This is a genomic window from Enterobacter sp. EGD-HP1, from assembly GCF_000733275.2.
GTDB lineage: Bacteria > Pseudomonadota > Gammaproteobacteria > Enterobacterales > Enterobacteriaceae > Enterobacter.
In genome coordinates this window covers 56,265-113,285 of sequence record NZ_AVOP01000032.1, presented here as the reverse complement: position 1 = coordinate 113,285, position 57,021 = coordinate 56,265, and the positions used below count along the sequence as shown (strand labels likewise).

Below are 57,021 nucleotides of genomic sequence, written 5' to 3'. Positions count from 1 at the left end.
TGTCCCGCGCCGGTTTCAAAATGACCGCGCCATCGTTCCTGGGTATGGTCATAAACGTGCAGAATGACCTCTACAAGTCCTCTTTGCGGACAATTAAGGCGCAGGAAGGTAGAAGAGAAATTCAGGGACAGCGCATGGAAAGGAATTAATAAGGCGAAAACCAGTAAAGCTCGTAAATACATCAAACCGCGAAAACCTCCTTCAAAAGGGAAGTGAGATTTTACTTAAGTCAAAAATCGCGTTTTTGCCGTGGATCAAGATGTCTTATAATTCAATACGATAAAGGCCCCTGATGAGGCCCTTAGCGATCATTTTTGAATCAGATAGCGAATGGTTGGGCCATCCTGCTGGATATCCAGCACCGTGTAGCCGTGGTTTTTCGCATCCAGCGGTATGTTGTTGATAGACTGCGGGCAATCGCTGACCACTTCCAGTATTTCCCCTTTTTTGAGCTGCGGTAACGCTTCAAGCGTGGCAACAGCCGGGTAAGGACAGGGCTCACCAACCATATCCAGACGGTAATCGGGCACGATATCTTTCATACAGCATTCTCCTGGGTTTCTGTCTTAACACTCGCACGACGGAAGAAGCGTTTCTCCTGCGCGACAACCAGTAAAAAAGCGACCAGCAGCAGGGCATAGGTGACCAGCAGGCCGCCGAGGGGGCCGAAGGTGTTCAGCAGATTAACCTTGTCCCAGCTGGTGGCCAGAGCAGGAGACACGTCATCCCAGTAGTACGCCAGGATCGTCGAGCCAATCACATTTCCCAGGCCCACCCACCAGTAGTGCACCTGGCCTTCGACGGCACGATACATCCAGCCGGTTTCACACCCGCCAGCCAGCACGATCCCGAAGCCGAACAGCAGGCCGCCAATGACCGCGTTAGGACCGGCCCACATGATTTTCGGTTCGACGCCCAGCTGGACATAGCTGAAGATGCCGATGGCGCTGACCGCCATCCCGGCGATAATCGCTTTCGCCATCATCGTGCGCCCGGTGATCCACATATCACGAAAGGCGGAGGTGAAGCAGATCTGCGCGCGTTCAATGAGCAGACCAAAACCCACGCCGAACAGCATGGCCAGTCCGAGTTTGGGCTGATTCATTGCAGTGCAAAGTGCCCAGGCGACCATCGCAAAAAAGACCAGCATACCGAGGCGGAAACGGCGACGCGCCTGGTCTGGCTTCTGGGTTAACGGAGACGCTGCACTGACTTTTGTCATTTTCACCGGAATGCGGAACAGCGGCAGCAGGGTGAATTTTGCGCCAAAGTAAGAGCCGATGGCCGTGGCGACGGCAAAGAACCAGGCGTGAAGTGAAAACTGAGGAATACCCGTAAAGAAAGCGGCCAGGTTACAGCCCATCGCCAGACGGGCCCCAAACCCGGCAATGATACCGCCGACCACCGCCTGCATAATACGAATACGACTTTTGGGCATCCGCAACTTAACGTTGTTTGCCCACAGCGCCGCTGCGAAGCACCCGCCGAACATGCCGATGATCATCATCCCGTCGATGCGGGTGAGCGGGGTGCCGTCCAGATGAATGAGCTTAAAGTATCCCCACTCTTCGGTATGCACGCCTGCGAGTTGCAACAATTGACCACCCCAGCGGGTGAACTCGCCGGTCACGGCCCAGAAGGTGCCGGTAATGCCGAAATAATAAGTAGAGAGAATGCCTGCCGCGATAACGGCCGGAACGGGTGACCAGAACTTAACCAGGTAAGTCTGTTTGAAGGAGTGCCATGACATGAATAAGCCTCTGAACTCAGAAGGTGTAAGTGAATTTAACAGACTGGAATATATATCTTTTTCGTTGATCTCAAAACCTCTCCAAATCTTTTCTCCAAAATACCACCCCTTTTTATGACCTCAGTCATTAAACCGTGCTGCGTTTTGATTTTTCCAACGGCTGCGGAATTCAGAGAAGCAAGAGCCGTTGATATAACTGATGCTCTGACAGGTATAAAAATCTCACTTTAAGAACACAGCGCTAAGAGGATTCCCGCGATATGAGTCAAATATAGACAAAAGGGGTTTCTTGAAAGCCGATTTTTATCAGTACCGCTGCTTAAAAACGATTTTTATATGTATCTGGTTTTTCAGAATATACTCATGCTAATTGCCTTCGCTAAATTAGAATATTCACATATGGGTTGTTTAGTCTTTGATTTTGTTACTTTCGGTTATTAAGCGATATCAGACATAGGTGTTGGCAACCCTAAAATTTTTGTGAATGGACGCCTCTGTTCGTATTATGTACGTTTGAGGCCAGGTAAGGAGAGAGTGATATGGAAGATGTTGTTTATGTTATTGATGATGATGATGCATATAGGCTGTTTGTTGTTCAATTGTTAATGGCGAAGGGCTATCAGACTTTTGACTTCAAAAATGCCGCAGAATTTCTCTCCTGCCCCATAGCCGATCATCCTTCATGCTTAATACTTGAAATCAACACGCCAGACATTAACGGATTCGATGTGATAGATGCCCTGAAGGAACGTGGCTGTACAATACCGATAATTATCCTGACTAAGGCCAGTTCAATCCCACTCTGTGTACGAGCGATGAAAGCAGGCGTTCGGGATTTTTTGACGAAGCCAGCCGAACCAGAACACCTTATAAATGTCGTGAAAGATGTGCTAATCGAAGCGACTAATAATTTTTTAGAGCAGCAAAGAATATTCGAACTTTGTAAAAACTATCAGGCATTGACACGGCGTGAGAAGCAGACTTTTGAGTTGGCGATTAATGGCCTGCAAAATAAACAAATTGCGTCTGAACTGGGCATATCAGAAATTACAGTGAAGGTCCATCGACGTCGGGTTATGGATAAAATGCAGGTTCGTACTTTAGCTGATTTGGTCCATGCTGCCGGCACTTTACAAATTGGTAAGTCCCGATGTCCGCCCCGGAAACGCTATTAATAAAGCACAATTGAATCAGTCGTCATTATTGGCCTGTCTATTACGTTCTTAAATAGCGGCCCGCACGTCAGCAGTATGAAGAGTGATAACCAGGAAGGATAACCGTCTGGCAGGGAGCCAGACGGCGGAGAGGTTATGCTTTGCGCGTTGCGGCTTTCATGCTGCTGACGAACGCTTTCAGTTCGGCCAGCATCTGCTCTGGCTTGTCGACGTTCCTCTCAATGATTTTGACGATAGCAGAGCCGGAAATCGCACCTGCCGCCTTCGCGTCAATCGCTGCGCTGACCTGATCGGGAGATGAAATCCCGAAGCCCTGCAGCGGAGGTGCGGCGTGGTATTCAGCCAGCTTTTCCACCAGATGATGCAGCGGCAGCGCCGCCTTGTTCTCGGCACCGGTCACGCCCGCGCGGGAGAGCAGGTAGGTGTAACCGCGCCCGTAAGAGGCTATCTGGCGCAGCAACTCGTCGTCCGCGTTCGGTGGGCAGATAAAAATCGGGGCGACGTTATGGCGCATCGCAGCCTGGCGGAATGGCGCAGACTCCTCAACCGGCACGTCTGCCACCAGAACGGAGTCGACGCCCACGCGCGCGCACTCGGCATAGAACTCATCAATACCGCGGTTGAACACCAGGTTGGCGTACATCAGCAGGCCGATTGGAATTGTGGGGTGCTTCTGGCGAATCGCCGCCAGCATCTCGAAGCACTGGGTTGGCGTCACACCGGAGGCAAATGCGCGCAGCGTTGCGTTCTGGATGGTCGGGCCGTCCGCCAGCGGGTCAGAGAACGGAATACCCAGCTCCAGCGCGTCGGCACCGGCTTCAATCAGGGTGTCGATAATCTTCAGCGACTGCTCCGGGCCCGGATCGCCCAGGGTGACGAAGGGAACGAACGCGCCTTCCTGGCGGGATTTCAGTTCTGCAAATACGTTATCGTAGCGTTCCATCAGATTTCCCCTCGTGCTTTCAGAATATCGTGAACGGTGAAGATATCTTTGTCACCGCGGCCGGAAAGGTTCACCACCAGCAGCTGCTCTTTTTCCGGGTTCTCTTTCATCATTTTCAGCGCGTGCGCCAGGGCGTGAGACGACTCCAGCGCCGGGATGATCCCTTCGCTGCGGCACAGCGTTTTAAAGGCTTCCAGCGCTTCGTCATCGGTAATGGAGACATAGTCTGCACGACCGGTGCTGTTCAGATACGCATGCTGTGGACCGACGGACGGGAAGTCGAGGCCAGCAGAGATAGAGTAAGACTCTTCAATCTGGCCCTCATCGGTTTGCATCATCGGGGATTTCATCCCGAAGTAGATGCCCACGCGGCCATGCTTCAGCGGCGCGCCGTGTTCACCCGATTCAATGCCGTGACCGGCTGGCTCGACGCCAATCAGACCCACGCTGGTGTCGTCGATAAAGTCTGCGAACATGCCGATGGCGTTAGATCCGCCGCCAACGCAGGCGATCACCGCATCCGGCAGGCGACCTTCTTTTTCGAGGATCTGCGCTTTGGTCTCTTCACCGATCATGCGCTGGAATTCGCGCACGATAGTCGGGAACGGGTGAGGGCCCGCCGCAGTACCAAGCATATAGTGTGCGGTTTCATAGCTGCCAGACCAGTCGCGAAGCGCTTCGTTACAGGCATCCTTCAGCGTGGCGGAGCCGCTGTGTACCGGGATCACTTCTGCGCCCATCAGACGCATACGGAAAACGTTCGGAGACTGACGCTCAACGTCTTTCGCCCCCATATAGATGCGGCATTTCAGACCGAGCAGGGCGCTGGCAAGCGCAGAGGCCACGCCGTGCTGACCCGCACCGGTTTCGGCGATGATTTCGGTTTTACCCATACGTTTCGCGAGCAGCGCCTGGCCCAGCACCTGGTTAGTTTTATGCGCGCCGCCGTGCAGCAGGTCTTCACGCTTCAGATACAGCGTGGTTTTGGTGCCTTCCGTCAGATTGCGGCATTTGGTCAGCGCGGTTGGACGACCGGCGTAATTTTTCAGCAGGTCGGTAAATTCCGCCTGAAACGCCGGATCTTTCTGCGCGCTGACAAACGCTTCTTCCAACTGGCGCAGCGCGGGCATCAGGATTTGTGGGACGTACATCCCGCCGAATTCACCAAAATACGGGTTAAGTAATGTCGTCATCTTCTCTTCCTTAATATGCACGCAGAGTTTTAAAAACCGAGGCCAGCTTGCTGGCATCTTTAATACCCGGTTCTGACTCTACGCCTGAATTGAAATCGAGGCCTGCGCAGCCCGTTTTGGCGGCTTCTACGCAGTTATCGGGGCTTAATCCGCCCGCCAGCAGGACGTTGTCCAGTTTTTCGCCGTTCAGCAGCGACCAGTCAAACCGCTGGCCGGTACCGCCCTGGCCGTTATCGAGGACGTATTTATCCACATGGTTCAGGTTACGCGAGGGCAACGTATCGCCAACGCTTTGCGCTTTCCAGATTTGCACCTGTGGTGCCAGCGCGGCGCGCAGGGCATCGATGTAGCTCTGGTCTTCATCGCCGTGGAGCTGCACCGCGCTCAGGGATAACGCGTCGGCTTTGGCCACAACGTCTGCAATATCTGCGTTGCGGAAAACGCCCACGTAGCTGAGCGGAGCCGCTGCGATCACCTTACGCGCCTGCTCTTCGCTGACCGCGCGAGGAGAGGAATCCACAAAGATCAGCCCGCCGTAAATCGCCCCGGCTTCATACGCGGCCTGGGCATCCTGTTCGCGGGTCAGGCCGCAGACTTTGTTCTCACCCAACAGCACGCGGCGCACGGCCGCATTGAGATCGTCATGCTCCATCATCGCGGAACCAATCAGGAAACCGTTGGCGAAGTGGCTCAGCTCGCGCACCTGGGCGTAGCTGTTAATGCCGGATTCGCTGATCACCGTGACGCCTGACCCCAGACGCGGCGCCAGCTGGCGCGTACGGTTCAGGTCAATGGACAGGTCACGCAGATCGCGGTTGTTAATGCCAACCACTTTGGCTTCCAGCGCAATTGCGCGCTCCAGCTCCTCTTCGTTACTCACTTCGGTCAGCACGCCCATATTCAGGCTGTGCGCCACGGCTGAAAGCTGGCGATACTGCTCGTCGTCGAGCACCGAGAGCATCAGCAGGCAGGCGTCGGCCTGGTAAAAGCGCGCCAGCCAGATTTGATACGGGTCGATAATAAAGTCTTTGCACAGGATCGGCTGCGGCGCGATGCCGCTGACGATCGGCAGAAAATCGAAGCTGCCCTGGAAATATTTCTCATCCGTCAGCACGGAGATGGCTGACGCATGATGCTTATAAATGCCGGCAATACGCGCCGGGTCGAAATCGTCACGAATAACTCCTTTAGAAGGGGACGCCTTTTTGCACTCAAGAATAAACGCGGTGCGCGCACCCTGCAGGGCATCATAGAAACGACGTTGGCTTGGTACGACGTCATTCTGGAAACTGGCAAGCGGCTGCTGTTGCTTGCGGGCTTCCACCCAGATGGCCTTATCGGCAACGATTTTCGCTAAAACGGTCTGCATTCTTTACCCTCTTGCCGCAAGTGCGGTAACGCGATCGTAAGCTGCACCGGAGCGCAGTACATCCAGAACTTTTTGAACGTTGGCCTTCAGGTCTTCCTCACCGTGCAAACGCATCAGCATGGCGACGTTGGCTGCAACGGCGGCCTCGTGGGCAACCTCTCCTTTACCTTGTAATAAGCGCGTGAGAATGTCACGGTTTTCTTCCGGCGTACCGCCAGCCAGCGCTTCCTGGTGGTATGGCGCAAGGCCGAAGTCGGCAGCCTCCAGCTGGTAGCTCAGGATTTCACCGTCGCGCAGTTCGGCCACCAGCGTCGGCGCATGAAGAGAAACCTCATCCATACCGCCGCTGTGCACCACGGCGGCACGTCGATAACCCAGCACGCGCAGCGTCTCGGCAATCGGCAGGACCAGCTCAGGGCTGTAAACGCCAATCAGCGCCAGCGGCGGGTGGGCCGGGTTGATCAGCGGGCCGAGTACGTTAAACAGCGTACGGGTTTTAAGCTGCTGACGAACCGGCATCGCGTGGCGGAAACCGGTGTGATACTTCGGCGCAAACAGGAAGCAGACGCCAAGATCGTCCAGCGCTTCACGGGAACGCTCGGCGTTCATATCGAGATTAATACCGAATGCGGCGAGCAAATCGGAAGAACCTGACCGGCTGGAAACGCTGCGGTTACCGTGCTTCGCGACCTTCAAACCGCACGCCGCCGCCACGAAGGCGCTGGCGGTGGAGATATTGATGCTGTTACTGCCGTCTCCCCCGGTGCCGACAATATCGGCAAACTGATAGTCCGGGCGCGGGAACGGGGCGGCATTTTCCAGCAGGGCCGTAGCGGCACCGGCGATCTCCTGCGGACTTTCGCCGCGCACCTTCATGCTCACCAGCGCGGCTGCCAGCTGCTCAGGCTTCAGCTCGCCGCGAACCACGGCTGAGAAGAGCTGATGGCTCTCCTGCTGGCTCAGGGTCTGCGCCTGGTACAGTTTCTCGAGGATCGGCTGCAGGGTGTTGGTCTGCTCCAGCTTCTGTAATGCCCAGTCGAGCGTCTGCTCCAGCAGGCGGGCGCCGTGGGAGGTCAGGATCGATTCCGGGTGGAACTGCAGGCCGCATACGCGATCCGTATCATGGCGCACCGCCATCACCATCCCTTCAAACGAGGCGTTGATGGTCAGCCCGGCGGGAATATTGCTGCCAACCAGCGAGTGATAGCGCGCGACCGGGAGCGGGTTTGGCAGCCCGGCAAACATCGCCTGGCCGTCATGTTCAATGCTGGACGCTTTACCGTGCAGGATCTCACCCGCCTGGCCAACGTAGCCGCCGTAGGCTTCCACAATGGCCTGATGACCGAGGCAGATGCCGACGATCGGCAGTTTGCCGCGCATGCGGGTCAGCAGCTCCGGCATACAGCCCGCTTCGCTCGGTGCGCCTGGCCCAGGGGAGAGCATCAGCACCGGGTTTTGCATGGTGGCCAGACGGTCAATCAGGGTCTGCGCCGGAACGTGGTTGCGGTAGATAACGACGTTGTGGCCATTCGCACGCAGCTGATCTGCCAGGTTATAGGTAAAGGAGTCGATATTATCGAGCAGCAGAATGTCAGCCATCAGAAAATCTCCTGTGCATGGTGTGCGGTTGCAATGGCGCGAAGGACCGCACGGGCTTTGCTGCGCGTTTCGTCAGCTTCAGACTGCGGAACAGAATCAAGGACAATCCCGGCACCCGCCTGAACGGTGGCAATCCCGTCTTCAACATAGGCGGAGCGGATCACGATGCAGGTGTCGAGATCGCCGTGGGCGGTGAAGTAGCCCACCGCGCCGCCGTAGCTGCCGCGACGGCGTCCTTCGGCGGCGGCAATCAGCTGCATGGCGCGCACTTTCGGCGCACCACTTAGGGTGCCCATGTTCATGCAGGCGCGGTAGGCGTGCAGCACGTCGAGGTCGTGGCGCAGCTCGCCGACCACGCGGGAGACCAGGTGCATCACGAACGAATAGCGGTCGACTTTGGTCAGGTCAGCCACGTAGCGGCTGCCGGGGGTGCAAATGCGTGCCAGATCGTTACGCGCCAGGTCAACCAGCATCAGGTGCTCGGAGAGTTCTTTCTGGTCGGTACGCATCTCCAGTTCGATGCGGCTGTCCAGATCGCGATCCAGGGAACCGTCGGCGCGACGCCCGCGCGGACGGGTACCGGCAATCGGGTAGATCTCAATCTGACGGCTGGTGGCGTCGTATTTCAGCGAGCTTTCCGGCGAGGCGCCGAACAGCGTGAATTCGTTGTCCTGCATGAAGAACATGTACGGGCTTGGATTGCTCTTTTTCAGCACGTCATAGGCTGCGAGCGGCGACGGGCAGGGAAGGGAGAAGCGACGGGACGGCACGACCTGGAAAATTTCCCCGGCGCGAATCGCCTTTTGCATCTGGCGAACCACGGCGCCGTACTGGTCGTCAGTCTGGTTAACGTCGCAGGTCATTTTCTCCACGCGCTGCACCGGCAGCGCAGGCGGCGCTTCCGTCATCTGCTGCTGCAGCTGAGCGATGCGGTGCTCGAGACGGTTTTTCTCAGCGGGAGAGGACGTGAACAGGCTTGCCTGAATTCGGGTGTATTGCTTCTGATGGTCGATCACCAGCAGCGTTTCAGCCAGATAGAAACAATAGTCCGGGCAGCGATTACCCTGCTCGGTTTCCGGCAAATCTTCAAATCCGGCGACCAGGTCATAAGCAAACAGCCCACCAAAGAACATCGCCTCACGCTCGTCTTCCGGCACGGTGACCAGGTTCTGCAGCAGGCGGAAGGCATCGAAAACGGACAGGGAGCAGAGGCGCGCGTCTTCGTCCAGCAGCTGGCTCACCGGCGGGAAATGCAGAATGCGCATGTCCGGGTGGCGCTCGTTTTCTATGCCAGAAGGCAGGGCGGCGTCCAGCAGTGGCAACAGCGATGCACCATTCTCTGATAACGCCTTGATAGTGACAGTGTCACCTAAAGCGGTAATGCGCAGCGCGCTGTCGACCAGCAGCAGGCTCTTGAGATCGTCTTTGCTGTCGATATCCGCAGATTCCAGCAGCAGCGTTGCCGGGCGAGCCCCGCACACCTGATGAAACAGCGCGGTGGGGTTGTGGCGATAGGCCGCCTCGCAGGTCAGCAGTTCGAGATGAGGTTTGGCTGTTTGCATGTTGTTGTTCTCATATTTTGTTCAAAAAAAAGCCCGCTTAGTCGCGGGCTGGGTATCTGTTTGCATTTCGCAGACGCGTGACACGGCCCGAGGATCAGGAAGTACGCCACCAGCCGTGCAGAGTGAAATGTGCTGTCATTTTCAGATACCTTTCTCGTGTGAACTTGCGTACTAGTTAACTAGTTCGATGGCGAGTTGTCAACCCTTGATTTCAGAATTTCGCGTTAAGTCGGTATCATGGTGTTTTCGGATGTCTCCAACCTGTTATGGGAAGTGCTTTGAGCGATACCACCTACGCCATTATTTATGATTTACACAGCCATACTCAGGCCTCTGATGGCCTGCTGACACCCGAAGCCCTGGTTCATCGCGCCGTTGAAATGCGCGTCGGTACGCTGGCGATTACCGATCATGATACGACAGATGCCATACCGGCGGCCCGTGCTGAGATCGCGCGCAGCGGGCTGGCGCTGAATCTGGTGTCCGGCGTTGAGATTTCAACCGTCTGGGAAAACCATGAGATTCATATTGTTGGCCTCAATATCGATATAGACCATCCGGCACTGACGGCATTTTTGCAAGAACAAAAAACGCGGCGTAACCAGCGTGCAGAGATGATCGGCGAGCGTCTCGAAAAGGCGCATATTCCGGGCGCGCTGGAAGGCGCGCAAAAGATGGCAAACGGTGGGGCGGTCACTCGCGGTCATTTCGCCCGTTTTCTGGTCGAAGCAGGCAAAGCGACGACCATGGCGGATGTCTTTAAAAAGTATCTGGCACGCGGTAAAACCGGATACGTTCCGCCACAGTGGTGTACAATAAAACAAGCTATTGATGTGATTCATCATTCTGGCGGTAAGGCCGTGCTGGCCCATCCGGGGCGGTATAATCTTTCTGCTAAATGGCTGAAAAGGCTGCTGGCGCACTTTGCCGAATGCGGCGGTGAGGCGATGGAAGTCGCCCAGTGTCAGCAGGCGCCCAACGAGCGCGCGCAGCTCGCGACCTATGCCCGCCAGTTCGGCCTGCTTGGGTCACAGGGGTCTGATTTCCATCAGCCCTGCGCCTGGATCGAACTGGGGCGCAAGCTCTGGTTGCCCGCTGGCGTTGAGCCTGTCTGGCAGCTCTGGGAACAGCCGCAGCAAATTGAAGAGAGGGAAGTATGAGTCAGTTTTTCTATATCCATCCGGATAACCCGCAGCCACGTCTGATCAACCAGGCCGTGGAGATCGTCCGCAAAGGCGGCGTCATTGTCTACCCGACCGATTCCGGCTACGCGCTGGGCTGCAAAATTGAAGATAAAGGGGCAATGGAACGCATTTGCCGTATTCGCCAGCTGCCTGACGGCCATAACTTTACCCTGATGTGCCGCGATCTCTCTGAGCTGTCGACCTATGCGTATGTCGATAACGTGGCGTTCCGCCTGATTAAGAACAACACGCCGGGTAACTACACCTTCATCCTGAAGGGCACAAAGGAAGTACCGCGTCGTCTGCTGCAGGAGAAACGCAAAACCATCGGCATGCGCGTGCCGTCGAACCCGATTGCGCAGGCGCTGCTGGAAACCCTCGGCGAACCGATGCTCTCTACCTCGCTGATGCTGCCGGGAAGTGAGTTTACCGAGTCCGATCCGGAAGAGATCAAAGATCGTCTGGAGAAGGTGGTTGAGCTGATTATTCACGGTGGCTATCTTGGCCAGCAGCCGACCACTGTGGTCGACTTAACCGAAGATGCACCGGAAGTGATTCGTGAAGGCGTGGGTGATGTAAAGCCTTTCTTGTAAATAAGGTTCTTAATGCCTGATATTCAGGGAAGAGCGGAGGCTGGATCTCTCCAGCCTTTGTCAGTCATCTCACCTTCTTGAAGATGAGTAGGATCAGAGGGACACAAATAACAAATCTGTAAATTGCTGCATCGAAAACTATGCCTGTAGCTTGAAGGATAGAATCAATCGAAGCATGGTATTCATTCAACGGTACAGGGTTGGAAAATTGCATACTTTCATTTTCGCTTAAAGCAGAAAATGAAAATGTCGCTAGCGCCAACCCGATAAAGTAACAAAGCGATACAATGCAGATTCCGCTCCATCGGAGGATAGCTCTAGTTCAACTCGTCATCGTCATGAGAACCACCTAATACGCCGCCCACAGTGCCGCCTGAATATGGGGACAATGAATCTCCAATAGCCATGCCATCTGCAAGGATATGCTGAAATTTCCCACCGGGAGTTTCCTGGAATGGCTGCAAATTGCCTGTCTCCTTTACTGGAGTGAACATACCAAAATCAGGTAATTACACATTTTAATTACAGTCTCCAAATGAGGTTTACTCTTCACGAAAGCCGGGTTTACCGTTGGCTTTACGCCATTCTTTTACCTCTTTAACCACCCCTTCAGGACTATCTTCACGGTCATCTCGGGGGTAGTAGATAAGGTCAGACCCGTCAGGGTGCTCGGTCAGGCGCTTAAACTCCAGTATGTTTTTTATATCTTCACTTTCTGAAGTGTCCGCAACGTTGAAGAGTTTACGGACGAACTCCAGGAACTCGTATTCTGTGTAGTCACTTATGCTTTTCAATTACTCACCTCGATGGATCGCAATGTGGCGTTTCGGTGTTACAACGCCCATGTTGTCAACGTCGTACACTTCGCCGCCTTCGCTGATCGGTCTAATATGATGAATATCATATTTGATCTTGCCGCCAACTTGTTCAGATTCTCTCGGGACGGGTGCTTTTCCTGCTCGAATATTACCTAAGTTACCTCGTTTAAATTGTTGGCTCAATTCATGATCTTTGCTCACTTCTAGCCAGAATGCTTGCCTAAAGCCGTCAAAGTTGGAGAATGTACGCCCACGCAGTTTATCGGCGATCTTAGATGGAATAGGAGAGCCATTCCCCTGACCCGCATCGGTTAACCATGTGCCTGTCACTTTCTGGCCTTTGCCTGTGACTTGCCCCGGCAGGTTGCGAAGATAAACATAAATTGGGTCAAACGTCCCGGTGGGATGCACGAGAATATAATCCCGGAATGGGCGCTCTCCCGGCGCTGGCGTTTCTGTTGACCACGGGCTGTTGATTTCACTTTCCGGGTAAACCAGCACGTTCGGCGGAATGTAGACTTTATCCTTATTGCCAGTGCTGGAAGGTGAAGCGTATCCCGGATCGTCCGGCGTCCAGACGATTGTCGGCTTGTCTGCGCCATCCTCCCAGAACTCATAGTTCCCGGTGGTGGTGTTCTTCTGAAGCATACGCACCGGAACTTTGTCCTTTCCGCCTCTGGCGCTGACGTGGAAGCCTTTCGGTCTCATGGTGCCGAACTGGTCAGCTTCCCAGCGAAAGCGAACACGGGTCGGTACATCTTCTTTATTTCGTGCGGCCTGCTCAAGGCGCATCCTGTCGATATAGTCCTGTTCGCCGCTGTTAAGCTTTGGCGAGTAAAACATACCGAAAAGAAAAACTGTTGAGGGGGGAGGTGCAATCCAGCGACCAGCGGTTGCAAAGTTCCCGCCGATTTTCTGCAATGCTGAATATCCTGCCTCGGTTGTTACACCTTTCGTAATCCCGGTAGTTGTCGCTAATCTTGCTGTTGCCATTCCCGCTGTCGCAGCGGCTTTGGTTGTGTCGGGGGAACTGAAAAGGCGCTTATACCACGGGCGATTATCTTCCGGCGGCGGTATTGGTTCGGCTGGTTTGTGCTTCTTTGCTGCCTGTGCGTGCTGAACAGGTTCTTCTTTCGGTTGTTCTGCTTGCGGTGTTGCACGGTAATAACCAGCGTGACCGAAGTTATCAACAGATTCCTGATCGGTTCCTGCGTCAGTGCAACCATCTCCCCGCAGACAGGATTTTGCAAAAACGGGTAGAGCACTCAGGGCTGCCGCAGCGGCATTAGCTTTGTTAATAGGCCATTCTGCCGCCCGTTTTTGATGTTCTTCGAAGGGGTTTTCTGACGCATCTTCAGCCCATATTGTCGTGCTACCTAATACCTGATTGTTTTTGCAGTTACACAGCACCTGATCACCTGTGGCGACGCAGGGGTGGTTTTCAGCAAAATGGTAAGCGGTGCCGTTTATTTCGAAGAAACCCTTACAAGTATCCTTCGGGCAATATGCAGTGTCACCGAGTAGGGCGATTTTCCGTTCTTCAATAATCGTCGATGTTGCGGTAGCAATATATCCACCGCTCGTTGTTTTGTCTCCGAGCCTTGCCAGTGCTCTTGTCATAAGTCCCTTTACTTGTTATGGAAATAATCACGGCGGTCATTCTACAAACAATAACCGCATGAGCAACAAGTATTAGACTTAAGTGCAACTGCGTTTCGTAACATTCGGTAAACCGGGTCCATCCCTCGAAATTTTACTCACTGTCAGACGCATCGAAACTTTTGCTGTATGAATCGCCACGGATAATCTAGACAAATCCGAGCCTCTAAGCCAATTCAAAAGATATTCATCAAAGTCCTGCTTAGTGGCGGCGCGGTAACCCTGCATTTTGTGTTTGAACTCTTCGAGGCTCATCGCTCCATTCTGTACAAGGGGGATGAAAGGGCGGATCTGATTCATGATCACTTCCGCTTGCTTTCGACTATCAGTACCGAGACTTAAGCGCACAAAACTTGTTGAATCATTTAGTCTAAAGTTAGTGTAATATGTGCGCCCACGAATCATTGTGTGTGACAGCTTGTATGACATATTGTTTGCCATGCTGTGTACCATGAGAGAGTTACATATCAGTGAGTTAAGTTGTTATAACTTGTTGTTTTAGAAAGTATACCAGACGCCTGTGAAGGCGACACCTGAGGAAGCTCAATGAGCGAGAAGTTACAGAAAGTGCTGGCGCGCGCCGGCCACGGCTCACGCCGTGAAATCGAAGCCATTATTGAAGCGGGCCGCGTGAGTGTGGACGGTAAAATCGCCACGCTGGGTGACCGCGTTGAAATCGTACCGGGGCTGAAGATCCGCATCGACGGTCATCTTATCTCCGTAAAAGAATCCGCTGAGCAGATCTGCCGCGTGCTGGCTTACTACAAGCCGGAAGGCGAGCTGTGTACCCGCAACGACCCGGAAGGTCGCCCGACGGTGTTTGACCGTCTGCCTAAACTGCGTGGCGCTCGCTGGATTGCCGTCGGTCGTCTGGACGTGAACACCTGCGGTCTGCTGCTGTTTACCACTGATGGTGAACTGGCAAACCGTCTGATGCACCCAAGCCGTGAAGTGGAACGTGAATACGCGGTGCGCGTATTTGGCCAGGTTGACGAAAATAAACTGCGCGATCTGTCGCGTGGCGTTCAGCTGGAAGACGGTCCTGCGGCGTTCAAAACCATCAAGTTTACCGGTGGGGAAGGTATTAACCAGTGGTACAACGTGACCCTGACCGAAGGCCGTAACCGCGAGGTGCGTCGTCTCTGGGAAGCGGTAGGCGTCCAGGTAAGCCGTCTTATCCGTGTCCGTTACGGCGACATTCTGCTGCCGAAAGGACTGCCACGCGGTGGTTATACCGAACTGGATCTGACTCAAACCAACTACCTGCGCGAGCTTGTCGGCCTGACGCCGGAAACCACCTCAAAAGTGGCGGTGGAAAAAGATCGTCGTCGCATGAAGGCGAATCAGATCCGCCGCGCGGTGAAGCGACACAGCCAGGTGAGCAGCAGTCGCCGCTCCGGCAGCCGTAACAACAACGGTTAACAACGAAAGCCCGGTCAGTGACCGGGGTTTTTTTTTAGTAATCAATTCCAATTTGCGCTTTGATGCCTGCATCAAACGCATGCTTGACCGGACGCAACTCGCTGACGGTATCGGCCATCTCCAGAATATCCCGATGACACCCGCGCCCCGTGACGATAACCGTCTGGTGTACAGGACGATTCTTCAGAGCATCCAGCACGGCGTCCAGCGGCAGGTAGTCGTAGGCGACCATATAGGTGATCTCATCCAGCAGAACCATATTCAGCGAGGGATCGGCCAGCATTCTCTTTGCATGCTCCCAGACGGCGAGACAGGCTGCAGTATCCGTTTCCCGGTTCTGCGTATCCCACGTAAACCCGGTCGCCATCACCTGAAACTCAACGCCGTGTGGTTCAAGCAAATTCCGCTCGCCGTTGGGCCATTCGCCTTTAATAAACTGGATCACGCCCACTTTCTGCCCGTGACCGACGGCGCGTGTCGCCGTGCCGAATGCGGCGGTGGTTTTACCTTTTCCGTTGCCGGTAAAGACGATGACGATTCCACGCTCGTCCTGTGCCGCCGCGACGCGCGCATCGACCTGTTCTTTCAGACGCTGCTGGCGCTGCTGATGACGTTCTTCACTCATTGCGAAATTCCTGGTTTACGGCCCGGCTGGGCGTCAAAGGTCATCCCGGTTTTACGGCGGCTGTCGTCGCCCATCAGCCAGAGATAGAGCGGCATAATGTCTGCAGGGGTTTTCAGCTTCTGCGGATCTTCGCTCGGGAACGCGCTGGCGCGCATTTTGGTGCGCGTACCGCCCGGGTTAATGCAGTTTACGCGCAGATGGCGGTTCTGATACTCCTCCGCCAGCACCTGCATCATACCTTCGGTCGCGAATTTTGATACGGCATAGGCTCCCCAGTTTGCGCGTCCTTCACGTCCAACGCTGGAAGAGGTAAAGACCAGGGACCCTGACTCGGATTTCAGTAATAAAGGAAGCAATGCCTGTGTAAGGAAAAACGTGCCGTTGACGTTGACCTGCATCACCTGCTGCCAGATATCAGGATCCTGTTCATCCATCGGACGCACTTCGCCTAACAAGCCGGCGTTATGCAGCACGCCGTCGAGTCTCGGATAGTGGGCGCTGATGCGCTGGGCTAACTCCTGGCACACCGCGGGCGTGCAGGTCAGCAAATCCAGTGTATACCACGGGGCCGGCGTGCCGCATACGGCCTCAATCTCCTGAGCGACGTTTTTCAGTTTTTCTTCGTTGCGCCCGATCAGAATGACGTTCGCGCCGTATTCGGCGTATGTCAGGGCCGCTTCGCGGCCAATCCCGTCGCTGGCACCGGTGACAAGAATGATCCGGTTTTGCAGCAGATTTTTTTGCGGTTGATAATGCACGGTGACTCCTCAGGCGACTGGTGACGCAATGGCGCCTTTATGATGACTTTTCGGCTTTATGCCCGAATTCGCCTGATAATTCAATCAGTCTACAGGACGCATTACTGTAAAATTAACAATTTGCAAATATTTAAACCCCAGACCGGGGATTCCTGAAGGCGGCTCGCAGAGGTAATGTCACGAGCGAGACGCATGGGCAGGGCTGTTGTACACTGCCGTGAAAGATTCGTGGTTAAATCAAGGTGGAACGCGTGGAATTACTTTCTCAATATGGGTTGTTTTTGGCCAAAATCGCGACGGTGGTGATTGCCATCGCGGTGGTTGCCGTTCTGATTGTCAACCTGACGCAGCGCAAGCGTCAGCGAGGGGAGTTACGCATCACCCGCCTGAGCGAGCAGTATAAAGAGATGCAGGAAGAGATGTCTCTGGCGCTGCTTGATAGTCATCAACAGAAACTCTGGCTGAAAGCGCAGAAGAAAAAGCATAAACAGGAAGCCAAAGCGGCAAAGGCAAAAGCAAAGCTCAATGCGCCGCAGGGTAAGGCCACGCCACGCGTCTATGTGCTCGATTTTAAAGGCAGTATGGATGCGCATGAGGTTTCCTCTCTGCGGGAGGAAGTGACTGCCGTTCTGGCCGTGGCGACACCGCAGGATCAGGTTGTCGTGCGTCTTGAAAGCCCGGGCGGGGTGGTTCACGGTTACGGACTGGCCGCCTCACAGCTGCAGCGCCTGCGTGAAAAACAGATCCCGCTGACCGTGGCCGTGGATAAAGTGGCGGCCAGCGGTGGCTACATGATGGCCTGCGTGGCGGACAAAATTGTTGCCGCGCCGTTCTCCATTATTGGCTCGATCGGCGTGGTCGCGCAAATTCCTAACTTTAACCGTTTCCTGAAAAACAAAGAGATTGATATCGAACTTCACACGGCGGGTCAGTACAAACGTACCCTGACGCTGCTTGGGGAAAATACGGAAGAAGGGCGTCAAAAATTCCGTGAAGATCTCAACGAAACGCATCACCTCTTTAAAGATTTTGTGCACCGTATGCGACCGACGCTCGATATTGAACAGGTCGCGACGGGCGAGCACTGGTACGGCGTTCAGGCGCAGGAGAAAGGGCTGGTGGATGAAGTCGGAACCAGCGACGATCTGCTGCTCAACCTGATGGAAGGGCGGGAGCTGGTGGGCGTGCGCTTTACCCAGCGCAAGCGACTCCTTGATCGCTTTACCAACAGCGCGGCAGAAAGCGCGGACCGCCTGCTGCTGCGCTGGCTACAGCGCGGACAAAAACCGCTGCTGTAAACAAAAACGCGAGGCACATGCCTCGCGTTTTGCATTAATCGACCAGGTGATATTTCTCGGAAAGCGTATGCGCCAGGTATTTGAACATGTTAAACACGGCGGTGCTTTTCGGGGTCGGTAAGCCCTGTTCGTCAAGGAAGTATTCGCCGCTGAAAATCAGCACGCCATTACGCTGCTCGACGCCGGTGGCTTCAATACCCGCCAGCGTATCTTCGTGGTCACGGATAAGCTTGTTTGCTTCGATAAGCAGAGAGGCTCGGTCAATAGGTTGGGTCGTATTCTGCATAATCCACTCCTTAAACAGTGACAATAGTCTACGCCGAGGGCGCTTTGGGGGCAAATTTTCCCTGTAATGTGAGGGGATAAGGTGCAGGGGCCTGGCTGGCGGGATTTGCTTTTGCATGCTAATAAAGTTGCGTAACGAATTTTATCAGGTAGAGTGTGCGCTTTCGTCATTCTGGCAACAGAATTGCTTGACATTCAACCGGGAATTCGTCACGAATTACACGAGATGTGAGAAAAATACCCGAAAACTCAATCACCTGGGCGTCTTTTCATTAACGCCCGGTAAGACAAAGGGGTTGATATCTCCTGACGCAGTCGCAATATCATTGGCTCGTCGTCAGCGGAAGGGAAATCAACGTGCGGCGTATTCCTGGAAGAATTAAATTAGGTAAAGGTGAATATGGGTAAAGCTCTCGTCATCGTTGAGTCCCCGGCAAAAGCCAAAACGATCAATAAGTATCTGGGTAATGACTACGTGGTTAAGTCCAGCGTGGGTCATATCCGCGATTTGCCGACCAGTGGCTCAGCCAGCAAAAAGAGCGCAGACTCTACCTCCACCAAAGGGGCTAAAAAGCCTAAAAAGGATGAACGTAGCGCGCTTGTCAACCGCATGGGTGTTAACCCATGGCATAACTGGGACGCACAATATGAAGTGCTGCCCGGGAAAGAAAAAGTCGTTAACGAGCTGAAGCAGCTTGCTGAAAAAGCAGACCACATCTATCTCGCAACCGACCTTGACCGCGAAGGGGAAGCCATTGCGTGGCACCTGCGGGAAGTGATCGGTGGTGATGACAAACGCTACAGCCGTGTAGTGTTTAACGAAATTACGAAGAATGCGATTCGTCAGGCGTTTGAAAAGCCGGGCGAACTGAATATTGACCGTGTAAACGCACAGCAGGCGCGTCGCTTTATGGACCGCGTTGTGGGCTACATGGTTTCTCCACTGCTGTGGAAAAAAATTGCCCGTGGTCTGTCCGCAGGTCGTGTGCAATCCGTCGCCGTGCGTCTGGTCGTTGAGCGTGAGCGCGAAATTAAAGCCTTCGTGCCGGAAGAGTTCTGGGAAGTTGACGCCAATGTGACCACGCCGGGCGGTGACGCTCTGCCGCTGCAGGTAAGCTATCACAACGATAAGCCTTTCCGTCCAGAAAACCGCGACCAGACCATGGCCGCCGTAGCGCTGCTGGAAAAAGCACGCTATCAGGTGCTGGAACGTGAAGACAAACCGACCAGCAGCAAGCCGGGTGCGCCGTTTATTACCTCTACGCTGCAACAGGCTGCAAGCACGCGTCTGGGTTATGGCGTGAAGAAAACCATGATGATGGCCCAGCGCCTGTATGAAGCGGGCTACATCACTTACATGCGTACCGACTCCACCAACCTGAGCCAGGACGCTGTTAATATGGTTCGCGGCTACATCAGCGATAATTTCGGCAAAAAATACCTGCCGGAAAGCGCTAACCAGTTCGCCAGTAAAGAGAATTCCCAGGAAGCACACGAAGCGATTCGTCCTTCTGATGTCTCGGTGTTAGCGGAATCGCTGAAAGACATGGAAGCCGATGCCCAGAAGCTGTATCAGCTGATCTGGCGCCAGTTCGTGGCGTGCCAGATGACCCCAGCAAAGTACGACTCTACTACGCTGACCGTTGGTGCCGGTGAGTTCCGTCTCAAAGCACGCGGTCGTATCCTGCGTTTCGACGGCTGGACAAAAGTGATGCCTGCGCTGCGTAAAGGTGACGAAGACAGAACGCTGCCTGCGGTAAACAAAGGTGACGAGCTGTCGCTTGTCGATCTGGTTCCGGCACAGCACTTCACCAAGCCGCCTGCGCGCTTTAGCGAAGCGTCCCTGGTGAAAGAGCTGGAAAAACGCGGTATTGGCCGTCCGTCGACCTACGCGTCCATTATCTCGACGATTCAGGACCGTGGCTACGTACGCGTTGAAAACCGCCGTTTCTATGCGGAAAAGATGGGTGAGATCGTCACCGACCGTCTGGAAGCTAACTTCCGCGAGTTGATGAACTACGATTTCACCGCGCAAATGGAAGACAGTCTCGACCAGGTTGCCAGCCATCAGGCGGAATGGAAAAAGGTACTCGACAGCTTCTTCAGCGACTTTACCGACCAGCTTGAAAAAGCGGAGAAAGACCCTGAAGAGGGCGGCATGCTGCCTAACCAGATGGTTCTGACCAGCATCGACTGTCCAACCTGCGGCCGCAAGATGGGGATCCGTACCGCAACCACGGGCGTGTTCCTTGGCTGCTCTGGCTATGCACTGTCACCAAAAGAGCGCTGCAAAACCACCATCAACCTGGTGCCTGAGAACGAAGTTCTCAACGTGCTGGAAGGTGATGATGCGGAAACTAACGCTCTGCGTGCCAAACGCCGCTGCAAAAAATGCGGCACGGCAATGGACAGCTACCTGATCGATCCAAAACGTAAGCTGCACGTCTGCGGTAACAACCCAACGTGTGACGGGTATGAGATCGAAGAGGGCGAGTTCCGCATCAAAGGCTATGACGGCCCGATTGTGGAGTGCGAGAAGTGTGGCTCTGAAATGCACCTGAAAATGGGGCGTTTCGGTAAGTACATGGCCTGTACCAACGACGAGTGTAAAAACACGCGTAAAATCCTGCGTAACGGTGAAGTCGCTCCGCCGAAGGAAGATCCGGTTCCGCTGCCAGAGCTGCCGTGCGAGAAATCCGACGCGTACTTCGTGCTGCGTGACGGCGCTGCGGGTGTCTTCCTGGCCGCCAACACCTTCCCGAAATCGCGTGAAACCCGTGCGCCTCTGGTGGAAGAGTTGCATCGCTTCCGCGATCGTCTGCCTGAGAAACTGCGTTATCTGGCCGATGCGCCACAGCAGGATCCTGAAGGCAACAAAACCGTGGTACGGTTCAGCCGTAAAACCAAGCAGCAGTATGTTGCGGCCGAGAAAGAAGGTAAAGCGACCGGATGGTCAGCCTTCTTTGTCGATGGCAAATGGGTTGAAGGCAAGAAATAATCTTCCCTTACCGTAACTTACCTGTAAAAGGGCCGGATTTCCGGCCCTTTTTTATTGCCTTGTTATTATTTTTTGTTCCGTACTATACAGTCAGGCTATAAATGATATAGTGGTTATAGTTAACCTGTTTCTTATTATTAAATCGTCTTAAGCGATTGACCGCGTGCGCTAAATCGGATGGTCTGGCATGAAATTACAGCAGCTTCGTTATATCGTTGAGGTGGTGAATCATAACCTTAACGTCTCTTCTACCGCCGAGGGGTTATATACCTCGCAACCGGGCATCAGCAAACAAGTTCGTATGCTGGAGGATGAGTTAGGTATCCAGATATTTGCCCGCAGCGGTAAGCATCTCACTCAGGTGACGCCTGCGGGGCAGGAAATTATCCGCATTGCGCGGGAAGTCCTCTCCAAAGTCGATGCGATTAAGTCTGTGGCGGGGGAGCACACCTGGCCGGATAAAGGCTCGCTGTATATTGCCACGACGCATACCCAGGCGCGCTATGCGCTACCCGGTGTTATCAAAGGCTTTATCGAGCGTTATCCTCGCGTCTCTTTGCACATGCACCAGGGCTCGCCAACGCAAATTGCTGAAGCCGTTTCCAAGGGTAATGCAGACTTCGCCATCGCCACCGAAGCGCTTCATCTGTATGACGATCTGGTGATGCTTCCATGCTATCACTGGAACCGTTCAATTGTGGTGACCCCCGATCACCCTCTGGCGGGTAAAGGGTCAGTCACTATCGAAGAGCTGGCACAGTATCCATTGGTGACGTATACGTTTGGCTTTACCGGCCGGTCGGAGCTTGATACGGCCTTTAACCGGGCAGGGCTAACGCCGCGCATTGTCTTTACCGCGACGGATGCCGACGTGATTAAAACCTATGTGCGGCTTGGGCTGGGAGTAGGCGTCATTGCCAGCATGGCGGTGGATCCGGTGTCAGACCCTGACCTGGTGCGTCTTGATGCACATGATGTTTTCAGCCATAGCACCACAAAGATTGGATTCCGTCGCAGCACCTTCCTGCGCAGCTATATGTATGATTTTATTCAGCGCTTTGCGCCTCATTTAACGCGTGACGTGGTTGATACCGCCGTTGCATTACGCTCAAATGAAGATATTGAAGAGATGTTTAAAGACATTAAACTTCCCGAAAAATAATCACACCCGGTATCTTTCCCTTAGGGAAAGATACCGAAATAACGCCTCAAAGCTAAATTAGAATTATCATCATCTACGCGTTCCCTGTCATATAATGTCATTATCCATTTAATCCGTAAGGTTATAATGTCGTGAATTGGCGACAAAAGTAGAAACTAATTTACGGCTTCGCAAATTTTTCTTTTCAATTATTTATTTCTGGTCAAAAGATTGAATATTTCATACCTCCCGGTGCGTAAATTCACTGGCTTTTCGGCTAAAGTTTCTTTAGGATTTATCTCAACAGATGATTAATTGTACCAATTGTTTGGTCCTAAATGATAAGCGATGTCGATTGTATGAGGTTAGCAATGCCTTCAGGAAGTGAAGAACCGCAAAGGGATCCTGCGCTCAAGCGTAAAGCCTGGCTGGCGGTCTTTCTCGTCTCTACCCTGTTTTGGGTGGTGGTTGCTCTCCTGGCCTGGAGATATTGGGGTTAAATATGGCAGTGACGGTACGTACAGAAACGGTTAAAAAGATGTGTCAGCATCGTGACAACGGCCACAGAGGGCGTAAAGCACCTGCGACTGTTGTACCCGCATCCTGGAAACTGACGCCGCAGCAGCAAGCGTTTATTGATGTGTTCGCAGAAGACGAACCCAAAAAACAATAATTTAGTTAATTGCGTAATGATGCAAATAGTCTGAATATCGACTCTGCACTTTCGTACTCTTTAATAAATACACATCAGCAATATAGCACTGAGGACTTACCTCGGAACTTTTTATAAATAATGCCTGGTGTCCCTATGATGAATAACATGACGTCTCACAAATACTGGTCATGGATCGGCGTTTTACCGTGTCGATTCTGTTCTGGAGTCAGCTCATCTGGTTGGCCCTCCACTAAATTGTAAAACCTCGCTACGGCGGGGTTTTTTGTTTTCCCCTTCTGGACCAATCCTAAATTTATCAATTTGGGTTGTTATCAAAACGTTACAGCATCTTTGTGTTATCTTTAATTACGGCCCTGATGATTGTCGGGACATCTCTGTGATTAAGGAGGAGCTTATGTCGTTAACCCTACGCGAAGCCAGTAAGGACACATTACAGGCAGAAAATAAAACCTGGCATTACTACAGCCTGCCGCTGGCTGCCGGAACGCTTGGGGACATTTCGCGTTTACCCAAGTCATTGAAAGTTTTACTGGAAAATTTATTGCGCTGGCAGGACGGTGACTCTGTCACCCTCGATGATATCCAGGCGCTGGCAGGGTGGCTTGAAAATGCCCATGCTGACAGAGAAATCGCCTACCGCCCGGCCAGGGTGCTGATGCAGGACTTCACCGGTGTCCCTGCCGTCGTTGATTTAGCCGCGATGCGCGAGGCCGTTAAGCGTCTCGGCGGAGATACGGCCAAAGTGAATCCGCTTTCCCCCGTTGACCTCGTCATTGACCACTCCGTAACCGTTGATCGCTTTGGTGATGACGACGCCTTTGGCGAGAACGTGCGTCTGGAGATGGAACGTAACCACGAGCGCTACGTGTTCCTGAAGTGGGGGCAGCAGGCGTTTAGCCGGTTTAGCGTTGTCCCGCCGGGAACCGGTATTTGTCACCAGGTTAACCTTGAATATCTGGGTAAAGCCGTCTGGAGTGAATTACAGGATAAAGAGTGGGTTGCCTATCCGGATACGCTGGTGGGCACGGACTCCCATACCACCATGATAAACGGTCTGGGCGTGCTGGGCTGGGGTGTCGGGGGTATCGAAGCGGAAGCAGCCATGCTCGGCCAGCCGGTGTCCATGCTTATTCCGGATGTGGTGGGCTTCAAGCTCACCGGCAAACTGTCTGAAGGCATTACCGCCACCGATCTGGTGCTCACCGTCACCCAGATGCTGCGTAAGCATGGCGTGGTAGGCAAGTTTGTAGAATTCTACGGTGACGGACTGGATTCGCTGCCGCTGGCCGACCGTGCCACCATTGCCAATATGGCGCCGGAATACGGTGCCACCTGCGGCTTTTTCCCCATCGATGATGTGACGCTGGAATACATGCGCCTGAGCGGGCGCAGCGAAGAGCAGGTCGCGCTTGTAGAGGCCTATACCAAAGCGCAGGGCATGTGGCGTAATCCGGGCGATGAACCGGTCTTCACCAGCACGCTTGAATTGGATATGGGAAGCGTCGAGGCGAGCCTCGCCGGGCCAAAACGCCCGCAGGATAGGGTTTCGCTGAGTGACGTGCCAAAAGCCTTTGCCGCCAGCAATGCGCTGGAAGTGAACGTGGCGCAGAAAGACCATCGTCCAGTCAACTATGTTCTGAACGGACATCAGTATCAGCTCCCGGATGGCGCGGTGGTTATTGCCGCCATCACCTCCTGCACCAACACCTCGAACCCCAGCGTATTGATGGCGGCCGGTTTGTTGGCCAAAAAAGCGGTAGAGCTTGGGCTAAAACCTCAGCCATGGGTTAAGGCTTCGCTGGCACCGGGTTCTAAAGTGGTGTCGGATTACCTGGCGAAGGCCAAACTGACGCCGTACCTTGACGAACTGGGCTTTAACCTTGTGGGCTACGGCTGTACAACCTGTATTGGTAACTCCGGCCCGCTGCCTGAACCTATTGAAACGGCGATCAAGCAGGGCGACCTGACGGTAGGCGCGGTCCTGTCCGGCAACCGTAACTTTGAAGGGCGTATTCACCCGCTGGTGAAAACCAACTGGCTGGCCTCGCCGCCGCTGGTGGTCGCTTATGCCCTGGCAGGGAACATGAATATCAATCTGGTGACCGACCCGATTGGCCACGATCGCAAGAATGACCCTGTCTACCTGAAAGATATCTGGCCATCTTCGCGTGAAATCGCGCTGGCCGTTGAAAAGGTCTCAACCGAGATGTTCCGCAAAGAGTATGCGGAGGTCTTTGAAGGCACGCCGGAATGGAAAACCATCAACGTTATTGGCTCGGATACCTATGACTGGCAGGATGACTCGACCTATATCCGTCTGTCGCCGTTCTTTGATGAGATGCTTGCCGAGCCGGCGCCGCTTAAGGATATCCACGGCGCGCGCATACTGGCGATGCTGGGGGATTCTGTCACAACTGACCATATTTCTCCGGCGGGGAGTATCAAAGCCGATAGCCCGGCGGGTCGCTATCTGCAAAGCCGGGGCGTCGAACGCCGTGATTTTAACTCCTACGGATCGCGTCGCGGTAATCATGAAGTCATGATGCGCGGGACGTTTGCCAACATCCGCATTCGTAACGAAATGGTGCCGGGCGTGGAAGGCGGCATGACGCGCCATCTGCCGGGTACGGAAGTCGTTTCGATTTATGATGCGGCGGTCAAATATCAACAGGAAGGTACGCCGCTGGCGGTGATCGCCGGGAAAGAGTACGGTTCCGGCTCCAGCCGCGACTGGGCGGCGAAAGGTCCGCGTCTGCTTGGCGTTCGCGTGGTCATCGCCGAATCGTTCGAACGTATTCACCGCTCGAATCTGATCGGTATGGGGATCCTGCCGCTCGAGTTCCCGCAGGGCGTGACGCGTAAAACGCTGGGACTGACCGGGGAAGAGCAGATTGACATTAGCGGTCTGCAAAACCTGCAGCCGGGTAAAACGGTGCCGGTGAAGTTAACGCGGGCAGACGGGAAAACCGAGGTGCTGGATTGCCGGTGCCGTATTGATACGGCAACCGAGCTGACCTATTACCAGAACGACGGCATTTTGCATTATGTGATTCGTAAGATGCTGGACTGATGAAACGAGCCCGGCACGCGTGCCGGGCTTTTTAGCATTACTCTTTCAACAGATGGCCCATTTTGGCGGCCTTGGTATCAAGGTAATGGGCGTTTTTCGGGTTACGGCCGACAATCAGCGGTACGCGCTCGACGATGTTGATCCCCGCTTCGGTCAGGATCTCCACTTTTTTCGGGTTATTGGTCAGCAGGCGAACTTCGTCCACGCCCAGCAGCTTGAACATATCTGCGCACAAGGTGAAATCACGTTCGTCAGCAGCAAAGCCAAGCTGATGGTTTGCTTCAACCGTATCGTAGCCCTGGTCCTGAAGCGCGTAAGCGCGGATTTTATTCAGCAGACCGATATTACGACCTTCCTGGCGGTGATAAAGCAACACCCCGCGACCTTCCTCTGCAATATGAGACAGGGCGGCTTCCAGCTGGAAACCACAATCACAGCGCAGGCTGAACAGCGCGTCGCCGGTAAGACACTCTGAATGGACGCGGGACAACACCGGCGTCTGCCCTGAAATGTCGCCATACACCAGCGCGACATGATCCTGTCCGGTTGCCAGTTCTTCAAAACCCACCATCAGGAAATCGCCCCATGGGGTTGGCAGTTTGGCTTCTGCCACACGTTTAAGCTGCATGTGATTCTCCAGAGTAGGCTGACACGTTTCGTGTCTTTGCCCTGTTTTGCTTTCTGTATCAGTTCATTTTGCCACAAGCTCAGCAGGTTCGCCTAATGGGCACCATGCTATATGAACGTTAAACGCACGATCCGACATCTCCACCCAAAGGATTAATTTCAGTTATGATTGTGACGCTTAGCGAAAAAGGAGAAGACATGCTTTCAATCGGCAGACGTACGGCAGCAGGCGCGGCCATTTTACTGATTATGCCCCTGGCCGTATGGCTTTCAGGCTGGATGTGGCAGCCAGGGCAGAACGCCCTGTGGCTGAAAACGTTATACTGGATAACGGAAACGGTGACCCAGCCGTGGGGAATTATTACCCACGTACTCCTCTGCGCCTGGTTTCTGTGGTGCCTGCGCTTTCGTCTGCGCGCGGCGCTGATGCTCTTTGCGATCCTCGGTGGCGCTATCCTTGTCGGTCAGGGCGTGAAGTCCTGGGTAAAAGATCGCGTACAGGAGCCGCGTCCTTTTGTCGTCTGGCTGGAAAAAACGCACCATGTTCCGGTGGATGAGTTCTACAATTTAAAGCGTAAAGATCGCGGCGCGCTGGTGAAAGAACAGCTTGCGGAACAGCAGGATATCCCGAAATTCTTGCGTAAACACTGGCAGAAAGAGACGGGGTTCGCGTTTCCTTCAGGTCATACCATGTTTGCGGCCAGCTGGGCGCTGCTGGGGGTTGGGCTGCTTTGGCCAAGGCGTCGTACGATCACTATCGTGATATTACTGGTCTGGGCGACGGGAGTCATGGGCAGCCGCTTGCTGCTGGGGATGCACTGGCCGCGGGACCTGGTCGTCGCCACGCTCATCTCATGGCTGCTGATCGTGCTGGCGACCTGGCTCACTGAACGATTCTGCGGCCCACTAACGCCACCGCCAGAAGAGAAAGAAGAAATAGCCGAAAGGGACGAAACAGACGCCTGACGGTTGATATTCCGCATTTTGCCCATAGATCCATGACCTGCGCGTCACTTTTTCCGTTTCGCGCTCGTCGCTAAAATGGTAGTTTATAAGGCTGATTGCGGTGAGTTGAACACACTTTATTCGCTTGAACCACATAACGGGAAGTAATGTGAAATATTTACTCATTTTCTTACTGGTATTGGCGATTTTTGTCATTTCAGTCACGTTGGGTGCACAAAACGATCAGCAGGTGACGTTTAACTATCTGCTGGCTCAGGGGGAGTATCGCGTCTCGAGCCTGCTGGCGGTCTTATTTGCTGCTGGCTTTGCCATTGGCTGGCTGGTTTGCGGTCTGTTCTGGCTGAAAGTCCGTGTTTCTCTTGCGCGCGCTGAACGTAAAATTAAGCGACTCGAAAATAACATTGCCCCTGCGTCTGACATCCCGGAAAACTCTGGTGTGCCGGTCGTGAAGGAATAATCGACTATGCTGGAGTTGTTGTTTCTGCTTTTGCCTGTAGCCGCAGCCTATGGCTGGTATATGGGCCGCAGAAGTGCGCAACAAACAAAACAGGACGAGGCCAACCGGCTCTCCCGCGACTACGTTGCGGGCGTGAACTTCCTCCTGAGCAATCAGCAGGACAAAGCGGTAGACCTGTTCCTCGATATGCTGAAAGAGGATACGGGGACGGTTGAAGCGCATCTCACCCTGGGTAACCTGTTCCGCTCGCGCGGCGAGGTCGATCGCGCCATTCGTATTCACCAGACCCTGATGGAAAGCGCCTCGCTGACCTACGATCAACGTCTCCTTGCGGTACAACAGCTGGGGCGGGATTACATGGCCGCAGGGTTGTACGATCGCGCTGAAGATATGTTCGCGCAGCTGGTGGACGAAACAGATTTCCGCATCGGCGCGCTGCAGCAGCTCCTGCAGATTTATCAGGCCACCAGCGACTGGCAGAAAGCCATTGATACCGCTGAGCGTCTGGTGAAGCTGGGTAAGGATAAGCAGCGCGTTGAGATAGCCCATTTCTACTGTGAGCTTGCGCTTCAGCAGATGGGCAACGACGACATGGATAAAGCCATGGCGCTGCTGAAGAAAGGCGCCGCCGCGGACCGCAACAGCGCACGAATCTCCATCATGATGGGGCGCGTCTTTATGGCGAATGGCGACTACGCCAAAGCCGTTGAAAGCCTGCTGCGGGTTATCGACCAGGACAAAGAGCTGGTCAGTGAAACGCTGGAAATGCTGCAAACCTGCTATCAACAGCTGGACAAGCAGGAAGAGTGGGTAGCATTCCTGCGGCGTTGCGTGGAAGAAAATACCGGTGCCACCGCTGAGCTGATGCTCTCAGACGTTGTTGAGCAGTATGAAGGAAGTGACACCGCGCAGGTTTATATTACGCGTCAGCTGCAGCGCCATCCGACCATGCGGGTGTTCCATAAGCTGATGGATTACCACCTGAACGACGCTGAAGAAGGGCGCGCCAAAGAGAGCCTGATGGTGCTGCGCGATATGGTTGGCGAGCAGGTGCGCAGCAAGCCGCGCTATCGTTGCCAGAAGTGTGGTTTTACCGCGTATACGCTCTACTGGCACTGTCCTTCCTGCCGCGCCTGGTCCACCATCAAGCCAATTCGTGGCCTGGACGGGCAGTAATTTTTTAAAACACTCCATTTTAGTTACAACATACTGATGGCTTTTACCACACGCCGTACATCGTGCGGTTTGCTGGCCTGGCAGGCGCGTAAATGGATCCTGTTAATTTGCGGCGTCGGCAGGTAGAATGCTGGCCGTTTATCTGTTCCGCGCCGCTGCGCGCCCATAGACGAAAAGGGCTGGTCATGACGTCTGTTACATCCTCCACTTCCCGCGTAATTACGGATTCTCCTGTTGTTGTTGCGCTTGATTACAATAAGCGTGACGCTGCACTGGCGTTTGTCGACGGCATCGACCCTCGCGACTGCCGTCTGAAAGTTGGCAAAGAGATGTTCACGCTGTTTGGACCGCAAATCGTACGCGATCTGCAGCAGCGCGGCTTTGACGTTTTCCTCGACCTGAAATTCCACGATATCCCGAATACCACGGCGCACGCCGTTGCCGCAGCCGCAGAGCTGGGCGTATGGATGGTCAACGTCCATGCATCGGGTGGGGCAAGAATGATGACGGCCGCCCGTGAGGCGCTCCTGCCGTTCGGTAAAGATGCGCCGTTGCTGATTGCGGTCACCGTGTTGACCAGTATGGACGAAAATGATTTACGCGACCTGGGCGTGACGTTGTCACCCGCCGAGCACGCGGAACGCCTTGCGCGGCTGACGCAGCATTGCGGCCTGGATGGCGTTGTTTGCTCCGCGCAGGAAGCGGTACGTTTCAAATCAGCGCTGGGCAAGGATTTTAAACTGGTCACGCCGGGGATCCGCCCTGCAGGCAGCGACGTGGGCGATCAGCGCCGCATTATGACGCCTGAGCAAGCGCTGGCTGCTGGCGTTGACTACATGGTCATCGGGCGTCCGGTGACGCAGTCTGCAAACCCGGCAGAGACGCTTAAGGCTATCAACGCATCGCTGAAAAAGGGGGCGTAATGACCGATTCCAACAGCCGTCTGGTCTATTCAACCGATAGCGGGCGTATAGATGAACCGAAAGCGAAAGCGGAACGTCCCAAGGGCGACGGCATCGTTCGGATCCAGCGCCAGACCAGTGGACGAAAAGGGAAAGGGGTTTGCCTTATCTCCGGCATTGACCTGGACGATGCGGAACTGGCAAATCTGGCGGCCGAGTTGAAAAAGAAATGTGGCTGCGGCGGTGCCGTGAAAGACGGCATTATTGAAATCCAGGGGGATAAGCGCGATTTAATAAAATCTCTGCTGGAAGCCAAAGGGATGAAAGTCAAACTGGCAGGCGGCTAAAATAAATGAGCCACGGCAAATGCCGTGGCTCGTGTTATATACGTGCGTATGTCAGACCTGAAATGCGTTCAAATATCGCAATACCGGGGAAGGCTTAGATAATAATTATTTGCCAACCTGGTGACCGATAATACCACCGACAGCAGCGCCACCTAATGTACCCAGCGTACTACCATCCGTTAATACTGCACCACCGAGAGCACCGGCACCGGCACCAATAGCGGTGTTACGGTCACGTTTAGACCAGTTAGAGCACGCGCTCAGGGACATTGCTACAGTGATTGCCAGAACAGCGGCGGCTAATTTTTTGCTGGTTAAGGTCATAATACTTTCTCCTGAATTATCGATTCACGGAAAGATGTACACGTTAAGTATAGACGAATCGAATACTTAATTCTGTTCTCCGTGAAAGCTGGTCGCGCAGGCGTTACGTAATCACGCAGGTGATAGTCACTTCCTGTTATATCGCTAACATTAATTTTACGACTTTAATGCAGGTTAAACAGGTAAAAACTCTTAAAGAAGTACCAGGAATCATCTCAGAGAAAGAAGGGCGTATGCGCCCGTTATTCGGGCGCGAAGGGGACTCAGGCGGTTGTTTTAATAATATTGACGATCAGTCCGTCATCTTCCAGTTTATTACGGTGCGCGTCGCTCAACCGTTCATCGGTAATCACGCGGCTAAAGCGTGAAACGGGGCCCATCGTATAAGGGTGAACGGCGCCAAATTTAGAGCTGTCGGTGAGCACAATGGCTTCACACTCTTTTTCCAGCACGGCATTCACGACGTCAGAGCGCATCATATCCCGGCCAGTAAAACCAGTATCCGGCTGCCACCCGTCAATCCCGATAAAGGCCTTGCTGAAATGAACCTGCTGGACATACTGACGGGTCAGCGGGCCTACCATGCTTTCACTTTTTTTCTGGTAAATACCGCCGAGCAGAATGACCTCGCAGCGCGTCTCTTTGAGCAAATGCGCGATATAGCTGCTGACGGTGATGATGGTCACGTCCTTTTGATCGGCAAGCGTGCGCGCCAGAAGGGCATTACTGCTGCCGTTTTCAATAAAAACGGTTTCGCCGTTGTTCACCAGGGACGCGGCAAACTCCGCCAGTTCACGTTTGAGCGCGTAGTTATTCATCATGCGCGTCTCAACGTCATCGCTGTCCAGCGGGACAGCATATCCGTGCGCGCGACGCAGGTAGCTCTGTTTTTCCAGCAGATTAAGATCCTGACGGATTGTGACTTCAGACACACCGGTGGTTTTAGCGAGATCGACTACGCTTACGCGTCCCTGATCGATGACCATCTGCAAAATGAGTTGTTGTCGGGAATTCATAGCATCCATTTAATAAAGCGAAACGAGGTCGGAGACGGTGGGGTTAAACTTCCCACGGCGCTTTTGGCTGTCTGTTTTCAGGCGCGTTGTCAGCACCATTCTGAGCAAGAAGTTCAGACTTCAGGATCTCGAGATTACGGATAGCAGAGTGATAATCGCCCGCCACCAGGATATCCAGCACGGTATCAATTCGTTGTGCTACAGCTTGTGCGTCAATAGTCGACATAATCTCACCCCAGGCGCGAAAAGTTAATATTTTCAATGATGCAGAAATTAGGATCAAAAGAGAAGGGAAAAAATGCAATAACTAAATTACATAAACGTAAGTGATAAATTTATACCCCCTCATACAGCGGGCCTATTGAGTGGATTAGTCTAAAACTGCGCGCAAGGCGCTTTTTTATAAGAGGAATTAGACTATGACAGTTATCAATCAGCCTACCTGCACACTGTTTACCGATACTGAACGGTTCACGCAGCTGTCAGGGTATTACGAGGCGGAGCGTCACACGGTGTGGATGATGCTGCGGGCTCAACCACGTCCTTGCTTTAACCATGCATTAATCGAGGAGATCATGAACTTTTCATGGCTGGTTCGCCAGTCTGGTTTTGCGGTTGATTTTTGGGTAACCGGATCGCTGGTTCCCGAAATGTATAATGTGGGCGGTGATTTACAGTTCTTCGTCGAGTGCATTCAGAACGGACGTCGGGAGGCGTTACGGGCGTACGCTCGCGCCTGCGTTGATTGCGTCCATGCGGCCTCACGGGGGTTTGACACGGGGGCCATCTCACTGGCCATGGTCGAAGGCAGTGCGTTAGGGGGCGGGTTTGAGGCCGCTCTGGCGCACCATTTCGTCCTGGCTCAGCGTGATGCCCGCTTAGGTTTCCCGGAGATTGCCTTCAACCTGTTTCCGGGTATGGGGGGATATTCCCTGGTTGCACGCCGTTCAGGCATGAAGCTGGCGGAGGAACTGATCTACAAAGGGGAATCCCATACGGCTGAATGGTACGAGCAGCACGGGCTGGTGGATGTCCTGTTTGAACCCGGACAAAGCTATGTCTCCACCCGAACCTTCATCGATACGCTGCGGCCAAAACTGAATGGCGTAAGGGCGATGCTGCGCGCCCGTACGCGCGTTCTGCAATTGCCCCGCAGTGAACTGATGGACATCACGGAAGACTGGGTAGATGCCGCTTTCTGCCTGGAGCCGAAAGATATCGCCTACATGGAGCGTCTGGTTACGCTGCAAAACCGCCATCATGCGGCGGGCTTGCGTAAAGCCAGTTAACGTTGATTTCGCGCTTGATATCGTTTTAGCCATCGCTCGAATGCGGCAGCGGGCATCGGCTTAGCAAACAGAAAACCCTGCCGTTCGTTGACGCCGTTCTTGGTGAGAAAGGCGTCTTCTTTTGCACTTTCCACACCTTCGGCAATCACCTGCAGATTTAACGCCTGCGCCACCGCGACGATAGCGCGCACCAGAGACTGGGAGATGGACTGCTTATGAATATCCCTGACAAAAGATTGATCGAGTTTAATGGCGTCGATAGGGAAGCGGGCCAGTTGAGAAAGGGAAGAGTAGCCGGTGCCGAAATCATCCAGATGAATTTGCGCCCCGAGTCGGCTGAACTGCTGGATCACGGACAGCGCAAGCTCTTCGTTCTCGATAAGACAGCTTTCGGTTAATTCCACGTCGACCGGGCAGTATTCAAAATTCAGATCCTTCAGCGCCTGCTTTAAGTCGCTGAAGATGGTCTGGTCGGCCAGCTGGCGTGCAGAGACGTTCACCGCCACGCGCAGGTTTATTCCCTTATCGCGCCATTTCGCCACCTGGCGAACCACGTCGAGCATCACCCAGCGGCCCAGGGGCACAATCAACCCCGACTCCTCGGCATAAGAGATAAACTCCAGCGGCGGGATCAGGCCGCGCTCTGGTGATTGCCAGCGGACCAGCGCTTCAAGGCTTCTGACTTCCCCGCGCCAGGTTATTTTCGGCTGATAGTGGATCAAAAGCTGATCGTTATCCAGGGCCTTACGCAGGTTGGTATCCAGCCAAAGATACTCAAAAACGCGCTGGTTCATCTCGGGGGAGAAGACGCAGAACTTGCCCCGGCCGTTCTCCTTGGCGGTGTACATGGCGGTATCGGCGTTACGGATGACGCTTTCCCTGTCGTTCCCGTGCTGCGGGGCGAGGGCGATACCCAGTGAGCAACCGGTATAAATTTCAATCAGACCAATTCGGAACGGCTGGCGCAGGCGGGTTAAAATGCGCGATGCCATCGCCTCCAGAGAGCCCTGAGAGGTATTGGTGGCCATGACGATAAACTCATCACCGCCAAGTCGCGCCAGCACCTGATTCTCATCCAGACAGCTCAAAATGGCGAGGGCGACAGCCTGTAACAGCTGGTCGCCAAACATATGCCCGTAAGCGTCATTGACCTTTTTAAAGTTATCCAGATCGAGATACACCACGCCCACCTGCGTGTCGCCGCGGTTGTCGATGGCGTCAGAAATCAGGTCGTGGATCGCATTGCGGTTTGGCAAGCCGGTGATGGTATCGGTATTGGCCAGCACCCGCAGTCGCTCCTGAGCGCGGCGCTCCTCGGTAATATCGGTCCCGGAACAGATAAGGAAAATTTCATTTTTACCGCTGCCGCTGTGCACGAATTTGTTTCTGAACAGAAACAGCCGCTGCCCTTTACGCGTTTTGATCCAGCGTTCGACTTCGTAGGAGCTGCCGTTGCGAAAAAAACCGGTAATATTGCGCTTTGAGGCAGCCGCTTCGCTGCGGCTCATAAACAGCTTAAACACGTTCTGGCCAATCACTTCTTGCTCTTTCAGGCCGGTGTACTCTTCGCTAAGCCGGTTAAAACGCTGAATATTGCCGTGCTGATCGAGAATAACAATGACGGAGTTGGCCTCCGAGACAACCTGTTCCGCGAAAGAGAGCCCCTGAGCCAGATCGCGCGCCACGGAGGGCGTATCGTTCCAGGCGGAAGCGGTTCCTGCCCACTCGTTACGGGTAATTTTACGGCCCACAAGATGAACCGGGACATCTTCACCGTACAGGGAGAGCATCATGGAAATGCTGGAGGTAATAACGGTTAAATGACGGATGAGATCGGCCTGTTCATCGTCCAGCGCCACGACCTGAGTGACATCGGTATTTTCGCTGGTGGAAAGGTGCAGTGCGTTGCTGTCAGCTGACAAGCGCCACCACGGGCTGTGAGTCCCCATGTAGCGAAACAGCAAATTCTGCTCCAGATCGTCCATCATGTTTTCTCCCGCAGCTTTTCATTAGCGCACAAATTATTCATTTGCAGTCGACTTTTCCGTTGAGAAACAGCGGCAAAACCGAAGTGAACCTGTTGTTTTTTCCCTGTTTTCTTATAATAAAACGAGTCAGGTTAAAAAGGATACTGAGCGTATATAAATTCACGTAACCGAATATAACAACACTCTTTTACTGTAGATAATTATGGCGCTTTTGGGCGAAGGGATACTGAAAATAGTAAGGAAAAATAATGATTTTGTGGCGGGGGTAAAGAGAAAAATTGTCGGCCCTTCCGAAAAGGAAAAGACCGACAATTGAAGCGGTTATCAGGCGACAGGACGCGCGATAATGCTGCGGGTTTCCATGCGAACTTCGGCGATAGTAACGTCAATCACGTCGGTGACTTTGTAAACTGTTTCACCTTTAATTTGCACGGTACCGTTTTCCTGACTACAGACCATTTCGTCGCGAACCGCATGCAGGAACGGCGCAGGTATAAACGCGACAGCACCGTTATCGACCAGGCGCACGCGCATCCCCCCACGGCTGATATCGATGATCTCAGCGGCGAAACGGGTATCCGTACCGGCTTTATCCTGCAGGAAGCGTGCGTACAGCCAGTCACCAACGTCACGTTCCGCCATGCGGTTAAGACGGCGGCGATCGGCCATCTGGAGCGTGGTGTCTTCCTGAGGACGGGCAATGGTTTCACCTTTAATAATCGCTTTCAGCAGACGGTGGTTAACCATATCGCCATACTTACGGATCGGCGACGTCCAGGTGGCATAAGCGTCGAGACCAAGACCAAAGTGCGGACCCGGTTCGGTGCTGATTTCCGCGAAGGACTGGAAGCGACGAATGCGGCTGTCCAGGAAGCCCGACGGCTGCGCGTCCAGTTCGCGGCGAAGCTTGCAGAAGCCCGGCAGCGTCAGCACTTCTTCCGGGTCAACGTGCACATCGTGGTTCTTCAGCAGGGCCGCCAGCGCTTCGGTATTCGCCGGATCAAATCCGGTGTGGACGTTGTAAATGCCAAAGCCCAGCTTGTCGCGCAGCACGCGTGCGGCACAGATGTTGGCGGAAATCATCGCCTCTTCAACGATGCGGTTCGCAATGCGTCGCGGTTCGGCCACGATGTCCAGCACTTCGCCTTTCTCACCCAGAACAAAGCGATAATCCGGGCGGTCTTTGAACACCAGCGCATGGGTTTTACGCCACTCGCCGCGGTTCAGGCAGATGCGATGCAGCAGACGGATTTGCGCGGCAATGGCGTCCGATTCAGGTTTCCAGCTACCGGTATTTTCCAGCCAGTCGGAGACGTTATCGTAGGCCAGCTTGGCTTTCGACTCGATGGTGGCGGCAAAGAACTCGATATCGTCTTCAATCGCGCCATCTGCGGCGATGGTCATGCGGCAGGCAAGCACCGGGCGCACTTCATTCGGACGCAGCGAGCAGAGATCGTCTGACAATTCGCGCGGCAGCATCGGAATGTTGAAGCCCGGCAGATAGTTGGTGAACGCACGGATTTTCGCGGCGTCATCCAGCTTGCTGCCTTCGGCAATCCAGGCGGTGGGATCGGCAATGGCGACGGTCAGATGCAGTTTGCCATCGGCGCTCTCTTCCGCATACAGCGCATCATCCATATCTTCTGTGCTGGCGCTGTCGATGGTGACAAACTCCAGCGCGGTGAGATCGCGACGCGTCAAACCTTCGTCCTGCATCTCAGTCGCTACGCCGTTCGGCGCTTCTTTTTCAAGATTGTGGCGTGCCAGCGTGACCCACCATGGCACGAAATGATCGGCGCCGAAGGTGATGAACTGGGTCAACTCGGCATAAAAACCGCGATCGCCTTTCAGAGGATGACGGCGCATTTCTGCTACGGCCCAGTCACCTTCTTTAAAATCATGCTCAACGCCACGGGCGGCGCGGCAGGGAATAGCATCTTTCAGCAGGGGATGATCCGGCACGATAGCAAGACGATCGTCTTTTCTCTGCACCTTACCCACAAAACGGGTCAGGAACGGCTCGATCAGTTCTTCCGGCTCGGCAGACTCGCGGTCCTTCTCGGTATGAATGACGGCCATGACGCGATCGCCATGCATCACTTTCTTCATCTGCGGTGGCGGAATGAAGTAGCTTTTCTGCGCGTCAACCTCAAGGAAGCCAAAGCCCTTTTCCGTGGCTTTTACGACCCCTTCTGCACGCGGCGTCTGGGAATGCAGTTGCTGTTTAAGCTGCGCTAGCAGCGGGTTGTCCTGAAACATAATGTTCTATTTTCGTAGCCATTGAGCGGCTGACAGTTTTACGCGATTCTCACTGTCTCAGCAAGCGGTCTTTGGGTAATTAGTATGGTTATTCCTCTTTACCAAACGCGACTTTCAGACGATTGAGCCAGCCGTCAAACGCGCTCCGGGTAAGTAGCGTGATGGCATGTTCGCCGGAGAGTCCTTGATCCGTGAGAGGGGTAAACTGCGCGGCGCTGAAGCGGTCCGGAGAGCGCGTCAGCAGCTCGACCGCCGCCGAAAGCGCGGGGGACGTCAACGGGATCTTTTCGCGGGTGTTTAACAGGATTTCTCCGGTCAGGTCGAGCAGCGACGGCTCATGGCAAAGGACCGGCGTCAGCGCCTCCAGCGCGGGTTCTGCCTGCCAGCGGGACAGCGACTCAAGCTGATGCGCGCTCGCATAGCGCAGCTCGACGACGGGCAAAAGCGGCACCCACGCGGCGTGGCTCGCGGGCAGCGTGTGCGGCTGAATATGATGGCCTGGCAACCAGCGAACGGGGTGTCCCAGCAGCGCCTGAAAAACCGCGACCACGCGCGCCTGAAAACCGATAAACCCGATAATCTGGTTAATCACCACAATGTCATACGTCGACAGGCCCACCTCATCAAGCTGGTTCTGCGCTTTATCATCAATCACGTCAGGAGAGCTGGCGAGCTGGCGGGCATACTGCGTAATTTGCGCCAGACGTCGGTTACTTTCGCGCGAGGAGTCCGGGCCGGGAAGCGGGGCGAGGAGGGCGGCGTAATGGTTACAGAGCCGCTGAACGCCGCATGCCTGTGCGACCGTTAGCGCGGTACTGAGCCGATCGTAGGCGCTGAGCGTATGCAGGCGGTTCACAGGAATTGAGAGCGGAAACAACAGGTGGCATAGGGCTCTGGCAGGGGAAAGCCAGCCAGAACAGGCGGCGACAATCTCATCAGGCAAGGCTAAATCGAGCAAAAAACGATCGTCGACGTTAGCGGCTTCGGGCACCAGAGGCAGAACATCCGTCTGCGCGTGGTTTGACTGGGTCTCGTGATACCAGTGGCCTTTGCCGGAAAAACGGCGTTGTTCCATGTGCGTTCCTTGATCTCAAAATGGCGATCAATATCCTGGCGTAAGGCAGATAAAGGGAAAAATATTGTTAGGTGATAACAAATAGCAGAACGGAATAACGGAGGGAGGGGGCGGGGGAAAACTCTCTTCCCGTGCGGGAAGAGAGTCACAGCTTATTTAATTTCCAGCTCGTTCATTGCAGCGATGTTGAAGCCGCCGTCAACGTGAACCACTTCGCCGGAGATACCAGCGGAAAGATCGGAGCACAGGAATGCTGCAGAGTTACCCACATCTTCAATGGTAACAGTACGACGAATCGGGGTAACCGCTTCGCAGTGTGCCAGCATTTTACGGAAATCTTTAATACCGGAAGCGGCCAGGGTGCGGATAGGACCTGCAGAGATGGCGTTAACGCGCACGCCTTCAGGACCCATTGCGTTCGCCATGTAGCGTACGTTCGCTTCCAGAGACGCTTTAGCCAGGCCCATAACGTTATAGTTAGGGATAGCACGTTCAGCGCCCAGGTAGGACAGGGTCAGCAGGGCTGCGCCCGGGTTCAGCATCGCGCGGCAGGATTTCGCCATCGCAACGAAGCTGTAGGAGCTGATATCGTGAGCGATTTTGAAGCCATCACGGGTTACCGCGTTCACGTAGTCGCCGTCCAGCTGGTCGCCAGGAGCGAAGCCAATGGAGTGAACGAAACCGTCGAATTTCGGCCATGCTTTTGCCAGTTCAGCAAACATGCCGTCGATGCTTTCGTCTTGTGCAACGTCACATTCCAGAACAATGCTGGAACCCAGCTGCGCGGCAAACTCTTCAACACGGCCTTTCAGCTTGTCGTTCTGGTAGGTGAACGCCAGCTCAGCGCCTTCGCGATGCATTGCCTGTGCGATGCCGTATGCGATGGACAGTTTGCTGGCAACGCCAGTTACCAGAATGCGCTTACCGGAAAGAAAACCCATAGCTTTAATCCTTATATTCATTGCTTATTTTGCCTTGTAATTCATAGCGTTACAGGCAGTATTTCAAAATCATTCGAAATTAGCTCGAAATTATAGCCCACTCACAGCCCCTTGTGTCACGATATTTCTCGCACTTCTCCGAAGACGCCTGCCCCGAAGAATGCGCCGAGGACCCGCGGGGGCTCAAAATTTCAGCATTCGTCCAGTATATCACCCGGAAACAGCTTCGCCTCATCCAACCAGAGAGGGAGCGCGATTCCGCCAGGGTATTTACACTTTCCTGATGTTGTCGACGAAACGCGCAATGACGATAAAGAAAACCGGTACGAAGAAGATCGCGAGAAGCGTACCGCTGATCATGCCGCCAAATACGCCGGTACCGATGGCATGCTGCGTACTGTCGCTGGCACCACTGGCCAGCATCAAGGGAACAACCCCTAAGGTGAAGGCTAGCGATGTCATCAGAATGGGACGCAGGCGCTGGCTTGCGGCATGGATAGTTGCCGACAGCAGGTGCTGCCCCTGGCGATGTAGCTGCCTCGCAAATTCAACAATCAGAATAGCGTTCTTGGCCGACAGGCCGATAAGCGTAATCAGGCCGACCTTGAAGAAAACGTCATTCGTCATGCCGGCAACGGACACCGCGATCGCCGCGCCGATAAGACCCAGCGGAACCACCAGCATGACCGCAAAAGGAATAGACCAGCTCTCATACAGGGCGGCGAGTACCATAAATACGACCAGTATCGACAGGACGATAAGGCCCGGAAGCTGAGATTCCGATTTTCTCTCCTGCAATGAACTCCCGGCCCACTCGCCCGCCATGCCCTGAGGCAGGCTCCTGGACACGTCCTCCATAACCTTCATTGCGGTGCCGCTGGACTCTCCCGGCGCCGCATTTCCGGTAATGCGAATCGCAGAATATCCCTGGTAACGCGTCAACTGCTGCGGCGCAACGTTCCACGAAAGCGTGGCAAAGGTCGATACCGGCACCATCTGACCCATCCGGTTTTTCACTGATAAATTCAGTATCTGCGCAGGCTGCATTCGGTAGGGCGCATCGGCCTGAATAATCACCTGCTGAACGCGGCCGTTGTTCGTATAGTCATTGACGTAATTTGAGCCCAGGGTGACGGAGAGCGTCTGGTTGATTTCATCAAATGAGACGCCCATCGCTTCCGCCTTTTCTCTGTCCACCTGGAGCGCAAGGCTTGTTCCTTCCGGCAGACCGTCTATGTAAACGTCACTCAGCTCAGGGCGCCGGTTAGCGTGCAGGACCAGCGCGTCGGCAGCGCGCTTTAACGCCTCGTAGCCCAGTCCCGCTCTGTCCTGCACGTACCAGGTGAAGCCCGAGGAGGTGCCCATATCCGAAATGGCCGGCGGGAGCAGGCTCATCGTGACGGCATCAGAGACGTTGGCCATGCTGGCCTGGATATGGTCGGCTTCACCCTGAGCCGTCGAGCCCTGCCGATTTTTCCAGTCCTTAAGCGTGGTGAAGGCCATAGCCGAATTTGGTCCTGAACCTGAGAATCCAAACCCCAGGATCATAATGTTGCTTTCAATATCCGGCCGGGCCGCAATTTCCTCTTCAAACTTTTTAACCACGTTGAGGGTGCGCTGCATCGTGGCGTCAGAAGGCAGCTGGATTGAGGACATAAAGTAGCCCTGATCTTCGTCCGGCAGAAAGGACGACGGTAACGAAGACAATCCCAAAAACAGCGCAGCGCAAAGCGCAACGTACAGGAGCAGCATACGTCCGGTTCGCTTCAGAACGGCACCCAGCCCGGCTTCGTAGCAGACGGTGAGCGAACGGAAGCGCGCGTTAAACCCGGCCGCGAACCGTCCACTTCCGCTCTTTCCTGCCTTATGCGGCCTGAGTAACGTTGCGCACAGGGCGGGCGTCAGCGTCAGGGCCAGAAACGCGGACAGCAGTATGGAGACCGCCATGGAAATACAAAATTGTCGGTAGATAATCCCGACGGATCCTTCAGCAAACCCCATGGGGATAAAGACCGCGGTTAGCACCAGCGTGATCCCTATAATCGCCGGGGTAATTTCCTGCATGGCTTGCCGCGTGGCGTCACGCGGGGACAGGCTTTTTTCCTCCATCAGTCGTTCAACGTTTTCTACAACCACGATGGCATCATCAACGATAATCCCGATCGCCAGCACCATGCCGAACATCGTCAGAATATTGATGGAGTAGCCGCTCAATAGCATCACCGCGAAGGTGCCAAGAAGCGCGACGGGAGCAACAATCGCCGGGATAAGCGTACAGCGTATCTTATGCAGAAACAGCAGCATAACCAGGAAGACGAGGACCATCGCTTCCACAAACGTCTGAACAACCTTCATGATAGAAAGTTTCACAAACGGCGCGGTATCGAAGGGCACCGTAAACGCCATTCCGTCGGGTAATACCCGGGAAAGTTCGTCGATGCGCGCACGCACGCCTGAAGCCGTACTCATTGCGTTGGCGCCTGGCGACAGCTGAATTGCCGCCGCCGTCGCAGGAACCCCGTTTTCGCGGATACCAAAGGCGTAGCTTTGCAGGCCAGATTCAACCCGTGCAATGTCGGACAGTTTCAGGCGGGCGCCGGATGCGTCAGATTTCAGGGTGATATTCCTGAACGCCTCGACCGAGGAGAGTTGTCCCTTCACGGTGATGGGATACGTCACCCCTTGTCCTGCCGCTGCGGGCTCGTCTCCCGTTTTACCGGGCGAAACCAGGGCATTTTGCTGGCCAACGGCGGTAAGAACATCGCTTACCGAGAGCCCATAGCCGTGGAGCTTCATGGGATCCAGCCAGATGCGCAGCGCTTTTTCGCCGCCAAACAGCTGAACTTTTCCTACGCCGGGCACGCGACGAAGCTCGTCGCTGACGTTTCTGGCAAAATAGTCGCTTAAATCGGCTTCCTCAAATTGACCTGCCGTGGACTTCAGCCCCACCATCATTAAAAAGCCAGAATTAGCGGCCTCGACGTTAATGCCGTTTTGCCTTACCGCCTGAGGCAGACGAGGCTCAACGATCTTAATCTGATTCTGCAGGTCCATCTGCGCCAGCTTGATATCCGTGCCCGGTTTAAACGTGACGGTAATCGATGCCGACCCGGTTGTGTCACTGGATGATTCGAAATAGAGCAAGTTATCGACGCCAGAGATTTCACGCTCGATTAACGACACCACCGACGTATTCATGATATCGGGGCTGGCACCCGGGTAACTGACGGAAATAATGATCCCAGGCGGTGCCACCGCCGGATACTGTGCGACGGGTAAACGGGGAATAGACAGCAGTCCCGCCAGAACAATAAAAAGCGCCACCACCCAGGCGAATATGGGGCGTTCAATAAAAAAATGAGGCATTAAAATAACGTCCAGTTACGTGAATATAAGTCAGTAGAGAGTCTACCGCGAGCCTGTTTAGCGGACATGGGCGGTTTATGGAGGACGTGTGGAGCAGCGGCTCAAATCATTCTCAGAATGAGGTACAGCGGTGCTCCGCCAAAAAATATAATCAAATAACACTCGTAGTAGAAGATCAGATCCTCGATATCGGGCATCGCGTTTAACAGCACGGTGAACGTAATAATGAGATAAACAAAAATCACCATTAGCCAGAAGGCGACGACAAGCAGCTCGGTCAACGCGCCAGCTTTATTTTGGATCATCAGAGAGACCACCGACAATGCGATACAGCCATAGATGATGGGTGAAGAGAGCAGCGTCGAGGCGACTTTTTCATCCATTCTGTGTATTAGCACCAGCCAGGTATAAAGTAATCCCCACGACAGCAGCAGAAACAGGGAATATATACCCAGTTTTTTGGGAGAGAAATATTTAGAAAGTTCCGTGTTCATTATTCCAGCCAGCTTCATAAAGTCTTTAAGTAACAGGATTAATTTGCAACGCTCACTGCAAAAAGGGTTATACCCCAATAGCGATTTTGAACCGACATTGTCGAGTCTTTATTGACGGAATGTGTAGGCTGTATGGAGAAATAACCGCGCAGGTAAATCAGCCGGGAAATTTTCGCAACTACGGCACTTTTTCCCGGAGGCTGTGTCTTATTGTCCTAAAGATATCTGATAGCGAGCTCAAAGGGATTTCACCCGCGGAGATAAAATGCACAAAAATACGCTGATCCTTGTTGTTGAAGATGAAGACGACATCGCCGATATACTGATGAGTTACTTAGAGCGTTCAGGAATGAAAACGCTCAGAGCCATGCAGGGCGAACAGGCCATCGCACTCAATCGCCTGCATAAACCGGATCTCATATTGCTGGACATTCACCTGCCCGTATGTGACGGCTGGAGCGTGCTTACCACGCTTCGTCAGGAAAGTGCTGTCCCCGTCATTATGGTTTCCGCACTCGATCAGGATGTCGATAAGCTCATGGGGCTGAGACTGGGGGCGGATGATTACGTGATCAAACCCTTCAACCCTTCTGAGGTTGTCGCGCGGGTTGAGGCGGTGCTGCGCAGGACAAAACCCGCGCTTCAGCAGGTGGGTTCCCTGCCGCTCAGAACGCCTTTTATTACGGTCTATCCGGATGACTTCTATGTGGAAGTTACCGTTGGCGAAGAGGTTACCTCTCCGGTATTAACGACGACCGAATTTAAATTACTGACCTGGCTGGTGCGATATCCACGAAAGGTTTGTTCCCGCGAGGAGTTACTCAACGCGTGTCTGCCGGAAGGGGATACGCTCGACAGAACGGTCGACAGCCATATGAGCAAGTTGCGTAAAAAACTGGAGCTTGCCGGTCTTTATGGTGTTCCCGAGAGCATCAGAGGGATGGGCTACCGGCTTGGGGAAAAAAAATGAACAAAGAGTCTGTCCTGAGTCGTCAGATCTTAACGTACATGCTGTTGCTGACGTTTACGATAATCGCTATCGCCGTACTGGGCTCGTGGTTTTTTTACTCCTTTATTCTGGATCACCTCCCCGGCGGCCCTGCTGCGGGCGATGACGAGCAGATGACGATGTGGGACTGGGTATGGATTGGGACCGCGACAACGATCAGTCTGATTATTGCCCTCTTTTTCACGGTCAAACTGTCATCGCGAATCCTCACCCCGCTAAACGCGGTAGCGTCCAGCCTGAAAAAGATTTCTCAGGGCGATCTGGACGCCAGGGCATTCTGCGCCAGTTCCAGGCTGGGTGAGATCAATCACCTGGTGACGGATTTCAATGAAATGGCGGAAAAATTACAGACGCTGGATATTCAGAGGAAATCCTGGAATGCCGCTATCGCGCATGAGCTGAGAACCCCGGTCACGATCTTACGCGGACGGCTTCAGGGGTTGGTTGACGGTGTTTTTACCCCTGAGCCGGTGCTTTTTAATAATCTTCTTAAACAGACGGAAGGGTTAACCCGCCTGATTGAGGATCTCCGGGTTGTCAGTTCGAATGGCGGGGCGGGATACACGCTGTGCAAGTCAAGAACGGATCTAAAAGGGACAATACAGAACGCACTCGATACGTTCATGCCCGAGTTCAGCCGTAAGGCGTTTACCGTCAATACAGACCTGAGGGAGCAGCAATGCGTATTCGATCCGTTACGCATCAATCAGTGTCTGACCGTTTTATTTGATAATGCCTTACATTATTCAACCTCGCGCACGCTCATCGTGAAAAATGGCGTTTCGGATAAAGGCAATTATATCCTTATTCAGGACGGCGGACCGGGCATACCCAGGGAGTTTCATGATTTCCTGTTTCAGCCCTTTCAGCGCGATAATGGCGCCAGACATGTGAACCCGGAAGGCTGTGGTTTGGGCTTGTCGGTGGTAAAAGCCATCATGCTTGCGCATGGTGGCGATGTTACCTACACCTTATCGACGCAAAACCACTCGATATTTAAACTTACCTGGCCCGACGCGTGAGTTTCAGCGGCAGGTCAAATGCGCCTGCCGGCGATAAATGCCATATTTTTCCTAACTTAGCATCCCATTCCTGCGGGGTAATCGTCAGTTTTCCGCGCCTCGGGCTTAAGGTTATTTCACTGAAATAGATTTCATCTTTCTTTAGCATCAGGTCAACGCGGCAGTAGTCAAGTCCATCCGCAAGCTCCTGGGAGGCCAGCAATGCCTGTCGGAACAAAAGCGGTTCGCCAGGCTCTGCTGAAGTATTCGGATATTCCATCCGGAAGGGTTGTAAGTTCCAGTGCCTGTCATAAACGTTGATAAAACCGTTGCCGTTATCATCGGTAAAATCCGCCTCTACATAGTGGGCAACGCCGTGAAAGCAATGGATCCGCAGCATTTCGGGCGTAGTGTTCCTGTCAGCATCGTCAAAGAGATCGACAAATGGCTCGCAAAGAATACTCGGGGTAATGTTTTTGTACTGCCATTCGCGCGTGGTGTAGTACAAATTTTTCCTTAATGCGAGGCTCAGTTTTTTACACGCTTCCCTGACATTGAATTGCGCTTTGTTGGTACATATTATTGTGCTGCCGCTGTCATGGTTGCACTTAAGGACGAATTTGTCAGGGAGTACTGAAAAATCAATCTGCGACGGCCGGGAATAAACGCCAATTAATGGCACCGTCTTCACGCGCGTTGTTCTGGAGGAAACGTATGCCCGAACGGCGAGTTTATCGGCGAGCATCGTGTAGAAGTTATTATGGTCATAGACCAGACGATGACATATTTTTTCACTCAACGTCGTGGGTGATTGAATGTCAGGGGTTTCCCCGGCTGTTTTCTTAAGCCTTACAGTATGAAAGTGCAGGTCCGTCATTAAAAATGAACGGCATTTTCTGATGAGATACTCGGTGTATTTTAGAACGTAAGTGGTGGTGTTCATCTCTTCTCCTCCGTAATGACCGGATATTCTGGAGAAGGACTGTTGGTTTATTTTGCTTAGAATATGGAGCAGGAGTGGAGATGAAAAAATTGAAGGACTAAACAGCGTGTAAAAGCTATTTAATCCTTATTGAACAGTGCAACGTTTATTTAACGGTCTTTGCGCCATGCATCGGCGGTTAATGCTTCACCGAAATGACCGGCAATCAGCCGTTTTGTCAGCTCATGAAGCGGGGAGGCCATCACATCCGCCGTGCTGCCGCGCTCGACAACTTCTCCCTGGTGCATGACCATCACCTGATCGCTGATGTGCTTCATCATTCCCAGATGTTGGGTGACGTAGATATACGAGATCCCCTGTTTTTCCTGCAATTCCAGCATCAGGTTAATCAGCTGCGAGCGCATCGACATATCCAGCGAGGCAAGCGCTTCATCGGCAATGATCACTTTTGGCCGCAAAATCAATGCTCGCGCCAGACCCAGACGCTGTTTCTGGCCGGGGGCCAGCATATGCGGGTAGTAGCTTTCGTGATCAGGTAACAGCCCAACCATACGCAGGGTTTCAAATACGCGCTTACGGCGGGCCTCCGGCTCCAGGTCGGTGTTCAGACGCAGCGGAAAATCGAGGATCTGCGAAATGCGCTGGCGCGGATTAAGCGAGGTAGACGGATCCTGGAAGATCATGCGGATGCGCTGGCTGCGGAAAGAGTAATCGCCGAACGTCAGAGGATGATCGTCAATCAACACCTCGCCTGCAGTCGGTTCAACCATGCCGGCGAGCATTTTCGCCAGGGTGGATTTCCCGGAACCGTTCTCGCCGATGATCGCCAGGGTCTGTTTTTCACGCAGCGTAAAGCTCAGCGGCTTCACCGCGTCGACAGTCTGGCGATGAAACAGCCCCGTGCGGTAGCGAAAGGTCTTACTCAGGTTGCGGACTTCCAGTAAGGTTTCGACCATTTCACTCTCTCTCCATGTTCAGCGGGAAATGACAGGCGTATAAATGATTTTTGGCCCCGGTCAGGCGCGGCGTCTCGATACATCTACGCTGAGCATAAGGGCACCGCGGACCCAGACGACAGCCTATCGGCAGGGATTCAAGCAGCGGAATCGCCCCCGGCAGGGTATTCAGGCGGCTTTTATGCGGCATGGCGCTGCCAAAATCCGGAATGGCGCGGATAAGCGCCTGCGTATACGGATGATGCGGGGCGTTAATCAGATCTTCACTCGGCGCGGTTTCGACCGTTTGCCCGCAGTACATCACGTCAATTTTATCCGCCCATTTGCTGAGCATTTGCAGGTCATGGCTGATCAGCAAGATGGTGGTGTTGTTATTCTGGTTAAGACGCGACAGCAGGCGGAAAATTTGCGCCTGCGTGGTGGGTTCCATCGCGTTGGTGGGCTCATCCGCAATCAGCAAACGCGGCTGATTTGCCAGCGCGATGGCAATCATCACTTTCTGACATTCGCCGTCGGTCAGCTCATAAGGGAAGCTGCGCATCGCGTCTTTGTGATCTTTTATCCCGACGCGGTGTAAAAGCTCGATGGCGCGACGCTTACGCCAGCCAACGCGTTGCCACCAGCGGCCTTTATAGGTCCAGCCGGGAATGTTCTGCATCAGCTGTTTGCCCACGCGTTCGGACGGGTCGAGACAGGACTGCGGCTCCTGGAAAATCATCGAGACGTTATGCCCGACCAGCTTACGCCGCTCGCGGGGGGAGAGGCGCAGCAGGTCGATATCATCAAAACGCATACGGTCTGCCGTCACGCGCCAGTTGTCTTTCGCCACGCCGCAGATAGCTTTGGCAATCAGGCTTTTTCCCGAGCCGGATTCCCCCACCAGCCCGCGAATTTCACCTTCCGCAAGGGTAATACTGATGCGATCGACGGCTTTAACCCACCCTTCACCGGTTTTGAATTCGATGGTGAGGTTGCGAATATCAAGAAGCGGCATTATTGCACCCCCGCGTTAATTGCACGGCGAATACCGTCGCCCAGCAGGTTGATAAGCAGCACGCTCACCATAATGGCCGCCCCCGGCAGCATAACCGTCCAGGGCGCAACGTAGATTAACTCCAGCGCGTCGCCGAGCATCGCACCCCATTCAGGCGACGGCAGCTGTGCACCGAGGTCGAGGAAGCCGAGCGCCGCGATGTCCAGGATCGCCATGGACAGGGCGCGGGTGATCTCCGTGACCAGCCCGGCGGCGATGTTTGGCAACACTGCAAACCACAGAATGTTGAAGGTCGTCGCGCCGTCCAGACGCGCGGCGACGACGTACTCTTTTTCCAGCTCATCATGCACCATACTGTAAACCGAGCGCACGATGCGGGGCAGGATAGCCAGCCAGACCGCGAACATGGCATGCGACAGGTGCGGACCGGCAAAGGCAACAACGATGATCGCCAGCAGCAGGGACGGAATCGACAGCAGCGTATCCAGAATATGGTTAAGCACCGCCGAACGCAGGCCGTGCGTGGATCCTGCAAAAATACCAAGCGCCAGCCCACAGATCGTGGCCGCGAGCGTCACCACAAATGCGCCGCCCACCGTCGGGGCTGCACCGCTCAGCAGACGGCTCAACACGTCACGTCCGAGGTCGTCCGTTCCCAGGAAGAAAGAGACTTCGCCGTAGCGCGACCAGGACGGCGGCAGCAGCTGATAGCCAAGGAACTGCTGGTCAATGCCATACGGCGCAAACCACGAGCCAAAGACGCAAAGCAACGCCAGGCCGGCACAGCCGTAAAGGCCGATCATTGCCGTGGTATCACCATAGAATTTTCGCCACACGGTGCGCAGCACACCGGGCGTGCGCTTTTCACTGTATACGCTATCGTAAGGCATACCATTCCTTATGCTTCAATGGGTTGGCCATGGCACCCAAAATATCGGACAACACGTTAACAATAATCACCAGCGAACCAATCACCATCACACCCGCAGAAATAGCGGCGTAATCCTGCTGGCGGATGGCGTTAATCAGCCATCGCCCCAGACCCGGCCAGCTAAAGACCATCTCGGTGATCATGGCCAGCGTCAGCATGGTGGAAAACTGTAATCCCAGACGCGGAATAACCGGCGGCAGCGCGTTGTGCAGGACGTTGCGGCGCAGTATGGTCAGGCGGGACAGCCCGCGCGTGGCGGCGGCTTTGACGTAGTTCTGGTCAAACACCTCAATGGTGCTCAGGCGCATCAGGCGGATCACTTCGGTGGTCGGCGCAACCGCCAGCGTCAGCACCGGCAATACCATATGGCGCAGGGCGCTGACGATCATCTCATGGCGCCACACCGAATCGGAGAGCCACGCGTCAATGATGGCAAAACCCGTCACCGTTTTCACCGTATAGAGCAGGTCAAAGCGACCCGAAACCGGTAGCCAGCCCATCGTCAGCGAGAAGAACAGCGTCAGCAGCAGCGCCAGCCAGAATACCGGGATAGAGAAGCCGAGCAGGGCGAGGGCGCTGATAAACTTGTCCTGCCATTTGTTGCGATAGATCCCGGCCAGCATGCCTACGGGGATCCCTAGCATCAGGGCAAAGCCGAAGGCCAGAATGCACAGCTCCATCGTGGCCGGGAACACCTCTTTCAGCTGCTCGGAAATGAGCTGCCCGTTAATGCTGGACACGCCGAAATCCCAGTGCAGCAGTCCGTTAAACCAGAAGAGCCAGGCATCCCACAGCGACGACCCCTGGAGCGGGGCGTGGGGCGTGAAATAGCTCAGGCTGAAGCCGACAAAGTTCAGGAAAAAGAGCGTCACCAGCAGCAAAAGGAGCCGACGTAAGGTAAAAATAATCATGGTTTTTTCACCTCTTGATCTTTCTCACGCGACACGCCGGCGAACGAGGCGTTGCCGAACGGACTCAGCACCAGACCTTTAATATCATAACGATAGGCCTGAAGACGCAGGGAAGAGGCCAGCGGCAGCACCGGCAGTTCCTGGGCGAGGATCTTCTGCGCTTCATCATAGGCGTCAATACGCGAGGCCAGCTGCTGGGAAGCCAGCGCTTTTTGCAGCACGGCGTCAAACTCCCGGTTACACCAGTGGGCGTAGTTGGTCTGCGAGTTTATGGCCGCACAGCTCAGCAGCGGCCTAAAGAAGCTGTCCGGGTCGTTACTGTCGGTCGCCCAGCCGGTCAGGGTTAAATCATGATTCATGTCCATCAGGCGCGCCTCCTGGAAACGGCCCTCAACCGGTACTATGACCACCTTGACACCCACCTGCGCCATGTCCGCCTGCAGCAGTTCGGCGGTCTTGAGCGGGCTTGGGTTCCACGCCTGGGAACTGGTTGGCACCCAAAGCTGCAGCGTCAGGTTTTCCGCCCCCAGCGCTTTTAGCTGCTCACGCGCTTTTGCCGGATTGTATTCCGTAATTTTAGCTTCACCGTCATAGGCCCACGAGGCGCGAGGTAAAATTGAGGCGGCGGTTTCCGCCGTGCCGTAGTAGATCGACTGCATCAAACGCTGGTTGTTAATTGCCAGCGCCAGAGCGTGACGTACGGCAGGGTTATTCAGCGGCGGCTTATCCGTGTTAAAGGCCAGATAAGCGATATTCATGCCGGGGCGTAACGTCAGGCGCAGGCGCGGATCGTCGCGCAGGATGGTGAGCTGGCTGGCCGCGGGCCAGGCGAGCACGTCGCATTCCCCGGTGAGCAGTTTCGACAGACGTCCCGTTCCGCCTGAACCGAGATCGACCACCACCTGCGGCATCAGCGGGGTACCGCGCCAGAAATGCTCATGGCGCTGCAGACGAATATATTGCCCGGCGCGGTATTCGGCCAGCTGGAACGGACCGGTGCCGACCGGCTGACGATCGATTAACTCCTGACGATCCTTTTTCGTCAGGTTCGCCGCGTATTCAGCGGACATGACCGACGCATAGTGGGTCGCCAGGTGCCAGAGGAAAGAGGCATCCGGGCGCGTCAGCGTAAATTCGACCGTCCGGTTATCGAGCTTACGCACGCTTTTGACGGTGTCGGCAAACTGCAGGCTGTCGAAATAGGGGAAGTTGCTGCCGTTAACGTTATGCCACGGATGGTTGCGGTTAAAGATACGCTGGAACGTGAAGACCACGTCATCTGCGTTCAGCTTGCGCGTGGGGGTAAACCACGGTGTGCGCTGAAACGCGACGTCATCGCGCAGATGAAAACGGTAGGTTGCGCCGTTATCCAGCACTTCCCAGCTTTCCGCAAGCTCAGGCACCAGACGGTAGGTATACGGGTCAACATCAAGCAGACGATCGTATAGCTGTGCGGCCAGGGTATCCACGATCAGGCCGCTGCCCGCTTTTTGCGGGTTGAAGGTATCTACCTGGCCGCTTACGCAATAGACGAAGCCGCTGTCACGAATGTCAGGCTGCGGCGTTAGCCCGGGCGCGGCAAAGGCCAGGCTGCTAAACAGACCGAGTGCAAAAAAGGACGATAAAACCAGACGCATAATTTTTAAGGTTTTTAGGTTCGATCTGCAAAGTGTATCGCACTTACGCCTGCTTCGTAAAAATGTCTGCAGGTAAGTGCTGATATTGTCAGCGCAATTGATGCTTTTTAAGCAATGCCCTTAACTGATGGTAGGTCAGACCCAGCAGTTCAGCCGCCCGTTTCTGGTTATATTTCGCCGTCTTCAGGCTTTGTTCCAGCAGCTGTTTCTCCTGGTCGTTCTGAAACTGGCGTAAATCAAGGGGGAGAGAGGGGGCGTCGCCTGAAGACGATGGTGCGGGCAGCGGCGGTGCGCTGCGCTGAAAAGGATCGATAATGATGTTATCCAGCTCCGTTTCGCTGCTGCCGTGGCGATAAACGGAACGCTCCACGACGTTTTTCAGTTCGCGGATATTTCCCGGCCAGTGATAAGCCAGCAGCGTCTCCTGCGCATAATCGCTGAAGCCGGGGAAGAGCGGCAGACCGAGCTCGCGGCACATCTGAATCGCAAACTGGTCTGCCAGCAGCATAATGTCGCTTTTGCGCTCGCGCAGAGGAGGAAGCTGAACGACGTCAAAGGCCAGGCGGTCAAGCAGGTCGGCGCGGAATTTCTCCTCCGCCACCATTTCCGGCAGGTTGGCGTTCGTGGCGCACACCAGGCGCACGTTAACCTGCAGCGGCTGGCTACCCCCAACGCGCTCCAGCTCGCCGTACTCAATCACGCGCAGCAGTTTTTCCTGTACCAGCATGGGCGCGGTGGCCAGTTCATCAAGAAACAGCGTACCGCCGTCGGCGCGCTCAAAGCGCCCGGGATGGCGTTTCTGGGCACCGGTAAACGCACCCGCTTCATGGCCGAAGAGCTCGGTGTCGAGCAGGTTTTCATTCAGCGCCGCGCAGTTAAGGGAAATGAAGGGGCCGTCCCAGCGCCCGGATAAATAATGCAGACGGTTGGCTATCAGCTCTTTCCCCGTTCCGCGTTCACCGATAATCAGCACCGGTTTATTGAGCGGCGCCAGGCGAGAGACCTGTTCCAGCACTTCCAGAAAACTGTTTGCTTCACCGAGTAAATTGTCTTTGTATCCAGGCATGATGAAATTAACCACTCCTTAGCGATATTCACCAGGGAAGGATAGTTCTTCACTGCATGAAAATCAATCAGTCTCAGTAAAATCAATAAGATAAAAAGTTGGCACGATGTTTGTATTATCTGTACAGCAGGGCATAGCCCGATAACAGAACTATGAGGATTAGATTATGGGTATTTTTTCTCGTTTTGCCGACATCGTGAACGCCAACATCAACTCACTGCTTGAGAAAGCGGAAGATCCGCAGAAGCTGGTACGCCTGATGATTCAGGAGATGGAAGACACGCTGGTTGAAGTGCGTTCTACCTCCGCCCGCGCGCTGGCGGAGAAAAAACAGCTTACGCGTCGTATTGAACAAGCGACCGCTCAGCTGAACGAATGGCAGGAAAAAGCGGAACTTGCGCTGCGCAAAGATAAAGAGGATCTGGCCCGTGCGGCGCTGATCGAAAAACAAAAGCTGGCCGATATGGTCGCGACGCTTGAGCATGAAGTGACGCTGGTGGATGACACGCTCACCCGTATGAAGAAAGAGATTGGCGAGCTTGAAAACAAACTGAGCGAGACCCGCGCGCGTCAGCAGGCGCTGACCCTGCGTCACCAGGCGGCAAGCTCTTCCCGCGACGTGCGTCGCCAGCTGGACAGCGGTAAGCTAGATGAAGCGATGGCGCGTTTTGAATCGTTTGAACGTCGTATCGACCAGATGGAAGCGGAAGCCGAAAGCCACGGTATTGGTAAGCAGAAGTCGCTGGATCAACAGTTCGCCGACCTGAAGGCCGATGATGAAATCAGCGAGCAGCTGGCGGCACTGAAAGCCAAAATGAAGCAAGACAACCAATAATAATTCCTGCGGCACCTGAGCGTGCCGCATCGTAAGACAAGGAGTACACATGAGCGCGCTTTTTCTGGCCATTCCCCTGACAATTTTCGTGCTGTTCGTTTTGCCGATTTGGCTATGGCTGCACTACAGCAACCGTTCTTCACGGGGCGAACTCTCCCAGAGTGAACAACAGCGTCTGGTACAGCTAACTGATGAGGCGAACAAAATGCGCGAACGCATTCAGGCGCTGGAAGCCATCCTGGATGCTGAACATCCAAACTGGAGGGACCGTTAATGTCTGGACTGAATCTGAACAAAAAGTTGTGGCGTATTCCACAGCAGGGCATGGTGCGCGGCGTTTGTGCCGGGCTGGCTCATTATCTTGATGTTCCGGTCAAACTCGTGCGCGTGGTCACGGTGCTATCGATCTTTTTCGGTCTGGCATTTATTACCCTCGTGGCATACATCGTCCTGTCGTTTGTCCTTGATCCGATGCCGGAAGGAGAACTGGCTGCGGAAGGTGCCCCCACCAGCAGCGATCTTCTTAATGCGGTTGATGAGCAACTCGCCGCCGGTGAGAAGCGGCTACGGGAAATGGAACGCTATGTCACGTCGGATACCTTTACGCTGAGAAGTCGCTTTCGTCAGCTTTAAGAGAGAGATGAGATGAAACAACGCTGGCAACAGGCCGGTCAGAAGGTAAAACCCGGCCTGAAAATCGCAGGTAAACTGGTCCTGCTGACTGCATTACGATTCGGCCCGGCAGGTGTGGCGGGTTGGGCGATAAAATCCGTTGCCCGCAAGCCGGTTAGAATGGTGCTGGCCGTGGCGCTCGAACCGCTTTTGCAAAAGGTGGCAAAACGGCTTTCACGCCGCTACTTATCCCAATAATTCCCGCTGGCGTTAGCCCTTTCCTTTCCGGGAGAGGGACTGGCGGCGGTTAACCGCATTATCTTTTTTCCCCGTGCTTTCTTTGCGGCAGCTCACAATATTGCGCTGAGCTGCTTTGCAAACACCTTTTTCTCCTCCCCGGTCCGTTGACAGATATTTTTCATGGGAGTAGATTGCCACTTCGTGGGACCGCTACCATGGAAAGTGAGATGAATCCAAAAATTAAAGAACTTATTAATCTTGTTTACGGGGAAACGTTTTCTGAAGCCCATCTTGCTGTGCTGAAGGGAAATATTGAAAAGGCCGCTTCTGTTATTACAGAAGAACGTAAAAAGGCCTGGGATGAAAAAGATGTTGTTCTGATCACCTATGCCGATCAGCTTTCAGCGAAAGGGGAGAAGGCGCTGCCGGTTTTTACACGCTTTTATAACAAATGGCTTTCTCATTCTTTTTCACACGTCCATCTTTTACCTTTTTATCCCTGGTCTTCAGACGACGGGTTTTCTGTTATTGATTATCATGAAGTTGCTCCTGAAACGGGTACGTGGCGAGATGTTGCTGAGTTAAAACAGTCTGCGAGCTTAATGTTTGATTTCGTCTGCAACCATATGTCAGCCAAAAGCAAATGGTTCGCTAATTATCTTAAGCAAACGCCGGGCTATGACGATTTCTTTATTTCTGTCGATCCTGAAACAGACTTATCCGCGGTGACGCGTCCGCGCGCCTTACCGCTTCTTACGCCTTTCACGCTGCATGATGGCAGCGTGCGACACCTGTGGACGACCTTCAGCGAGGACCAGGTTGATCTCAATTTCGCCTCTCCGCAGGTGCTGATCGCGATGGTCGACGTGCTTCTGCATTACCTGATTGAAGGGGCGCGATACATTCGTCTGGATGCTGTAGGCTTCATGTGGAAAATACCCGGAACAAACTGCATTCATCTTGAGCAAACCCACCAGCTTATCCAGCTTTTCCGCGCTATCACCGAGGCCGTCGCTCCGGGGACGGTGATTATCACCGAGACGAACGTTCCGCATAAAGATAACGTTGCTTACTTCGGTGACGGTGAAAATGAAGCGCAGATGGTTTATCAGTTCTCATTGCCCCCGCTGGTACTGCATGCAGTGCATTGTCAGAACGTCCGGACGCTGAGCCAGTGGGCAGCGTCGCTTACGCTGCCTTCAACGAAAACCACCTGGTTTAACTTCCTGGCCTCGCATGACGGGATTGGTCTGAATCCGTTACGCGGCATTTTACCTGAGTCGGAAATCCTCTCACTGGTGGAGAAACTTCAGGCTGAAGGGGCGCTGGTTAACTGGAAAAATAACCCGGATGGTACTCGCAGTCCTTATGAAATTAATGTGACCTATCTGGATGCATTAAGTACGCGTGACAGTCTTGATAGCCATCGGATTGCCCGGTTTATTCTGGCGCATGCCGTCCTCTTAAGCTTCCCCGGCGTGCCTGCGGTTTATATTCAGAGTATTCTCGGCTCGCGTAATGATTATGCAGGTGTTGAACGTCTGGGATACAACCGCGCGATAAATCGTGAGAAATACACAGCAGGACAAATTGATAGCGCGCTTGAAGATAAAAATAGCCTTCGTTATCAGGTTTATTGCGCGTTAAGTCAGCTAATCTCGCTGCGTCGGGCGGAAAAAGCATTCCACCCTGACAGTGAAGCTTATTTTAGCGCGTGTGGGGAACATGTTTTAAAAATCTTTCGCGTGGCGAACTGTGGCGAGAGGATAACGGCGCTGTTTAATTTCAGTGATAGTATTAAAACGGTGGAATCTGATATTCAAGGCGGGACGGAGTTGATTACCGGAGAAGATATTACAGATAAAACGCTCACCCTACATCCATGGCAGGTGTTGTGGATTAAAGAAAACTAAAAAGGACCTTAAAAATGAAAATGCCCAGAATTGTGCTGATATCAGCACTGGTTTCGTGCGCCCTGTTATCAGGCTGCAAGGATGACAAAAAGTCTGCTGTCACCATCGAGTTTATGCACTCATCGGTCGAGCAGGAGCGTCAGGCGGTTATCACGAAGCTGATCGAAAAATTTGAGAAAGAGAACCCTGGCATCACGGTGAAACAGGTGCCGGTAGAAGAGGATGCCTACAACACCAAGGTCATTACGCTCGCCAGAACGGGCGCGCTGCCTGAGGTGATAGAAGTCAGCCACGACTACGCCAAAGTCATGGACAAGGAACAGCTGCTGGATCGCAAAGCGATTGGTGAAGCCATTAAAGCGGTAGGCGAAAACACTTTTTATGACGGCATCTTGCGTGTTGTTCGTACGGAAGACGGTGCTGCCTGGACGGGCGTGCCAGTCAGTGCCTGGCTCTCCGGCGTCTGGTATCACAAAGATGTGCTTGCTGCAGCGGGTATCCAGGAGCCACATAACTGGGAACAGCTGCTTAAAGCCAGCCAGAGCCTTAACAACCCGGCCAAAAAACGTTACGGCATTGCGCTGCCCACCGCGGAAAGCGTGATGACAGAGCAGGCATTCTCCCAGTT

General features: G+C 54.0%; 56 protein-coding genes, 1 pseudogene and 1 other annotated feature (2 of these 58 running past the window's edge). Of the genes and pseudogenes, 25 read left to right on the top strand and 32 right to left on the bottom strand.

Annotated elements, in window-relative coordinates; genetic code table 11:
- The 3 genes from N037_RS16170 to yedE form a co-directional block, all read right to left on the bottom strand.
- Positions 1 to 182 carry the 5' portion of a hypothetical protein gene (locus N037_RS16170; protein ID WP_032642200.1) on the bottom strand. 157 nt of this gene lie to the left of the window's left edge, so only the first 182 of its 339 coding nucleotides appear in the window; it begins with the start codon at positions 180 to 182; its stop codon lies off the left edge, out of view.
- A 126-nt stretch (positions 183 to 308) separates the two neighbouring features.
- The gene (yedF, locus tag N037_RS16165; RefSeq protein ID WP_006175744.1) at positions 309 to 542 is read right to left on the bottom strand and encodes a sulfurtransferase-like selenium metabolism protein YedF; all 234 of its coding nucleotides are present in this window, start codon (positions 540 to 542) and stop codon (positions 309 to 311) included.
- Complete coding sequence (gene yedE / locus N037_RS16160) at positions 539 to 1,750, bottom strand: selenium metabolism membrane protein YedE/FdhT (protein WP_032642199.1); 1,212 nt, start codon at positions 1,748 to 1,750, stop codon at positions 539 to 541. The genes yedF and yedE overlap by 4 nt, the downstream gene beginning before the upstream one ends.
- Before the next feature lie 539 nt (positions 1,751 to 2,289).
- On the opposite strand from yedE, the gene N037_RS16155 reads away from it, so the two are divergent.
- The gene (locus N037_RS16155; RefSeq protein WP_032642198.1) at positions 2,290 to 2,925 is read left to right on the top strand and encodes a response regulator transcription factor; all 636 of its coding nucleotides are present in this window, start codon (positions 2,290 to 2,292) and stop codon (positions 2,923 to 2,925) included.
- 133 nt (positions 2,926 to 3,058) lie between these two features.
- On the opposite strand, the gene trpA is transcribed toward N037_RS16155, so the two are convergent.
- The 6 genes from trpA to trpL form a co-directional block, all read right to left on the bottom strand.
- Positions 3,059 to 3,868: a tryptophan synthase subunit alpha gene (gene trpA, locus N037_RS16150; RefSeq protein WP_023335959.1), complete on the bottom strand. Its 810-nt coding sequence runs from the start codon at positions 3,866 to 3,868 to the stop codon at positions 3,059 to 3,061.
- A complete protein-coding gene (gene trpB / locus N037_RS16145; RefSeq protein ID WP_023312081.1) occupies positions 3,868 to 5,061 on the bottom strand; it encodes a tryptophan synthase subunit beta in 1,194 nt (397 codons plus the stop codon). Before trpB ends, trpA begins: the two co-directional genes overlap by 1 nt.
- Positions 5,062 to 5,071: 10 nt before the next feature.
- On the bottom strand, positions 5,072 to 6,430 hold the full coding sequence (trpCF, locus tag N037_RS16140; RefSeq protein WP_032642196.1) for a bifunctional indole-3-glycerol-phosphate synthase TrpC/phosphoribosylanthranilate isomerase TrpF: 1,359 nt from the start codon (positions 6,428 to 6,430) through the stop codon (positions 5,072 to 5,074).
- 3 nt (positions 6,431 to 6,433) lie between these two features.
- Positions 6,434 to 8,029: a bifunctional anthranilate synthase glutamate amidotransferase component TrpG/anthranilate phosphoribosyltransferase TrpD gene (gene trpD / locus N037_RS16135; RefSeq protein ID WP_023335956.1), complete on the bottom strand. Its 1,596-nt coding sequence runs from the start codon at positions 8,027 to 8,029 to the stop codon at positions 6,434 to 6,436.
- Entirely contained in the window at positions 8,029 to 9,591 is a 1,563-nt protein-coding gene (locus N037_RS24680) for an anthranilate synthase component 1 (protein WP_032642194.1), read from the bottom strand. The genes trpD and N037_RS24680 overlap by 1 nt, the downstream gene beginning before the upstream one ends.
- A 23-nt stretch (positions 9,592 to 9,614) precedes the next feature.
- Positions 9,615 to 9,709 (bottom strand) — a sequence feature (Trp leader region).
- Positions 9,686 to 9,730: a trp operon leader peptide gene (gene trpL, locus N037_RS25420; protein WP_106993556.1), complete on the bottom strand. Its 45-nt coding sequence runs from the start codon at positions 9,728 to 9,730 to the stop codon at positions 9,686 to 9,688. Its footprint overlaps the feature before it by 24 nt.
- A gap of 139 nt (positions 9,731 to 9,869) precedes the next feature.
- Here trpL and rnm point away from each other — a divergent pair, with 139 nt between their 5' ends.
- Both rnm and N037_RS16120 read left to right on the top strand, forming a co-directional pair.
- Positions 9,870 to 10,751 (top strand): RNase RNM, encoded by an 882-nt coding sequence (gene rnm, locus N037_RS16125; protein WP_032640987.1) that lies wholly within the window; start codon positions 9,870 to 9,872, stop codon positions 10,749 to 10,751.
- Positions 10,748 to 11,368 (top strand): L-threonylcarbamoyladenylate synthase, encoded by a 621-nt coding sequence (locus N037_RS16120; RefSeq protein WP_003856793.1) that lies wholly within the window; start codon positions 10,748 to 10,750, stop codon positions 11,366 to 11,368. The genes rnm and N037_RS16120 overlap by 4 nt, the downstream gene beginning before the upstream one ends.
- Positions 11,369 to 11,910: 542 nt before the next feature.
- Here N037_RS16120 and N037_RS16115 read toward each other — a convergent pair.
- The 3 genes from N037_RS16115 to N037_RS24170 all read right to left on the bottom strand — a co-directional run bounded on the left by N037_RS16115 (position 11,911) and on the right by N037_RS24170 (position 14,286).
- Positions 11,911 to 12,162 carry a bacteriocin immunity protein gene (locus tag N037_RS16115; RefSeq protein ID WP_032642192.1) on the bottom strand — a complete coding sequence of 84 codons (252 nt, stop codon included), beginning with the start codon at positions 12,160 to 12,162 and terminating at the stop codon, positions 11,911 to 11,913.
- Positions 12,163 to 13,806 (bottom strand): S-type pyocin domain-containing protein, encoded by a 1,644-nt coding sequence (locus N037_RS16110; RefSeq protein WP_050511261.1) that lies wholly within the window; start codon positions 13,804 to 13,806, stop codon positions 12,163 to 12,165. It abuts the gene before it with no gap.
- A gap of 78 nt (positions 13,807 to 13,884) precedes the next feature.
- Positions 13,885 to 14,286, bottom strand: a complete 402-nt coding sequence (locus N037_RS24170) for a hypothetical protein (protein WP_072163996.1) — start codon at positions 14,284 to 14,286, stop codon at positions 13,885 to 13,887.
- A gap of 105 nt (positions 14,287 to 14,391) precedes the next feature.
- Here N037_RS24170 and rluB point away from each other — a divergent pair, with 105 nt between their 5' ends.
- On the top strand, positions 14,392 to 15,267 hold the full coding sequence (gene rluB, locus N037_RS16100; protein WP_023312076.1) for a 23S rRNA pseudouridine(2605) synthase RluB: 876 nt from the start codon (positions 14,392 to 14,394) through the stop codon (positions 15,265 to 15,267).
- A 34-nt stretch (positions 15,268 to 15,301) separates the two neighbouring features.
- On the opposite strand, the gene cobO is transcribed toward rluB, so the two are convergent.
- On the bottom strand, positions 15,302 to 15,892 hold the full coding sequence (gene cobO, locus N037_RS16095; protein WP_023335952.1) for a cob(I)yrinic acid a,c-diamide adenosyltransferase: 591 nt from the start codon (positions 15,890 to 15,892) through the stop codon (positions 15,302 to 15,304).
- On the bottom strand, positions 15,889 to 16,650 hold the full coding sequence (locus tag N037_RS16090) for a YciK family oxidoreductase (protein WP_023335951.1): 762 nt from the start codon (positions 16,648 to 16,650) through the stop codon (positions 15,889 to 15,891). Before N037_RS16090 ends, cobO begins: the two co-directional genes overlap by 4 nt.
- A 251-nt stretch (positions 16,651 to 16,901) precedes the next feature.
- Here N037_RS16090 and sohB point away from each other — a divergent pair, with 251 nt between their 5' ends.
- A complete protein-coding gene (sohB, locus tag N037_RS16085; protein WP_032642187.1) occupies positions 16,902 to 17,948 on the top strand; it encodes a protease SohB in 1,047 nt (348 codons plus the stop codon).
- 34 nt (positions 17,949 to 17,982) lie between these two features.
- Here the strand turns inward: sohB and N037_RS16080 are convergent, their stop codons facing one another.
- On the bottom strand, positions 17,983 to 18,234 hold the full coding sequence (locus N037_RS16080) for a YciN family protein (RefSeq protein WP_023312072.1): 252 nt from the start codon (positions 18,232 to 18,234) through the stop codon (positions 17,983 to 17,985).
- A 399-nt stretch (positions 18,235 to 18,633) separates the two neighbouring features.
- On the opposite strand from N037_RS16080, the gene topA reads away from it, so the two are divergent.
- From topA to acnA, 6 genes and pseudogenes are all read left to right on the top strand, one after another.
- Positions 18,634 to 21,231 carry a type I DNA topoisomerase gene (gene topA / locus N037_RS16075; protein ID WP_032642185.1) on the top strand — a complete coding sequence of 866 codons (2,598 nt, stop codon included), beginning with the start codon at positions 18,634 to 18,636 and terminating at the stop codon, positions 21,229 to 21,231.
- Between the two features lie 187 nt (positions 21,232 to 21,418).
- Positions 21,419 to 22,393, top strand: a complete 975-nt coding sequence (cysB, locus tag N037_RS16070) for an HTH-type transcriptional regulator CysB (protein WP_008502814.1) — start codon at positions 21,419 to 21,421, stop codon at positions 22,391 to 22,393.
- 338 nt (positions 22,394 to 22,731) lie between these two features.
- Complete coding sequence (locus tag N037_RS24165) at positions 22,732 to 22,872, top strand: YmiA family putative membrane protein (RefSeq protein ID WP_218307473.1); 141 nt, start codon at positions 22,732 to 22,734, stop codon at positions 22,870 to 22,872.
- Positions 22,873 to 22,874: 2 nt separating this feature from the next.
- Complete coding sequence (locus tag N037_RS25105) at positions 22,875 to 23,045, top strand: hypothetical protein (protein ID WP_032642183.1); 171 nt, start codon at positions 22,875 to 22,877, stop codon at positions 23,043 to 23,045.
- A 138-nt stretch (positions 23,046 to 23,183) separates the two neighbouring features.
- Positions 23,184 to 23,281 (top strand): annotated as a pseudogene (gene ymiC / locus N037_RS25360) (small membrane protein YmiC).
- Between the two features lie 161 nt (positions 23,282 to 23,442).
- Positions 23,443 to 26,118 carry an aconitate hydratase AcnA gene (acnA, locus tag N037_RS16065; protein WP_032642181.1) on the top strand — a complete coding sequence of 892 codons (2,676 nt, stop codon included), beginning with the start codon at positions 23,443 to 23,445 and terminating at the stop codon, positions 26,116 to 26,118.
- Between the two features lie 37 nt (positions 26,119 to 26,155).
- Here acnA and ribA read toward each other — a convergent pair whose 3' ends face one another.
- Entirely contained in the window at positions 26,156 to 26,746 is a 591-nt protein-coding gene (ribA, locus tag N037_RS16060; protein ID WP_008501210.1) for a GTP cyclohydrolase II, read from the bottom strand.
- A gap of 197 nt (positions 26,747 to 26,943) precedes the next feature.
- On the opposite strand from ribA, the gene pgpB reads away from it, so the two are divergent.
- The 5 genes from pgpB (at position 26,944) to yciH (ending at position 30,593) form a co-directional block, all read left to right on the top strand.
- Entirely contained in the window at positions 26,944 to 27,711 is a 768-nt protein-coding gene (gene pgpB, locus N037_RS16055) for a phosphatidylglycerophosphatase B (RefSeq protein WP_032642428.1), read from the top strand.
- A 148-nt stretch (positions 27,712 to 27,859) separates the two neighbouring features.
- Positions 27,860 to 28,168 (top strand): LapA family protein, encoded by a 309-nt coding sequence (locus N037_RS16050; protein ID WP_023335945.1) that lies wholly within the window; start codon positions 27,860 to 27,862, stop codon positions 28,166 to 28,168.
- A 6-nt stretch (positions 28,169 to 28,174) separates the two neighbouring features.
- Complete coding sequence (gene lapB, locus N037_RS16045) at positions 28,175 to 29,344, top strand: lipopolysaccharide assembly protein LapB (RefSeq protein WP_023335944.1); 1,170 nt, start codon at positions 28,175 to 28,177, stop codon at positions 29,342 to 29,344.
- 185 nt (positions 29,345 to 29,529) lie between these two features.
- Positions 29,530 to 30,267 carry an orotidine-5'-phosphate decarboxylase gene (gene pyrF / locus N037_RS16040; RefSeq protein WP_023335943.1) on the top strand — a complete coding sequence of 246 codons (738 nt, stop codon included), beginning with the start codon at positions 29,530 to 29,532 and terminating at the stop codon, positions 30,265 to 30,267.
- On the top strand, positions 30,267 to 30,593 hold the full coding sequence (yciH, locus tag N037_RS16035) for a stress response translation initiation inhibitor YciH (RefSeq protein WP_032642180.1): 327 nt from the start codon (positions 30,267 to 30,269) through the stop codon (positions 30,591 to 30,593). The genes pyrF and yciH overlap by 1 nt, the downstream gene beginning before the upstream one ends.
- 105 nt (positions 30,594 to 30,698) lie before the next feature.
- Here the strand turns inward: yciH and osmB are convergent, their stop codons facing one another.
- The 3 genes from osmB to N037_RS16020 form a co-directional block, all read right to left on the bottom strand.
- Positions 30,699 to 30,917: an osmotically-inducible lipoprotein OsmB gene (gene osmB, locus N037_RS16030; protein WP_008501216.1), complete on the bottom strand. Its 219-nt coding sequence runs from the start codon at positions 30,915 to 30,917 to the stop codon at positions 30,699 to 30,701.
- Positions 30,918 to 31,180: 263 nt separating this feature from the next.
- Positions 31,181 to 31,933 carry a DNA-binding transcriptional regulator YciT gene (gene yciT / locus N037_RS16025; RefSeq protein WP_032642179.1) on the bottom strand — a complete coding sequence of 251 codons (753 nt, stop codon included), beginning with the start codon at positions 31,931 to 31,933 and terminating at the stop codon, positions 31,181 to 31,183.
- Positions 31,934 to 31,976: 43 nt separating this feature from the next.
- The gene (locus N037_RS16020; RefSeq protein ID WP_024907126.1) at positions 31,977 to 32,159 is read right to left on the bottom strand and encodes a YciZ family protein; all 183 of its coding nucleotides are present in this window, start codon (positions 32,157 to 32,159) and stop codon (positions 31,977 to 31,979) included.
- 193 nt (positions 32,160 to 32,352) lie between these two features.
- On the opposite strand from N037_RS16020, the gene N037_RS16015 reads away from it, so the two are divergent.
- Entirely contained in the window at positions 32,353 to 33,222 is an 870-nt protein-coding gene (locus N037_RS16015; protein WP_023335940.1) for a crotonase/enoyl-CoA hydratase family protein, read from the top strand.
- Here the strand turns inward: N037_RS16015 and pdeR are convergent.
- The 6 genes from pdeR to crrC all read right to left on the bottom strand — a co-directional run bounded on the left by pdeR (position 33,219) and on the right by crrC (position 43,345).
- Positions 33,219 to 35,210 carry a cyclic di-GMP phosphodiesterase gene (gene pdeR, locus N037_RS16010; RefSeq protein WP_032642175.1) on the bottom strand — a complete coding sequence of 664 codons (1,992 nt, stop codon included), beginning with the start codon at positions 35,208 to 35,210 and terminating at the stop codon, positions 33,219 to 33,221. The two genes, N037_RS16015 and pdeR, sit on opposite strands and share 4 nt — an antisense overlap.
- A 324-nt stretch (positions 35,211 to 35,534) precedes the next feature.
- Entirely contained in the window at positions 35,535 to 37,469 is a 1,935-nt protein-coding gene (locus N037_RS16005; RefSeq protein WP_032642169.1) for an exoribonuclease II, read from the bottom strand.
- 88 nt (positions 37,470 to 37,557) lie between these two features.
- Positions 37,558 to 38,544, bottom strand: coding sequence for a CMD domain-containing protein (locus N037_RS16000; RefSeq protein WP_032642166.1), 987 nt, complete (start codon positions 38,542 to 38,544; stop codon positions 37,558 to 37,560).
- Between the two features lie 152 nt (positions 38,545 to 38,696).
- Positions 38,697 to 39,485, bottom strand: coding sequence for an enoyl-ACP reductase FabI (gene fabI, locus N037_RS15995; RefSeq protein WP_003856831.1), 789 nt, complete (start codon positions 39,483 to 39,485; stop codon positions 38,697 to 38,699).
- A 270-nt stretch (positions 39,486 to 39,755) separates the two neighbouring features.
- Entirely contained in the window at positions 39,756 to 42,851 is a 3,096-nt protein-coding gene (locus N037_RS15990) for a multidrug efflux RND transporter permease subunit (protein ID WP_032642164.1), read from the bottom strand.
- 101 nt (positions 42,852 to 42,952) lie between these two features.
- Positions 42,953 to 43,345 carry a colistin resistant protein CrrC gene (gene crrC, locus N037_RS15985; protein ID WP_023335935.1) on the bottom strand — a complete coding sequence of 131 codons (393 nt, stop codon included), beginning with the start codon at positions 43,343 to 43,345 and terminating at the stop codon, positions 42,953 to 42,955.
- A gap of 265 nt (positions 43,346 to 43,610) precedes the next feature.
- On the opposite strand from crrC, the gene N037_RS15980 reads away from it, so the two are divergent.
- Positions 43,611 to 44,315 carry a response regulator gene (locus tag N037_RS15980; RefSeq protein WP_032642162.1) on the top strand — a complete coding sequence of 235 codons (705 nt, stop codon included), beginning with the start codon at positions 43,611 to 43,613 and terminating at the stop codon, positions 44,313 to 44,315.
- A complete protein-coding gene (locus N037_RS15975) occupies positions 44,312 to 45,376 on the top strand; it encodes an ATP-binding protein (RefSeq protein ID WP_032642160.1) in 1,065 nt (354 codons plus the stop codon). The genes N037_RS15980 and N037_RS15975 overlap by 4 nt, the downstream gene beginning before the upstream one ends.
- Here the strand turns inward: N037_RS15975 and N037_RS15970 are convergent.
- The 7 genes from N037_RS15970 to pspF form a co-directional block, all read right to left on the bottom strand.
- Complete coding sequence (locus tag N037_RS15970) at positions 45,357 to 46,298, bottom strand: ATP-grasp fold amidoligase family protein (RefSeq protein WP_032642158.1); 942 nt, start codon at positions 46,296 to 46,298, stop codon at positions 45,357 to 45,359. The genes N037_RS15975 and N037_RS15970 overlap by 20 nt on opposite strands.
- 149 nt (positions 46,299 to 46,447) lie before the next feature.
- Positions 46,448 to 47,254: a putrescine export ABC transporter ATP-binding protein SapF gene (sapF, locus tag N037_RS15965; RefSeq protein ID WP_023312051.1), complete on the bottom strand. Its 807-nt coding sequence runs from the start codon at positions 47,252 to 47,254 to the stop codon at positions 46,448 to 46,450.
- 1 nt (position 47,255) lies between these two features.
- Positions 47,256 to 48,248, bottom strand: coding sequence for a putrescine export ABC transporter ATP-binding protein SapD (sapD, locus tag N037_RS15960; protein ID WP_032642153.1), 993 nt, complete (start codon positions 48,246 to 48,248; stop codon positions 47,256 to 47,258).
- Complete coding sequence (sapC, locus tag N037_RS15955; protein WP_023335930.1) at positions 48,248 to 49,138, bottom strand: putrescine export ABC transporter permease SapC; 891 nt, start codon at positions 49,136 to 49,138, stop codon at positions 48,248 to 48,250. Before sapC ends, sapD begins: the two co-directional genes overlap by 1 nt.
- Positions 49,125 to 50,090, bottom strand: coding sequence for a putrescine export ABC transporter permease SapB (sapB, locus tag N037_RS15950; RefSeq protein WP_032642151.1), 966 nt, complete (start codon positions 50,088 to 50,090; stop codon positions 49,125 to 49,127). The genes sapC and sapB overlap by 14 nt, the downstream gene beginning before the upstream one ends.
- The gene (sapA, locus tag N037_RS15945) at positions 50,087 to 51,727 is read right to left on the bottom strand and encodes an ABC transporter substrate-binding protein SapA (RefSeq protein WP_032642149.1); all 1,641 of its coding nucleotides are present in this window, start codon (positions 51,725 to 51,727) and stop codon (positions 50,087 to 50,089) included. The genes sapB and sapA overlap by 4 nt, the downstream gene beginning before the upstream one ends.
- 88 nt (positions 51,728 to 51,815) lie before the next feature.
- Positions 51,816 to 52,793: a phage shock protein operon transcriptional activator gene (pspF, locus tag N037_RS15940; RefSeq protein ID WP_032642143.1), complete on the bottom strand. Its 978-nt coding sequence runs from the start codon at positions 52,791 to 52,793 to the stop codon at positions 51,816 to 51,818.
- A gap of 166 nt (positions 52,794 to 52,959) precedes the next feature.
- Here pspF and pspA point away from each other — a divergent pair, with 166 nt between their 5' ends.
- The 6 genes from pspA to N037_RS15910 form a co-directional block, all read left to right on the top strand.
- Positions 52,960 to 53,628, top strand: coding sequence for a phage shock protein PspA (pspA, locus tag N037_RS15935; protein WP_023617933.1), 669 nt, complete (start codon positions 52,960 to 52,962; stop codon positions 53,626 to 53,628).
- A 49-nt stretch (positions 53,629 to 53,677) separates the two neighbouring features.
- On the top strand, positions 53,678 to 53,902 hold the full coding sequence (pspB, locus tag N037_RS15930; protein ID WP_023335925.1) for an envelope stress response membrane protein PspB: 225 nt from the start codon (positions 53,678 to 53,680) through the stop codon (positions 53,900 to 53,902).
- Complete coding sequence (pspC, locus tag N037_RS15925) at positions 53,902 to 54,261, top strand: envelope stress response membrane protein PspC (RefSeq protein WP_023617934.1); 360 nt, start codon at positions 53,902 to 53,904, stop codon at positions 54,259 to 54,261. Before pspB ends, pspC begins: the two co-directional genes overlap by 1 nt.
- A 12-nt stretch (positions 54,262 to 54,273) precedes the next feature.
- A complete protein-coding gene (pspD, locus tag N037_RS15920) occupies positions 54,274 to 54,498 on the top strand; it encodes a phage shock protein PspD (protein WP_023335924.1) in 225 nt (74 codons plus the stop codon).
- Positions 54,499 to 54,695: 197 nt separating this feature from the next.
- A complete protein-coding gene (locus tag N037_RS15915) occupies positions 54,696 to 56,393 on the top strand; it encodes a sugar phosphorylase (protein ID WP_032642139.1) in 1,698 nt (565 codons plus the stop codon).
- A 14-nt stretch (positions 56,394 to 56,407) separates the two neighbouring features.
- Positions 56,408 to 57,021, top strand: the start of a protein-coding gene (locus tag N037_RS15910; RefSeq protein ID WP_032642137.1) for an ABC transporter substrate-binding protein. Its footprint extends 679 nt past the window's final position; 614 of the gene's 1,293 nt are visible here — the first part of the coding sequence; the start codon lies at positions 56,408 to 56,410; its stop codon lies beyond the right edge, outside the window.

Bases quoted from the DNA above. Each gene is read 5' to 3' on its own strand.
- yedF (WP_006175744.1), bottom strand. From the start codon at position 542: ATGAAAGATATCGTGCCCGATTACCGTCTGGATATGGTTGGTGAGCCC.
- yedE (WP_032642199.1), bottom strand. From the start codon at position 1,750: ATGTCATGGCACTCCTTCAAACAGACTTACCTGGTTAAGTTCTGGTCA.
- N037_RS16155 (WP_032642198.1), top strand. From the start codon at position 2,290: ATGGAAGATGTTGTTTATGTTATTGATGATGATGATGCATATAGGCTG.
- trpA (WP_023335959.1), bottom strand. From the start codon at position 3,868: ATGGAACGCTACGATAACGTATTTGCAGAACTGAAATCCCGCCAGGAA.
- trpB (WP_023312081.1), bottom strand. From the start codon at position 5,061: ATGACGACATTACTTAACCCGTATTTTGGTGAATTCGGCGGGATGTAC.
- trpCF (WP_032642196.1), bottom strand. From the start codon at position 6,430: ATGCAGACCGTTTTAGCGAAAATCGTTGCCGATAAGGCCATCTGGGTG.
- trpD (WP_023335956.1), bottom strand. From the start codon at position 8,029: ATGGCTGACATTCTGCTGCTCGATAATATCGACTCCTTTACCTATAAC.
- N037_RS24680 (WP_032642194.1), bottom strand. From the start codon at position 9,591: ATGCAAACAGCCAAACCTCATCTCGAACTGCTGACCTGCGAGGCGGCC.
- N037_RS16120 (WP_003856793.1), top strand. From the start codon at position 10,748: ATGAGTCAGTTTTTCTATATCCATCCGGATAACCCGCAGCCACGTCTG.
- N037_RS16110 (WP_050511261.1), bottom strand. From the start codon at position 13,806: ATGACAAGAGCACTGGCAAGGCTCGGAGACAAAACAACGAGCGGTGGA.
- N037_RS24170 (WP_072163996.1), bottom strand. From the start codon at position 14,286: ATGGCAAACAATATGTCATACAAGCTGTCACACACAATGATTCGTGGG.
- rluB (WP_023312076.1), top strand. From the start codon at position 14,392: ATGAGCGAGAAGTTACAGAAAGTGCTGGCGCGCGCCGGCCACGGCTCA.
- cobO (WP_023335952.1), bottom strand. From the start codon at position 15,892: ATGAGTGAAGAACGTCATCAGCAGCGCCAGCAGCGTCTGAAAGAACAG.
- N037_RS16080 (WP_023312072.1), bottom strand. From the start codon at position 18,234: ATGCAGAATACGACCCAACCTATTGACCGAGCCTCTCTGCTTATCGAA.
- topA (WP_032642185.1), top strand. From the start codon at position 18,634: ATGGGTAAAGCTCTCGTCATCGTTGAGTCCCCGGCAAAAGCCAAAACG.
- cysB (WP_008502814.1), top strand. From the start codon at position 21,419: ATGAAATTACAGCAGCTTCGTTATATCGTTGAGGTGGTGAATCATAAC.
- N037_RS24165 (WP_218307473.1), top strand. From the start codon at position 22,732: ATGAGGTTAGCAATGCCTTCAGGAAGTGAAGAACCGCAAAGGGATCCT.
- N037_RS25105 (WP_032642183.1), top strand. From the start codon at position 22,875: ATGGCAGTGACGGTACGTACAGAAACGGTTAAAAAGATGTGTCAGCAT.
- acnA (WP_032642181.1), top strand. From the start codon at position 23,443: ATGTCGTTAACCCTACGCGAAGCCAGTAAGGACACATTACAGGCAGAA.
- ribA (WP_008501210.1), bottom strand. From the start codon at position 26,746: ATGCAGCTTAAACGTGTGGCAGAAGCCAAACTGCCAACCCCATGGGGC.
- pgpB (WP_032642428.1), top strand. From the start codon at position 26,944: ATGCTTTCAATCGGCAGACGTACGGCAGCAGGCGCGGCCATTTTACTG.
- lapB (WP_023335944.1), top strand. From the start codon at position 28,175: ATGCTGGAGTTGTTGTTTCTGCTTTTGCCTGTAGCCGCAGCCTATGGC.
- pyrF (WP_023335943.1), top strand. From the start codon at position 29,530: ATGACGTCTGTTACATCCTCCACTTCCCGCGTAATTACGGATTCTCCT.
- yciH (WP_032642180.1), top strand. From the start codon at position 30,267: ATGACCGATTCCAACAGCCGTCTGGTCTATTCAACCGATAGCGGGCGT.
- osmB (WP_008501216.1), bottom strand. From the start codon at position 30,917: ATGACCTTAACCAGCAAAAAATTAGCCGCCGCTGTTCTGGCAATCACT.
- yciT (WP_032642179.1), bottom strand. From the start codon at position 31,933: ATGAATTCCCGACAACAACTCATTTTGCAGATGGTCATCGATCAGGGA.
- N037_RS16020 (WP_024907126.1), bottom strand. From the start codon at position 32,159: ATGTCGACTATTGACGCACAAGCTGTAGCACAACGAATTGATACCGTG.
- N037_RS16015 (WP_023335940.1), top strand. From the start codon at position 32,353: ATGACAGTTATCAATCAGCCTACCTGCACACTGTTTACCGATACTGAA.
- pdeR (WP_032642175.1), bottom strand. From the start codon at position 35,210: ATGATGGACGATCTGGAGCAGAATTTGCTGTTTCGCTACATGGGGACT.
- N037_RS16005 (WP_032642169.1), bottom strand. From the start codon at position 37,469: ATGTTTCAGGACAACCCGCTGCTAGCGCAGCTTAAACAGCAACTGCAT.
- N037_RS16000 (WP_032642166.1), bottom strand. From the start codon at position 38,544: ATGGAACAACGCCGTTTTTCCGGCAAAGGCCACTGGTATCACGAGACC.
- fabI (WP_003856831.1), bottom strand. From the start codon at position 39,485: ATGGGTTTTCTTTCCGGTAAGCGCATTCTGGTAACTGGCGTTGCCAGC.
- N037_RS15990 (WP_032642164.1), bottom strand. From the start codon at position 42,851: ATGCCTCATTTTTTTATTGAACGCCCCATATTCGCCTGGGTGGTGGCG.
- crrC (WP_023335935.1), bottom strand. From the start codon at position 43,345: ATGAACACGGAACTTTCTAAATATTTCTCTCCCAAAAAACTGGGTATA.
- N037_RS15980 (WP_032642162.1), top strand. From the start codon at position 43,611: ATGCACAAAAATACGCTGATCCTTGTTGTTGAAGATGAAGACGACATC.
- N037_RS15975 (WP_032642160.1), top strand. From the start codon at position 44,312: ATGAACAAAGAGTCTGTCCTGAGTCGTCAGATCTTAACGTACATGCTG.
- N037_RS15970 (WP_032642158.1), bottom strand. From the start codon at position 46,298: ATGAACACCACCACTTACGTTCTAAAATACACCGAGTATCTCATCAGA.
- sapF (WP_023312051.1), bottom strand. From the start codon at position 47,254: ATGGTCGAAACCTTACTGGAAGTCCGCAACCTGAGTAAGACCTTTCGC.
- sapD (WP_032642153.1), bottom strand. From the start codon at position 48,248: ATGCCGCTTCTTGATATTCGCAACCTCACCATCGAATTCAAAACCGGT.
- sapC (WP_023335930.1), bottom strand. From the start codon at position 49,138: ATGCCTTACGATAGCGTATACAGTGAAAAGCGCACGCCCGGTGTGCTG.
- sapB (WP_032642151.1), bottom strand. From the start codon at position 50,090: ATGATTATTTTTACCTTACGTCGGCTCCTTTTGCTGCTGGTGACGCTC.
- sapA (WP_032642149.1), bottom strand. From the start codon at position 51,727: ATGCGTCTGGTTTTATCGTCCTTTTTTGCACTCGGTCTGTTTAGCAGC.
- pspF (WP_032642143.1), bottom strand. From the start codon at position 52,793: ATGCCTGGATACAAAGACAATTTACTCGGTGAAGCAAACAGTTTTCTG.
- pspA (WP_023617933.1), top strand. From the start codon at position 52,960: ATGGGTATTTTTTCTCGTTTTGCCGACATCGTGAACGCCAACATCAAC.
- pspB (WP_023335925.1), top strand. From the start codon at position 53,678: ATGAGCGCGCTTTTTCTGGCCATTCCCCTGACAATTTTCGTGCTGTTC.
- pspC (WP_023617934.1), top strand. From the start codon at position 53,902: ATGTCTGGACTGAATCTGAACAAAAAGTTGTGGCGTATTCCACAGCAG.
- pspD (WP_023335924.1), top strand. From the start codon at position 54,274: ATGAAACAACGCTGGCAACAGGCCGGTCAGAAGGTAAAACCCGGCCTG.
- N037_RS15915 (WP_032642139.1), top strand. From the start codon at position 54,696: ATGGAAAGTGAGATGAATCCAAAAATTAAAGAACTTATTAATCTTGTT.